This is a genomic window from Gilliamella sp. B14384G12 (assembly GCF_016101825.1).
Taxonomy (GTDB): domain Bacteria; phylum Pseudomonadota; class Gammaproteobacteria; order Enterobacterales; family Orbaceae; genus Gilliamella; species Gilliamella apicola_N.
Genome location: NZ_JACFPU010000009.1, coordinates 57,672 through 115,342, shown reverse-complemented (window position 1 = coordinate 115,342; position 57,671 = coordinate 57,672). Strand labels below are relative to the sequence as shown.

The window sequence follows — 57,671 nt, the reverse complement described above, 5'->3', positions numbered from 1 at the left end:
TTTGACTAAAAAGTATCACGATGTGTAACATAAATTAATTTTTACAAAGAATAGAAGAAAAATAATAAGTTGCTGTAATTTGGACTATTTTAATTGAATTAAATCTGTTAATAAGTAAAGGAAAGACAATTATACATGGCAAAAAAAATATCGGCATATGCTAAAAATAAACAAGGCGAATATATTTTGAATCAGCATAAACCATCTCAACTTAAAAAATTTTATATTTGGAATGTGTTAAAAATGAAACAAGAATCGCCAGAGGAGTATGAAAAGTTAACTTTTTATAGCACTCAAGCAGATAAGCAGTATAGAGCTAGGATGACACCAGTAAAAAATGGTTTTTTTAGGTATATTGAAAATATGAAAGGAGGTAATAATGAAGATGGAGATAATGAGTCAATTTCTCATTCAACTGCAATATCAGTTTTATCGGAACTCAGTGAGATTACATTTGTTATAGGTAAAAAGAGCTACCAATTAAAATTCACGGAATTTTTTATAGAACCTCGCTTACAATTTGAAAATAGAAATGTCTATTATCCGGATCTAATTGGTTGTTTTTCTTCGGAATGTGATTTATCTGAAAAATGGAATGGAAAAGTTGCCATTGAAGTCGTTGTTAGTCATAAATGTGAACCAAAAAAAATAAAAGATTTTTTTGCACATAACATCCCTATCATAGAAGTCACTCTCACAAAAAAAATGATTTTTTTAAAAGAATTTCAAAATGAAAGTTATGATAGTAAAGATGTAGAAAAATATTATAACTTTTTAAAAACAATATTCAAAAATCAAGTATATGGTAAAATTTTGTCAGATCCTATTTCTGCCAATTATTATGTTGAAGAGTTAAAATTAAAACAAATGGAATTAAATAATATTATAAGTATTAACAAAGAATTGAACGAATTGAATGAATCATATAAATTGGAGCTTGATAATAAACAAACTTCATTAAATGAATTTACAACTAAAATGAATGATTTAATTAGAGAAAATTACAATTTACATAATTTATTAAAACAAAATGAAGAATCGAATAACAAACTAAAAAATAAAATAGAAATAATTGAATCGATGAGCTTTTGGGAAAAACTAAGATATTTATTTAAGTTAGATTGATTTTAATATAAAAAAACATAAACAAAACTCAGTGAAAACACCAATGAAAAACACCCAAAAATTATTACTACTTATCACTCTTAGCTTTCCTATGGTGAGTAGTGCTGACTGTGAAAAATGGATTGATTATTTACTTGAAAAATACCATTCTTCTCGCGAGAGTGATAAGGCAATTTGTAAGATCTGGCCTGCTGATGAAAGTAAAACAATTGTGGTTTTACCGTTTCCTCATGAGATCGAAGGGACAATTTTTTATGATCTTGATGTGTTGCTTGTGGATACGCAAAGTGGTGAATTAATTGCTCATAATTGGCAACAGAATGCGTTTGTTAGTGATGCTATTGAATTAAATAATTTTGAAATCGATACGGCTCGTTATCAACTTAATAATGAATCTCGAGCTTTTGGTGTTCGTGCCAATTCTGCAAATGGTTCTCGTTATGTTCCTATTTCTCAACAAGTAATTAATCTTTATGTGCAACAAAATGAAAAATTGAATCGCATTGTTAACAACTTAATGCTAAATAACTCTGGTGGTGAATGGTATGATTGTGATGGTGAATACAATAGCCGTAATGCTGTTTTACTATTAGGGAAAAATACGACCAATAATTATAAAGATCTGATTGTCTCATATAATGAACAAAAAGAAATTGGTAAAAAAAATAGCGAAGGGGAATGTATTGAAGAGATAACTAAATCAGCAAAAAGAAAATACACATTACATTATAATGGTGTTGAATATCCTTTACCCAAACCAGTATATTAATATCTAAGTAACCAAGATTCTCTACTCCAATCAAAACGTAAAATGGACAGATTCTAGTTTTAATATTCTGTCCTTTATTTTTAATTTCATAATTGATTCTTTTAGAATTTATTTACTTCATATCTTAATACATTAAAACAATTAGTTAACTTAACAGTTATTCTGTGATGGTGATTGAGATCTAGTTCACAATTCTTCTAAATCAAAATTGACTCAGTATGCCAAAATGATAAATTCAATAGTGAATTTGGTGAAATATTCCGTTGGTGCGCCAATAGATACCTCATCAATTCACTATACCCGTTTTATTACTCATATTAAATTTTTTGTAGAACGATTTTATGCCAATAATCAATTACAAGAAGATAATAACGATCTTTATGAACAAATATCCTCACTTTATCCTTATGCAATGCATATTGCAGAGAAAGTAAAACAATACATAGATCAAACTTATCATAGCTCAATATCCGATGATGAGGTGGTCTATTTGGGGATTCACATTAATAGACTAATACGCAATACTAAATAATATATATCACTTAGTTACGTAAAGTTGAGATCTAAATTTTTTACTAAAAAGTTGCTTTTGCTATTATTAGCTTTACCGATATGAATAGGTGATTTTAAAACAGGATATATTCATAAATTGCCATCTAAATAAGGTAGTTATCTTAATGAAATAACGTTATTAAAAAATGTAAACAGTTAAGATGCATTGACTCCTCTAAAGTCATTATTAGTCATGGATACAGTTAGATCAACCCTAGCTCAAGTTCCCCCCGTAAAATCATTTATATAAATCTAAATTAAACAAATCAATCTTTTAATATTATTATTCTACATAATACAATGTATAATCGTTTTAATTAAAATTGATATTATTAATACTCTGATATTTAACATTAATTTATCTAACGGTGTTACTAATTAATTTAAGGAAAGACTATTATTGATAGTTTGATAATATTAAGGAGTTGGAAAGTGTTACATGCAGTTATTAAGAAAAAATGCCATTATCTTTTAAAAGAGCAAAATAATATTAGAATACCTCGAGAAGACATCATTACCTCCACAATATTTGGTCCACTACGTTATTTTGAAGCTAAAGAAATTTATTTTTTCATTACATCTATCGCTGGCATTAAAACTAATTTAATTGATGATAGCAATTTACAGATAAAAGCTAATATTGATTTTTGGCCATCTAAAATAGATACTTTTAATAATGAGCGTAGAAGAACAGAACCTGATATTGTGTTCAATTTCGACGTGAATGACAAAAAGGAAACTTATATATTTGAGTTAAAATGGGGCACTTATTCTTTTTCAGAAGATCAAATTGAAAGAGAGTGGCAGTTTTTTAAATCGCCACAAGAGGGTGGAGCATCTTATTTAATCTATTTAGCTAATTATGTCGATACGTTTAATGCTATTAAAGCCAGTAAAAATAAGAATTGGAAAAGTTTAACGTGGTTAAATTTTTTACATAAAATAAAAGAAATTAAGGATCAAAGTAATATTCAAAAATTACAGTATTATTTAGATGATTTAATCAGCTTTTTGGATTGTTTAGATTTTAGAGCATTTAATTCTTTCACTCATCTAAACCTCAAAATAAATTCTGACTTAAAAATTAATTATCATTTTCGAAATATTGGGGATGATTTAATCAGCTTTTTGGATTGTTTAGATCTCACAACATTTAACGCTTTCACCAATCTAAACCTCAAAATAGATCCTGACTTAAAAATTAATTATCATTTTCGAAATATTGGAACTGATGTATCTTCATCTAACATTTAATTGGAGTGGTCAACAATGGAAAATAATATTACGCGCACACAAGGTATAGCAATTACGAATGCATTAAATGAGTACAAAAAATTCACTGAAGAAGTCGAGGTGTTAAAAAGTACTATTTCAGATAAAATCAAAGCCTATTTTGACAAAAATGCTAAGCAATACAAAATAGATTCGACAAAATACACAACAAAAAAGTCTAACAACGGTTGGTTTTGTGAGTGGACTAGCTTAAGTGTTCCGATTTCAAAGATAAATGCCAAAACAGGAACAGAACCTTATGGCTATTTGAACTTTCAATTATGTTTTAGTGGCGAAACGGTTTTTGATAAATCAATAAGTGAAATGCCATTTCCATTAATTCATATTATTTTTTGGGAAAGTATGGTACATCGAGATTCATATTTTAGATACCCAGTAAGTGAAAGTGAATATTTTGAAGAAGATCATGGTAAATTTATTTTTATTGATGATGAAAATAAATGTGTCTTATCTCTTCTTTACGATGAGCTTCCTAACAATTGTTGGACTTATAGTGTTGAGCTTATGAAAATCAATTCCAAGAATATTGAAGATATATTATTTAAACCAGCTATTGAATTATTGGAAAAAAACCAACTTATCCGAAGTAACAATAAGGCGTTAGATGGTGTTATTATAGAATATCCACCTTTAGAAGAATTTATTATTGAACAAATATAATGAACAAGTAAATTAATAGTAATGAGCTAATTTTTAATTAATAAAACATAGCCATTGCTATTAATAACTAGCCTAAAAGTTGTAATTAATAAAGTTTAATACCCTTTTGTATTTGGAATCGTAAAATATAAAATATTACTGTTTTACCGAAATATTTTTATAAGATTTATATTACGTCTTAATACCTCTCTTTTTTAGATAAGTTTTCTCCTTTATCTGATAACAAATTGTGATATTGATGGTTTTGTGTTAGTTTCTTTGTCATTACCTACTTATCTTTAGTCATTGACTTATCCAAGGTCTGTTTATGCCCAATTCATCTGCTAAAAAAGTCGCTTTTGCTGCTTTTATTGGTACCACAATTGAGTGGTATGATTTTTATATCTATGCGTTAGCATCAGTATTAATTTTTGGTCAGCTTTTTTTTCCGTCTGATAATCAATTTGTGCAAGTTTTGGGAACATTTGCCACCTTTGCGGTCGGTTTTTTATCGCGTCCTTTAGGTGCAATCCTTTTTGGTCATATTGGCGATCGTTTAGGGCGCAAAAAATCGTTAATTATTACTTTACTGTTAATGGGAATTGCGACAACGTGCGTTGGTTTATTACCGTCTTATCAAGAAGCGGGAATTATTGCGCCGATACTGTTAGTTGCATTACGAATTTTACAAGGTGTTGCTGTTGGTGGTGAATGGGGCGGAGCCGTATTAATGGCGAATGAACATGCGCCAAAAGGGCTGAAAAACTTTTTTTCATCGTTTGCCCAGTGGGGTAGCCCTGCGGGTAATATTTTAGCATTGTTGGTTTTTTCTTATATTATTGGTTTACCGATTGATCAGCTAATTAATAATGGCTATTGGCGCATTCCGTTTTTAGCCAGTTTTATTTTATTAATTGTTGGTCTTATTGCTAGGGTTACCTTAACCGAATCACCGGTATTTATCGAATCATGCAAAAAACAAGCAAGCCTGAAACAAAAAGAATCCGCACCAATTATTGATGTGTTTAAACAAGCAACTCCAATATTGGTATTAGCCATTTGTGCCAATGTGCTGTCATTTAGTGGCATATTTTCTAATACGCTAATGATTGGTTATACAACTATGGCTCTCGGCGTTGAAAAAAAGACTATCGTTGATGCGTTATTTTGGATAGCAGTCGTGCACTTTATTGCTCAGCCGTTTATCTCTTATTTTTCAGAAAAGTTTTCAGCAACGCGCTTTTTAATTGTGTCAGCCATTTTGGCTATGGCATCAGTCTTTTTGTTATTCCCGATTATTCAGTCAGGAACTAAAATCAGCTTTATTATTGGTATTTCGTTAAATGTGATTTGTTACAGTGGTTTTTATGGTGTGATAGCGGGTTATTTAAGCCGAATTTTTCCTGCCAGAATTCGCTATACTGGTCTATCGATGAGCTATCAAGGTTGCGCTGCCATATTTGGTAGTCTAATCCCAATGATAGGGGCATACATTATTTATACCTACAAGACTTATTGGTTACCACTCGCCTTATTTTATTGTGGTTTAGCATTGCTATCGATTATAAGTATCTATCTTTTAAGCAAATATCACTATTATGATGAGTAAAAGGCAACTATCTATGAAAACCGTTTTATCAATTCAATCTAATGTCGTGTATGGTTATGCGGGTAACAAAGTTGCTACATTAGCCATGCAATTACAAGGCGTTGAAGTCATGCCCATCCACACAGTGCAACTATCGAGTAATACGGTTTATCCCGATTATGATGGTATTGTACTGGGTGCTCAGCAAATTACTCGAATAGTAAACAGCTTAGAAAAAATCGGCGTTCTAAACTCAATTGATGCCATCATATCAGGATATATCGGCCTTGCCGAACAGGGTGAAGAGATCCTCGAAGCGGTAAAAAAAATAAAATACTATAACCCAAATGCCATCTATGTGTGCGATCCCGTAATGGGAGGAGACATTAATAAAGGCAGTTCGCTACCGCAAAATATAATTGATTTCTTTACTAAGCAGGCTATCAAACACGCAGACTATATCACACCCAATTTATTAGAATTGCAGTTATTGTCGAATATCGAAATTAAGACGTTTAGCGATGTACAAATGGCAATCAAAAAGCTACAAAACAAACCTATCCAAGCCGTATTAGTCAAAAACTTAGTTCATGCAGGCAAAACTACAGAATTGTTTGAAATGATTTTAGCTACACCATCACAAAGCTATCATCTTGCCCGACCATTATATGATTTTCCTTATCGTCCATTAGGTGTTGGGGATTTAATTTGCAGTTTGTTCACAGCCCATTTAGTTAATGGCAAATCACAACTAAACGCCTTTGAATTGGCCGCTAACGCTGCAAATCATGTATTAGCTGTGACAAAACAAAAAGATGCACGAGAACTGGCAATCATTGATGCTCAAGAGTGGATTAAACAGCCCGATTTACAGTACCGTGCAATAATGTTATAAAAAAACAACTTCCAATTAAAATTATATTTAAGTTATCAATATAATTAATTGAAAATTAAAAAAATATATTAATTATGATTTAAGAATGGTTGATAATATGAAAGGTAAAATAGTCAGTATAAGTTTAATTGCAATCGCTTGGTTAGGAGCGGTCAGTACCGCCAATGGCTACGAAATTGATTGCCCAGCTAAAATCAACATCAAATTTGATCATCCCGAGCTTGAAAATATTCCTGAGGGCTGGCAAGTTTCGGATAAAAAAGATCGTAGTCTTGCGCTCAGTAGTCTTGGTGTTCATTCTGATGAACCGGTTAAATTATTTCAGTTAAAGCCTGAAATTGGAATTATTAATGGCAAAAAACATGATATCACTTGGCAAGTCAACTCGGTCTATGATGAAGGTGGCAACTACGTTAGTTGTAGCTATAATGGCGATGAAGTCCAATTGGTCAAAAAAATCGATTCATCGATGAAAAGCTGCTGGGCGGATTATTCAAATGATAAAAACCAAGCCATAAAAGTCAAACTTATCTGTAGTACGAGTGAATTGCAAAAGGTAAAATAAATCTGGTTTCTTAATTTTAAATGCTTTGAATTTAAGTATCTTCAATAGTGTTTGTTATGCTTAGTCAGTTTGATATTCATCTTATCGTTTTATAAAATCGGAAAATTATTTAGCATATTTTAATAACATTTAGCTGTAGTTAATTAAGCCGATAATTTGGGTTGACCTGATCGATTAGATCTATGTGTTAAGGGAATAAATAACATAAACGCTAATCTATCATTGATCAATTCGCCCGCTTTGTTGTTCTTGTGTTGGATTATGTGACCTACATTTTCCGTATATTATTGATTCAAATATCTTTCCTCGATCATCAATTAGTCTACCTGTAATCACATAAGGATCACCAATAGGATATTTAATCTTTTTGTGATGCGTTGTATAAAGACCAAAATCAATTGTAATTATTGCACTTTGCAAACAATTTAAATTCATTTTTTTCTTATTTAATAAGCGGTCAAGTTTTGAGTGATATTCAGATATAATTTGATAAAAATTTGCTTCTTCAGGTTCAATAATCTGATTTAATAAATCAAATTTTAATGATTGAACATTGTTATATTTTGCAAATCGATATAATACACCTAATGCCCAATATCCCTGTAAATCATTATTTCGGCTGTTAAAGCTATTTACTATTCCTAGTATTACATCAATAAGTTCTTTATGATGCCCCATATTAATTTATCTTCTTTTGGTAAAACATTAATCCGCTGTAACACTAATTGTTTAAAGGTTTAATTGGAAAAGTCATCTAATTGATTAAGCTAATAACAATTTTAGTGATTCAATTCCTATCCTTTAAAATAGCATAAAGCAATAATGCAATAATATACTTTTTTATTAATATATAAGTCATATATCCTGTCATCATCTACAAAACAATGTCTAATACTTTTATTTTCTTTGATTAGAAATTTATCTATTAATAAAAATAATATGATTTTTGGGTACTATGTTTTTCTTATATTTAAAGTGGATGGATTTCTCTAATTTTTGTAAAAATTATTCAGGAGTCTATACCGTTTCATCTTAAATCGTTAACATAATTTAAAACAAAAAATTTTTATATTTGATTTTATTGTTTATTATTCAATTATTTGTCTTATCAAGCCTCGATCCAATTTTAATAAATTTTGCCCATTTAAATATTATTAACTAAATAGAATATTCAGCACTAATTCAGCTAGTTTATTCAAGACTTTCTTATTTTTCCGTTTTATACTGTGGACTTTGATTTGATTTTGTATCAATCAATACGTCAAAAGAAATTACTATTTTTAACATGTGTATTTATTTGGTATTGGAAATTTTTCTGTAAAATGATGTGATTGCTAACTTGGAATCTGTTGATGCGGGAAATAATTTTAGCTATACAAACAATTATTTAGCTAAAACAAGATTTGCAACGTAGAGAAGGTCTTTGGTCACACAAAATGATTTCACAAGAAGAAATTGACCATGCACGGTAAGACGTTGCCATTGCAACAACAAATGATTTAGATATTGTTAAGAATAAATTGGCATTAACAATGCATTGCTTATAGAAACTCCACTACTTGAACAACCCAGCGTTCAACAAGCTATCTATAAATTAAAAAACAGATTGAAAGCTTAGGATTGTATGTTGATATTAATAAAAACACCTATATACCATTTATCCGTTAATTAAATAAAATGCGAGATATCATGGATCATTTTCAACAATTTGAATTAAAACAAATAGAAAATGACCTTGTCCTTGAAATAGGTGATATAAGATACTTCACTACAATTTTTCTGAAAACTTAGCGTTTATATTGATAATAAAATAAATAACAGAAATCAATCAGCTTACGAAAATTTAATGGCAATAGAAGATGAAATTAATAATTAATTTCTATATGTTATTTACTACAATTTATGTTGTTGATTTTTTAACATTTTATAACTAAAATTTTTCGGCGTATATTTCATTATCAATATAAATTAAATTTTAGATTGATATTTATGACTAAACACTATTTGAGTAATAATGAACAAAAGTATCTTAATACTTTTATGAAAAAAATTCCTGGACGATGTACAGAAGCGGTAATTAACTTAAAAAAAACGAAGAAAGCTTCATTTGAAGAAGTGTATTTTTTAGTTCGTATAATGACGATTTTTGACTATATAAGCTTAGTTGAGGAAAAAGGAAAGACTAGGAATGATATTAGGTTTAAAACTTTTTATAAAGGTCATGCTGTTTATATAAGGCCTCACTATAAAGTTGAAAATATAAATCCTAAAAGTCAAGATTGGTCTATTGATTTTGTATTAACGATTCACCGAATTATTAATAATAAGGAAATATTTATAGACTCATTGGGCATTGAATATGATGGACATCCTTCTCATTTCACGCCAGATAGACTACTTTCTGATAGAAAAAGAGATATTCAAATATTAATTAAAGAGCATGTTAATTTATTACGGATAACAAAAGATATTGTGACAGAATCTTTTATTGAAATAGAAAAAGCAATTTTTAGTTTTTTTGATAGAAAAATTTCTATTATTGATGAAGTTCAATCTAAAACGTTATCGTATGTTAATTCTCTTGAAGATATCCCAACATTAACGACATGCCAACTTTGTAATGGTATTGGACGTTTAAACTTTCAAGATTGCCCTATATGCCATAATATGGGGAGCACTCCTGAGAATCAAAAAATAGAACTATCTGAATTTGAAATTTTTACTTGCGGAAAATGTGGCGGAATAACCTCTAATGATTGCGAGTTCTGTGCTGGTGAAGGTAAGGTGACAAGGGAAATTGCTTTAAGTATGACATGATTAAAGATTACTCTTAAATAGATATCGATATAACTCGTTTTTCCAGCATTTAGGTTATAGTCACGATATAACTTATTTAAAGCAATTTTTGTTTCATATTTTGTAATACTTTTTTCACATTTAAAAATCTAAATCCTCCTAAAATTGAGATATATCCCGTAATTATCTCTGCACTTCTATATTATTTATAATGTTTTTTCAATTTGCATTAGTTTAGCCTTTATACTGCATATTGATACGCTAGTTATTCAACCTCAGTTATTACAACGAGCATTTGGTTATACGGTATCATCTTTGTATGTTTAATCAGGCTTGTGTTGTTTGTGAGTTCATCAATTAAAAATAATTAAATTAACTTAAACGATTTTTTCTGGTATTGTGTTGGTAATTTATACAAAATATTGATAAATATACGTCAAATTTACAATGAGTGAATTTTTTATAAACAGTATTTAAGCCAAGTTATTTAAGGGGGTATGTAATTTGTTACCTGATAATTCATTGATTAAATTATATGAACAAAGTACAGCAAATTTGTATTTCTTTTATAACATCGTAACTGATAAACATAGCCATCCTTCTTTACAATTGACCATATCATTACATGATATTCTAATCACCCTTGAAACCGATGATGAAAATCATCATGGATTTGGTTTTATTATTCGATCTAATATTCCTCATAAATTGAATACCAACAAAACTTGCGTTCTCAATTTTTTAGTTGAGCCTGAAGCACCATTTTTTAATTTATTATCTGACTTTACTAAAGTTAACCCTGTTTATCTGATATCTAAAAAACAATCTTTAATTCTTGCGCAATATTTTATTCATTCTGTCAAAAATAAGTGCTTATTCGATATTCAGCATATTGCTAATTTGTTGCACGGCTCTAAAACAGATTGTCGTTATCAACAAGATAATCGAATTGTTAAGGCAACATCGATAATTTCCACCTTACCGATTAAACTTATTTCTTCAAAAGAACTGGCTGCAAAAGTTCATCTTTCCGAAAGTCATTTTTTACACATATTTCGCGCTAAATTAGGTATTAATTTTCGGGGTTATCTTTTATGGAAAAGGCTACGAGATGCCACTAATAATCTTGAGTCAAAATCAAACCTAACAACATTGGCTAATGATAAGGGATTTGCCGACGTTGCACATTTCAGCCGAACTTGCTTATCAAGTTTTGGATTAAGACCATCAGAACTTAAACGGGCGTTAATGCCTGAAGACAAAAGTAATGAGATAACCTCAATAGATTGCTTTAACAGTGATCACCTTCAAGAAGAGTTTAAAATTATACCAATATTAGGATAACTCTTTATTTAAGATGAAAAGAATAAGATTCTAATTACATACATTAAACATCTATCTTTATCTTTAAATCAAAATTTTTGTAAAAATTATTCAGGAGTCTATACCGTTTCATTTTAAATTGTTAAAAGAATTTAAAACGAAAGTTTTTTTATAATACGTTTGAACAAACATCCGCTTTTTTGATTAGCTATTATTAATAATCTTATGACTAACTAATCTAAATCCATAAATAAACAAGTTTCCCACCTTGTGGTATTAGTGGTGGGCTATTGCAAAGTGTATTTATCCAAATAATAGTAAATAAAAAAAATTTTAAATTAGTTAGTTTTTTATGTATAAATTTAGATTACTAATAATTTAATTTTCAATTAACTTCTGTCCATAACCCATAATTTTATCTTCTTTTATTTCATATTTTAATTTCCATTTTAGATTCAGTTCTTCCATTATTTTTTGATTTAAGGTGGTATTATCAAAATATTGGTTTTTTCCTATAAATAAATTTGAAAAAAGATTTTCGTTTGTTGGATCTTGTTCTATAACTTTAAATAGATGATATAAATAATCTATTGCTAGATCAGTTATTTGATTACATAACAAACTATATTTATCGTCTAGTGAAAACTCTTTAGTTTTTAATAATTTGATTAATAAACTATAGCAAATTTGTCTAAATCCTATTGTTTTTGTCTTATGTTCAACGCACAACTGTTTGATTATTTCTTTTTGTTCATCGGTATTATGTTCATAATATTCTGTTTTTGTTAAATAAAGTAGTTCATTACGACTGAATTCATTTTTTAAAATATTCTTTTCTAATTCTGTTAGGTAATTTTTATTATTAATCGAACTTGGTTTACTTATTAACTCTAATAATGGAAACTTTTCATTCATATATTTTTTCGAAAATAGACTGATGAACCCGTCACGATTATGAATAATAAATTCTTGAACATGATCTGGATAATTTTTTCTTATAAAATTTAAATCTTGTTCTTCTTCCAAAACGATAGCTTTAAGCTGAATCAGAATTGATATATTTTCTTTACTAAGCTCTTTACAATCGAAGTTAGGATAATATCTACCATTAAACCATGCAATTAACATACTGTATTTATCAGGATTTAATTTAGTATTAAGGATTATTTGTCTAAAGAATAAATTTAGATCATCTTCATCTGATATTAATTTTTCTAAATCAGCCTGTTGTGGTGATATAATTTTATTACTATTGTTAATAAAATCGGCTAGTTGATCATTGATTCTTCTATCCTTTTCATCTTCATCTTCATCTTCATCTTCCAATTCATAATTAAAGAAATAGTGGACAATATTCTCGGCTGAATATTCTATTTTTTGCTTTTCAAGTAGTATATCCCAAACACCTTTATCGGTTACTTGTTCCAATAATTTAATGGTTAATGAAATTTTATTTATATAAGATGTTTTAATAGATGAATGAATACTCTTATGATTTAAAATAAATAATATAATATCTTCGTTATGATCAATTATTGGGATATCTGATTCAACAATAAATAAAACTATTAATGCAGGATTACTTTGAAAATATACTTTAATTGGCGCATCATCACTTAATGACAATATAGTTTCTATAATGTGAGAATCGAAATTGGTTAGATTATATTTGTTTTCTAATATATATTTTACATTAACATAATTTAATTCATAGTGATTGTTTGCTTCGACTAATGCTAAGAGTTCTGGGGTTGAATGCTCAATTTGTTTGAATTGAATATCCATTCTTTTAAAAGCATTCGTTATTTTTTGTTTATTATCCAATAACTGAAAAATCGTATTCCATTCATCATCAATACACAAAAAATCAGTTAAGCATTCAATAAACGCTTTTAGTGCAGCATGTCCATTCATTTTTTCTAATTCTATTGGTTGATTATGAATAAATGAAAGATATAGATAAAGCCGTTGGTCAAGCATATAGATAGATGCCCATATATTCCATAATTGAATATTTATTTGTTTTACAAATAAACATAAATATTCAGGTTGATATTTTGTATTGTTATTTATTAATAAAGTATAAGATCTTGCCAAATATTCATTAATAAAATCAACTGGATAAGTTGATTTAAATAAAATGATAAATTGAGATAAATCCCTTATTTTGTTTGTCGCTAAAATATGATCAAGTAAGGAGAAATTTAACACAGCCGGCTCGTTAAACTTACTTGAATTATCGGCATTTAATCTTTTTAGTACTATCTCCGGTTTTTTTAATTCAAGCTGCCAGTCATTTAGTATTCGCTCGTTAATATTACGCAAAAATAGCATATCATTTTGTGGTAACCCTTGTTCATCATAGAAGCTCGTATAATCATTATAATTCTCATCAATATAGCCTTGAATAATGAGTGTGCGTAAAAGCGGGAAATAACATGAAGATGCTAATTTTTCATATTCAGATTTATATTGTTTATGCTCTATTTTCTCTTCTTTATCGGTTATCTGGTCGTAAATATGATCTTTAAACAAAGTATCTATAGTAGTATTATTATCTTGCTTAATCTTAATAATTTCAGAAATTTTATTAGGTGATTTTAATTGTAATTTTTCTTTTTCTAATTCTCTAATTTCTGCTAAAAGTGTTGATTTATTATTTTTTTGAATAATTTTGAGTTCTTTTTTTCTTCTCTTATATTCGCTGTTGTGCTCAAGATTTTTGAGATGTTCTTCATAATTAATCTCAATCTTATTTCTAAAAAAATCTTGCTTTGTGATTTTATAGTTATTTTTTTTTGCATTAAAAATCAATTCTTTTATATTTAAATCATAAACTGTTGTTCCGTCATCAAATTGATAGTCACTGTAACCAAATTGGAATGGAAGTTTGATATATAAAGCTTTTAACTCATCAATACTTTCCAAATGGTTCATATCTATCTTTTTAATTATGTCTTTTTTGGATTGAATTGCCTTATCTAATTGTTCAATTTGAGTTTGATAAATAGAATTTCTTTGTTTTATTAAAGATTCAATAATTCGATGAACAACGCCTTGTCCTAAACCCAAGCGCGTTAAAGAATAATCTTCTGGAAAAATATTTTTATAAACAATAATGGCTAATAATTTTTCTTTTTTAAACCAACTGGCTTGGTGGGGTAATTTTTTCTTATAAATGATATATTCGTTACAAATATTTTTAATGAGCCTAATATCATCTAAATATAATGATAAAGTGTCCAAAAAAGATATTGAAAAATCACTATAAATATTTTTACTTTTAAATAGCTCATTCATTTTTCCTAATGAATTGGAGTTATCTATAACGGGGACGATAGGTAAAATATAATCAAAAAACTTAGTACGTTCCTTTGATTCAAAAATTTCATCTTTAATTAGATAGATAAATTTGATTGGTTTTCCCTTTTGTTCTTTCTTGTGATTTTTCTGTCTTTTATTATAAATATAATTTAATTCTCTTAATTTACTGAGTATCAAATTATCATCATAACGGTCGATATCTTCAAAAACGATAAAATCTAATTTTGATTTATCTAAGATATAAATAATCTCATCCAAATATTTATCAAAGTAAGAAACATCACATTCTGATGATGATATATCAAGCTCACTCTCAAAAATTTTTAGCTTTCTAATAAGATTTTTACTATTTTGGAGATCAATTATTTTATAAAAAATAAAAGTTATCAGAGCAAATGACAAACCAATAAATACCAAAGTATACTCTTCAAAAATTTTGTTAAATAATGTTGCATTCATGTATATAAAACAACAAAAAAACACAGAAATAATGCAAGCCCAAAATATTTTAATTAACTTGTTTGACTCAGTTTTTACTTTAAAATCTGTGTATGGAATTTGCTTTGGATCGATTTGATGAATAAGTTGGTTGATAATTTTTCTTTCTAACATTAATTCATCATTAAAAGTGAATTCATTATCTGGGTTTTGGTTTTCTATTTTTGACTTTAGATTAGGTGAAAAATAAGAAAGAGAAATGTGAATACCTTTAATTTTTTTCTTTTCAAGGCGTTTTTCTTCATAAGTCTTAAATACACTGCTTTTCCCTGAAGCATAAGGTCCACTAATAGCAATGTTCATCAAATCATCTTCTTTGAATATAAAATCGAGCGCTTCGTTATAACCTATCATTTCATCAGGCGAAAGAGTCGTTGGCGTGAGTTTTTCAAAGGTGATATTTTCTTGTGCTTGAGCTAATTGCTTTGCTCCATTTTGATTATCTACCATTCTCCATTCCTTGCAATAATTTTTTCATTCAATCATTTCATTTATAAAACGTATTATTATTTTAAGTTAACAATATTCAATTATTTTAGTTTTAACATCTTATAAAATCACTCAAAAAACAATATAGCATATTTTTATTTATACTGAGCAGTGATTAACCAAAACCGATAATGTTACTGATATTTTTTATTTGCGCATCTTTTAGTTATTATAAATTCTAGCAATAATCATTTAACCTTTTGTTTGGTTTAGTATGATTCTTATCTTTAAACTCAACTCTTCTCTCTTTTACCATTTAAACTCCACAATTTGTAAAAATTATTCAGGAGTCTATACCGTTTCATTGCAATTTTTTTTAATAGTTTCCGTGTTATTAGGCTGTTTTTAGTTAAGTTAATTAGTATTTATAACCCTTGAAGATAAATCTCACGTCTTTGGTGCTGAATTGATATGTCATGGTAATTTTTTTAATAATTTTGGGTTTATCATTTTTGGCATAAAAAATGCATTCCTTAGTTATCATTAATAGATGAGGAATGGTTAAAATGGAAAAGAAATATAAAGTTAAGCTGTTATTAAGTATGTTGCTCGTGAGTGGCTTGTGTCAGGCGGAACCGTTGCCTTTTTCTGAAACAGGTAAATATTGTGAGACGCCTTCTCGATGTCTTAATCCAATCACTACCCATGTTATGGTGACTTCGCCAAATTATTTAGCAACTCAAGCAGGTCTGGATATGTTGCATCAAGGTGGTAATGCGGTTGATGCTGCTATTGCGGTTGCTTCGACATTAGCGGTTGTTTATCCACAAATGAATACTATTGGCGGTGATAATTTTTGGATAATTTATAACTCAAAAACCAAAGAAATTAAGGGATTAAATGCCAGCGGGCGATCGGGTAGTCTGGCGACGATTGCATTTTATAAGCAACAAGGGTTAGATAAAATTCCGTCGCGTGGTTATTTGGCTGCTAATACCGTCCCTGGCGTGGTTTCTGGTTGGGATGAAGCTTATCAGTATGCATCAAAAAGTATGAATAACTCTTTACCGTGGAATAAGTTGTTTGATTCGGCAATCAATTATGCTGAACATGGATTTGCCGTTTCACCGAGTTTAAATTATTGGTCTACAGTCAATATTGATACTAAGGATAAAGAGTTTCGCGATCTTAAGCGTTTTGATGAGTTTAAAAAAGTATTTTTAAAAAACGATGGTGAAGTCTATCAAATCGGCGAAATTCTCAAACAACCTGATTTAGCAACTTCATTAAAGTCTATTGCCAATGACGGTGCAACGGTATTTTATCGTGGCAATATTGCTCACAAAATTGTTGATGATTTAAAGCGTCATGGCGGAGTGTTGACCTTAGAGGATTTTGCTAACCATAAAGCAACATGGGTTTCTCCTATTCATGTTAATTATCGACAGTATACGGCTTATAATTTGCCTCCTAATACACAAGGAATGGCTTCTTTAGAGATTCTTAATATATTAAATAATTTTGATGTTAAATCATTAGGCGAAGGCAGTGCTGATTATTATCATTTAATCATTGAGGCGACCAAGCAAGCGTTTGCCGATCGTGATAAATATTTGACGGATCCTGATTTTAACCCTATCCCGCTTGAGTTTTTATTATCCTCTCAGCATGGTCAACAGCAAGCTAAACAGATTGATATGCAAACTGCACGTATCGATATTAAACCCTTAGATCCAAAAGGGGATACAGTTTGGTTTGGCGTTGTTGATGCACAAGGGAATGCGGTTTCTATCATTCAGAGTATTTATCATGATTTTGGTTCAGGAATTGTCGCCAAAGATACCGGAATTTTACTGCAAAACAGAGGGAGCTTTTTTTCACTCGATCCTAATCATATTAATCGTTTAGAGCCGAATAAACGAACCTTTCATACCTTAAATCCAGCCATGTTATTTAAAGAGGGTGCACCGTATCTGGTTTATGGCACTATGGGAGGAGAAGGGCAACCACAAACTCAAGCGGCCATTGTCACGCGAATTGTCGATTTTAATTTGTCTCCTCAAGATGCCATTAATGCACCAAGATGGTTACATGGGCGAACTTGGGGAGCATCATCCAATGATCTTAAAATAGAAGGGCGAGTCGCTAAAAATATTATTGATACTCTTAAATCGCGTGGACATAATGTGAAAGTCGTTGATGATTATACCGATACCATGGGGCATGCAGGTGCAATTTTAATTGATGCCGATAATCATCGATTAATGGGTGCAACCGATCCTCGTGGTGATGGCTTGGCTGCGGGTTATTAATGATTGATTAAAATATTAGATCAAATCAGAAATGCTAGAACTAAAATAATAAAGATAATGACATCAGCCATTATCTTTATTTACGCTCTATAGAGATCCCAATTTTTGAAGAAATTGAAATCTTTTTTATATCATACTTTAAACGTTATCCAAGGTTTAAGTTTAACGGCGGTTTGAATCAAACCAGCGTTTTCTTGCGCTTGAATGACGGGGGTAATAGGTTTATATGCAGCAGGCGCTTCTTCAAATAGTCGCTCTTGTTTTAAAGTTACGCATTGCCATGGCAATAAAGAGTTATCTGAAGCCAATTTCTTACTGCGCATCGTCTGCCTTTTTTCTGCTCGTCCAGCACCATGTGAGCAAGACCATAACCAATCAGGATGACCTTTTCCTATTGCAACATAAGAGTAATCACCCATAGATCCAGGTATTAAAGCGATTTCACCTAAATGTGCGGGTGTTGCGCCTTTACGATGAATATTCATACCATTTTCAGGAAAAATAACATTGTGTGATATATCGACCAATAATTGACTCACATCCTGCTTAAAGAGTGAGTTAAAGGTTTTACGCACCAGCTCTGTGATCACAATGCGATTTATCCAAGCATAACGAGCAGCAACCCCCATCGCTTGCAAATACTCTTGAGCATGATTGTCAGTCAAAGCAAATAAACCTGATTTAGGATATTTTTGATCAGCAGGCCATAATGCTTTGGCTTTATCTTGCCAACGCTTGCCAATATAAAAACCGACATCACGTGATCCAGTATGGATCATAACCACAATAGCATCTTTCTTTAAACCTAATTGATAAGCAACATGGCGATTAATAATTTCATCAACAATTTGTAATTCAACAAAATGGTTACCTGAACCAACTGTGCCTAAACTTGACGGACGAATAATCGCTCGTTTTTCAAAAAAGGCTTCGGGAGCATACTGGCTATCGGCTGAAAGAAGATCATTGCCAGAAATTTTACTAATCTCATGCGTTAGCCGATCAAAATTGACACTATTCCATAAACCTTGTTGCGGTAAAGCTCCTAACCAAGCGGTAAGGCCTTCATCAAAGAGCGCTTGAAAAGATGTGGGTGTAACCGGTACATCGCGCTCATCATGCAATAACACCTGTTTTAATTGCTCAATGAGTTTTGATTTTTGTTCAGTCACCTCATTAAGGCTTAAACCTGTAGTAAACAGGCGCATACCACAATTAATATCCGTGCCTATCGCTGCGGGAATAATTAAATTAGAGGTAGTGGCAACAATACTTCCAACGGGTGCAATCGCACCGGGATGAAAGTCTGGCGTAGCCCTTGCTGCGCAAACTTTGCCGTCACTATTGGGCATTGTTACCGATGCAAAATCAAGTAACTGCTCAACCGCTTTTTCTTCTAAAGGTAACGGATTGGGTAACAGTGCTTGTGCTGTAATATCTTGTTTATTAAATGTATAGATATCATTATTAAAATGAGTTTCAATCCCACATCGGGATAAACGTTTTTGTAAACGGGTAAATGTAGACATAATAGCCACCTAGAAAACAATAAAATACTGTCCTCTCAATTTGAGAGGATAATTACTGTTTCCTGCAGCAGCACTATTCAGGAAAGTGGGCGTATTCTAGACCAAAGTTTATTAAAATGTAAACTGTTAAATTATTTTTTATTAGATTATCCGTTCTTACTGTGTATTCTTTCCCAACTCAGACCAAATTTAGCTAAGTATTTTTTTAAGCGATCAGCATCGTTACTGCGTTGTTTTTTGGTTCGGGATATGGCAAATAATTGTCGGCCTGCTTCTGATAAACTACTACTTTTTTGGCAGATTTCGATCACTTTTTCCAGTTGATAACGGTCAAATTCATCAATTTCATTAGGTATCAGGTCATCATAACTATTTTGTGCAGAAGTCCAATTTTGACTTAGGCGTTTAATTTCTTGTTCGACCTGTTCAGTGGTAATGTTCGCTTGCGGTGCTAAGGTTGCCATGCGAATAATTGAGCTGTTTAATTCACGAAAGTTACCTTGCCATAAGGCTTGTGGTGAGGTAGCGAATTTAAGATAAGCTTGGCGTGACTGTTGATTAAAGCGTGGCATAATGCCATATTCTTTGGCATAGCGTGCCAATTCAAAATCAATATTGGGTTCAATATCTTCTTTTCTATCTACTAAGCCCGGCAGTTGATAACTCCACAAATTGATTCGAGCAAACAGATCTTCACGAAATTCACCATTGGCAATGGCTGATTTAAGATCTTTATTGGTACCGGCGATTAATTGAAAATCACTGTGTATCGGTTTGTCGCTACCAAACGGGTAAAATTGTTTTTCTTCAATGGCTTTTAATAACATCGCTTGCTCATCAAGTCCCAGCTCGCCAATTTCATCTAAAAACAGTAAGCCACCATCGGCATTTTTAAGTAATCCAGTGCGCGCAAGATTTGCTCCCGTAAAGGCGCCTTTAACATGACCAAACAAGGTTGACATTGCACTATCACCGCGTAGCGTGGCGCAATTGATTTCAACAAATTGTCCTTTGATTTGATGATTGGTTTGTTTGAGCAAATAAATCTGTTTTGCCAAAAATGATTTACCCGCGCCCGTTGGTCCACATAATAAAATAGGCGCATGAGAACGGCTCGCCACTTGTTCGATTTCGGCAATAAGCTGATTAAATTGTGGGTTACGAGTTGCGATGCCCGATTTTAACAGCTCGGTCGCTTGCTGAGCATATTGCTGAAAACGGGTTAGGATTTTATCGTAACGATTTAAATTTAAATCAATAATACTCATTATCCCGCAAGGGGTAAGCGCAATCAGATCGTCTTGCTCAATTTCATTATTTTCGGTCAGTGGCTCTTTTTTCGGAGGAGACATTTGTAATAATTTAGCCGGAAAATAGCGGGATTCTGCCAGTAAAAACCAACAAATCTGCGCAACATGGGTACCTGTTGTAATATGCAAATAATACGCTTCTTGTTCTGAATTAAATGTGTAGTTTTTCGAAATATCAAAAAGGAATGTATAAACTTGTTCAAAATCCCATGGATCATTAATGTTTACCTCAATGGGGTTTACTTCAATATGAGGCGATAAAATCTTAATATCTTTAACGATTGTACAAAGTAGATCATAATCGTTTGGATAATAGAGCAGTTCTAATCGAGTAACTGGCATATCCGGTTGATGACATAAATCAATAGTCGGTCGCCAATTCTTCCAACGCCGTTTTCCTTTACCACGTTGATCTAATACATTCCCTAAAAATCCAAATACGACATTCTTTTTCATGGTTTTATATATTTTTATAAATTGATATATAAAATTATAAAAAATGTGTATTAAAAATACTATGATAATTTTTATTTTAATTTAAAAAATTATTTATTTTGTTTAAAAACAAATAATTAAAAATAATTGTTATGGTTTTTCATTTATTGGCACGCTTTTCGCAATATTAATCATACCTAAGCAAGCATATTCAGATATGTTGAGATGGTTTAAATTTAATAATTAAGTCACTTTGTGGTGATAAAAGATAGCAGCACTAAAGCGCTCATAGCGCAATGTAGCAATAGAATTTTGGTCATAAACGAACGGATAAACGGTTACATGGTTTAGTGCGATCTAACCAATATAAAGATATTACCACTGGCGGAGTGCATTTTACCCAGATTTAAAAGGAAGATAAAAATGATTCAATATGAAGTAATAAAAAATGAAAATTCAAGACCAGTAAAAATGTGGACTAAAGGCGTGCCAGTCGAGCAAGAAGCCAAAGAACAATTACTAAAAACAGCACAATTGCCATTTATTTTTAAACACATTGCCGTAATGCCTGATGTCCATGTGGGTAAAGGATCAACAATCGGGAGTGTTATTCCTACTCTGGGTGCCATTATTCCAGCAGCCGTTGGGGTGGATATTGGTTGTGGAATGATGGCCGTACAAACATCACTAACTGCGTCTGATTTACCTGATGATCTTGCCCCATTACGTTTAGCGATTGAAAAAAACGTGCCACATGGTTTAACGCCTAAAAAGGAAGGTCAAGATCAGGGAAGTTGGCAACATGTGCCAGCAATTGTTGATCAATATTGGCAACAACTTTTACCGGGATTTGAGAAATTAACCGAAAAATATCCATGTTTTTTAAAAACAAATAATTACAACCATTTAGGGACACTTGGAACCGGTAATCACTTTATCGAAGTGTGTTTAGATGAAAATCAACAAGTATGGATTATGTTACATAGTGGTTCGCGTGGGGTCGGTAATGCTATTGGTGAATTTTTTATTAAATTAGCAAAAAAGGATATGGAAACTTACTTTATCGATAAATATTTACCAAATAATGATTTAGCTTACTTTGTTGAAGGGACTGAACATTTTGATGATTACCTTATGGCGGTAAATTGGACGCAAGAGTTTGCTCGTTTAAATCGTGAAATTATGATGCATAACACTGTTATGGCTATTAGAAATACATTAAATATTGAATTTACCAGTCATATACAAGCGGTAAATTGTCATCATAACTATGTGCAAAAAGAGCATCATTTTGGACAAAATGTGTTTGTGACGCGTAAAGGGGCGGTTTCGGCACGTAAAGGAGAACTTGGTATTATTCCTGGTTCAATGGGAGCAAAAAGCTACATTGTTCGCGGACTAGGGAATGAAGAGAGCTTTTGTTCTTGTTCTCATGGGGCAGGACGAGTGATGAGCCGATCTGCAGCCAAAAGAATGTTCACTATTGAAGATCAAATGAAAGCCACTGCGCACGTTGAATGTAGAAAAGATGCTGATGTGATTGATGAAATCCCAATGGCCTATAAAGATATTGATGCGGTGATGACCGCTCAAAATGAACTGGTTGAAATTATGCATCAACTACGACAAGTGGTGTGTGTGAAAGGGTAAATTATATCGAGGAGTCTATCCTCGATAATCATGATAAAAATAATAGGGTAATTATTGATCATATCATTAGTTACCTTGTTTCCATTTAAATTTAGCTCAATGTTATTTATAGCAAATCTAAACGTTTCTATTTTTAGCCATTTTTTCAATACACCGAAACGAGTAATGGCAACATAATAAAGTTACTGGATAGATAATAAAATTGAGGGTCATAAGTGAAGTTATAAACAAATATGGTAAAAAAACCTTAATATTTAGAGCCAATTCTTGATAAATACCTAAAATAAAATGTGCAACTATCCATGAGATAAAAGTAACTACAATCCCAATAATTACGCCGATACTTATCAATCCAAAAGGTTTTTTTATTTTATTTAATATCCAGATTGAAATAAGAATAAGGCAGAAATAACACACACCATAAAATACTAAATAATATAATTCTGGCGTGCTGTATTTTCTAATAAATAGTCGATAACACCACGAATAACTCAGTAACCCTCCAATAAAATTAAACAAGACTATAATAGATAGATTAATGGTTTTCATTGATTAATTTTTCCCTTAAGTCTTTTTAACTGTTTTTTCAATCCATAAAAACGAGTAATGACAACATAATAAAATTACTGGATAGATAATAAAATTGAGGGTCATAAGTGATGGCATAAATAAATCATAGAGATCGAATTCTAAATATTGATCCGCATTAACAAATAAAATGAACGGATTAACAATCCATGAAATAAAACTAATTAAGATAGCGATGAGAACACCTGAAATCAATAATATGACAGGACGATTAACTTTATTTAATATAAAAAATGCAATTAGTATAAAACTGAAATAACACATTCCATAAAATATTAAGTATAGCCATTCTGGTGTGCTGTATTTTCTGATAAATAATCGATAACACCAAGAGTAACTCAATAAACCTCCGATAAAATTAAACAACACTATAATAAATAGATTAATGGTTTTCATTGGATAATCCTTTTTTCTCTTCAATTTCTTTAACCGCATCTTCTAAAGAGCCAGGAAAAAGATAAAGCTCTTCTAATCCATATTCATCTAATACTGATGAAACCGCCCATGCACAATATGGGAGAGTTTGAGTCGCATAATCTCCATTAATTACTCGTTGTTCAATATTAATGGCTTGCTGGCGTGTTAAAGTGATTTTTGTCAGAGTAACATAATCATCATCTACTTCATGAAATTTTTTGTATTCTTCTATGGAAAAAGGAAAATCACCATCATCGTAAAAAGCTTCAGCTTGTCCTCGATATTGCCGCATATAACCACCATTAGGATCGAAAATTAATGGATATTTATCTTTTTCATTAAAATTAATATATAAGGCAGAATGGTCACCAAATCCAAATTTAGCATCCCTTACAGTAAATAAGTACGCTTCTATCTCTTGTTGTCCATCTTTTGTTACATCATTATTTAAATTTTCGTTTATATTCTTTTGAATAATAGAGGTATTGATGATAGGACTTAAACTATTATTTTCTTCCTCCACACCCACAAAAATGGCACTTTCCAATGCGATAATTTTATTACAGCCTATTGGGGAACATTTGCATGCAACGATACAACCGTCATAAGCTGCTGGCTTTCCTGCAACGATAAAATTGTAAGTCCCTTCTATAATTTTTCCTGTACTTTGGCATTTAGGACATGAAGAATAATCGCCAATGCAAGCTATACTTTGATTTGCATTAAAACTGTCCCCCAGAGCCTGAAATAATTCTGCCTCCAGTGGTGGTCATATCACCAATAATCGCTATTTGCTTACTCATCACTACGCCATTGTTGCTTTTTTGAACTACTTTATTATAATTATATGAAACAGATATAGAAAAACAAACTTAAATTTGTGAAAATTTATTAATAAAATAAGAAAGTTATATTTGATAGTGATTTGATATTTATTTCATATAGCTAGGCTTTTTTCATAATAATTGTTACTTGAGAGAAATGGTTAAATGGTTATAATTTAATTCTATTACTTTAAGGATGGTAAATTAACTCATAAATTTTAGTATTAAAAATTTTAACTATTAATTTTTTAGATTATATTATTTATTAAAACTATACAGGACTTTGTACGGTTATAAGGAGAGTAACGATGTATCGAGAAATTTTACCTGTTAAGCAGCATTCTGCTGCTAATCGATTCTTGAGACAGTTACCAGAATTAGTTGCAAGTAGTCCGTTATGCCAACGTCTTAAGCCTTTTTCGTTGTTTATTGACATTGCACCATGGTCGTTAATTGCTCAACCCCATAGTTTGATTGCTAATGAGCTCGGTCTTTCGCCCCGAGCCGTACTTAGGCGAGATAATGTGATTAGACAATTGCTCGCATTACATGAACCATCCCTTTATCAAACAATACTTAATCTTGAAAATACGGTACCTAAAGAAGTGAGCCGACAAGCTGAGGCCTTTAAGTCATGGCTCTCGGATCTACTTAATACCTCTGTTATGCCTTGCGCCCATTGTACATCGATGAGCACGGTTCGTATTGGTCATCGCCTTAATTTTCGTTGTCGATCATGTCGACGTACGTTTAATCCATTAAAAGCACATCATCTTAATAAGTTATCACATTGTCATTTGTGGTTACCTTGCATTGATCTATTGCTGGAAGGTGAATCTTGCAAAACGATTCATCAGAAGTTGGGTATTAGTGTTGATACCGCAGCTAAGTGGCAACTCTATTTTATTTGGTTAATGGCACATCAAGGGTTTGCAGCATTGGCAAACTACTGCCAAGCCAAACGTCGCCAACGTTACCGTCAAACATGGTTAGAGGTTAAAACCGACGGATAGCATTTTAGCTTAAATAGAGTTAATGATTCATACTGCTTGTAAAAAATATTCAGGAGTCTATACCGTTTCATTGTGAATTCTATTCTAAATTTTACTTTTTAGAGTGTTTACAGTGTGGGTAAAGATGTGAACTGATTTTTATCAGTTGGATGTTGGCAAAATAATGATATTAAAAAGCGTGATCTTTTGTCGATCACGCTTTTATAACTCTCTATTGTTAAAAATTGGATGATTGGTTAATCATTCCTTTTTTAATAGATACATCGCTTCATAAGGTCTTAATGTTATTTCAGATGCAAGTGTGGTTTTATTTGCATAATTACTTAACAGTGGTTGCCATTTAAGTGTCAGTAACTCTTTTGGCAATGGCCATTTAACCTGTTTATCGGTCAAATTCACTATCACCAATAATTTCTGATTATTCCAGCTACGCACATAGCACCAATAATCGGTAATATTTGCGGTCAAATCTTGGTAATCACCAAAAATGAATATAGGGTGTTCTTGGCGCAATTTAATTAATGCTTGGTAGCAATAAAAGATAGAATCGGGATCTTCAAGTGCGGCTTTAACATTGATTTGTTGATAATTACTTGCCACTTCAATCCATGGTTGCCCTTTAGTGAAACCGGCATTTAAGCTATTATCCCACTGCATTGGTGTTCGACTGTTGTCGCGTGATTTGCTCGCTAATATTGCTAAAATTTCTGCTTCATCCATACCTTCGGCTATTTTTTCGTGGTAGATATTTAGACTTTCAACATCACGATATTGATCAATATTATTAAAATGCGGATTGGTCATGCCGATCTCTTCACCTTGATAAAGATACGGCGTACCTTGTAATCCATATAGCAACATGGCAAGCATTTTGGCAGATTCTCTGTGATATTGGCTTTCATTGCCTAAACGCGACACAATTCGCGGTTGGTCGTGATTACACCAGAAAATGGCATTCCAAGCTTTATCATGCATCCCTTTTTGCCACTCGCCCATAATATTTTTTAACTCGAGCAAATTAGGTTTGGCCAATCCCCATTTATAACCATTTGGATAATCGACTTTTAAATGGTGAAAATTAAATGTCATGGTTAGCTCTTTTCCGTCTAATGAGGCATATTTTAAGCAGTTTTCTAACGTGGTAGAAGACATTTCACCCACGGTTTTAAGGTCATTAGGTTGAAAAGCATCACGGCTCATTTCTTGTAAGAATTCGTGAATTTTAGGTCCATCCGTGTAGAAGCAGCGACCATCTCCGTTTTTATCATCGGCAAAATCTTGCTGTTTGGAGACTAAATTAATCACATCTAGCCTTAAGGCATCCACGCCTTTATCTGACCAAAACTGACACACTTTTTTAATTTCAAAGCGAACTTGAGGATTTTCCCAATTAAGGTCAGCCTGCTCTTTGGCAAATAAGTGTAAATAATACTGCCCTGATTGTTCATGCCATTGCCACGCTTTACCGCCAAATTTGGAGCGCCAGTTATTGGGTTCACTGCCGTCAGCTTTAGCATCTTTCCAGATATAAAATGAGCGATAAGGGCTGGATTTATCTAAGGCTGATTTAAACCATGGATGCTCGGTCGAGGTATGGTTAAACACCATATCCATCATAATGCGGATCCCGCGCTCATGTGCCTGTTTGACTAATAATTCAAAATCCGCCATTGAGCCATAAGCTGGATCAATATCGTAATAATCGGCAACATCATAACCATTATCAATTTGTGGTGATGGGTAAATTGGCGTTAACCAAATTGCGCTAATGCCGAGTTTTTTTAGATAATCTAATCGGCTGATGATACCTAACAGATCGCCTGTAGAACTGTCTTGGCTGGCTTGAAAGCTTTTTGGATAGATTTGGTAAATGGTGCCGTTTTGCCACCAAGGGATATCAATTTTATTCATTGTCTGCTCTTCATGGTTAATTTAAGATTTTTTTTAACCGTTCTGTTGTAAGAACGGTTAACGTTTAATGGATAATTACCGAATATCTAATGTGCCTTTTTTGAGTTTTATTTTATAAACGGTTGCCGTTAACAAGATTGGCACGACAATCGCTACAAGCATTGCTAAGGCATAAATTGACCAATATATCGGTTTTATTGATAAAATACCCGGTAAGCCACCGACACCGATACCATTAGATAACACCCCGAATAAACCACAAATCAATCCAGACAAAGCCGCGCCAATCATGGCACATAACATCGGGAATTTATAGCGTAAGTTAATACCATACATTGCCGGTTCAGTTACCCCTAAATAAGCGGAAATCGCCGCTGGAACTGAAACTTCCCGTTCGTTATGTTTTTTACTCACTAAAATAATACCCACGACAGCAGATGCTTGAGCAATATTGGATAAGGCGATAATCGGCCAAATCGGTGTTCCACCTATACTTTCAGTCATCTGCATATCGATAGCTAAAGTGGTATGATGAATGCCTGTAATCACGAGTGGTGAATAGAAGAATCCAAAAATAGCCGAGCCAATGAAAGCATAATCACCCGTCATTAAATATTTAACGATGTAGGCGATACCATTACCTAACATACGACCGAAAGGACCTAACAAGAAGTGAGCTAAAAAGACAGAAAGCAATAATGCAACAATTGGCACAATCACTAACGTCAAATAATCAGGTACGATTTTGCGTAAACGGGTTTCAATCCAGCCTAATGCTAAACCAGCAAAAATAGAGGGGATCACTTGCGCTTGATAACCAACCTTTTCAATGCTAAACCAACCAAAATCCCAGACTTCAGGTATTTTGCTACCAAGATCATAAGCATTCATCAGTTGTGGTGAAACTAATGTGATGCCTAATACAATTCCTAAAATAGGTGATCCACCCATTTTTTTCACCGTAGACCAGCAAATTGCTACCGGTAAGAAGTGGAAAATAGCTTCACAAGGTAGCCAAAGAATATTATAGATAGGCACTAACCAAGCATAAGTTTGAATAAGAGGCTTATCATCAATGGTTGGCATTTCACCAATAATGTTACGCAATCCAAGCAATAAACCGCCAGCAATTAGCGCTGGTAATAGTGGTACAAATATCTCAGCAAGATTAGAAATAAATCTTTCAAAGAAAGACATATTCTTTTTAGCTGCAACTTTTGTTTGTTCTTTGCTTGCCTCATCTAAATTTAATTGCTGAATTAACGATTTGTAATAGCTATCAACGTTGGTACCAATAATGACTTGAAATTGCCCAGCATTGTTAAAACAACCTTTCACAAAAGGGAGTTCTTCAATGGCATCCACATTCGCTGCTTTGGGATCGACCAAAGCAAACCGTAATCGTGTTAAACAGTGGGTAACACTGGCAACATTCTCTTTTCCTCCTATTAAATCGATAAGTTTTGTTATCGCTTCGGTTAGGTTTTTTGAATCTTTAGCCATAAAAGTCTCCTTGTTATTAGAACATTAGCTTTTGCTCTATCAATAGTTTGGCTATTTTTTAATATTTATTAAGCATAAATTGAATTTGATTAATAATAAATGGGAACGTTCCCTATTTGTGATTGAACTCACAAATTTTTATTTAACTTAAAGAATTTTAACGGATTATTTTATTCTTGAAAAATTAATCTGGATGGCACGGTTATGGTTTTAGCTAATGCGCTATTTTGTAACATACAGAGTAATTCTTTAGCTGCATAGGTTCCAGCTTTATCAAAACCAAGCTCAACCGTCAGCGTATTAGGAAAAAGAAAATTAAGTAGCTCACTATTGCCAATGCTCGCCACAGTAATATGTTCTAATTGATTCTGGTGTAAATATTTGTTCAAGCCCAATGCGATGGCATCAGTGGCACAAATTATGGCTGTGGGGGCGTGTGATAAAATTGATTGTGCGAGTTCATAGCCAGAACGATAACTTAAATTGCCTAAATAGGCATTTGGGCTGATTTGATTTTGCTGGCAATAATCCATATAAGCTTGATAACGTAGTGCACCGGTTGTTTGGTCATGTTGCTCAATACCAATAAAACCGATTTTTTGATGGTGCTTTGATTGGTGTAAATATTCAAGTAACGTTGTGACTGCTCCAATATCATCATAGCAAACACAGGTAAAATCAGGATACGATCTTGCCATTATGACACTTTTACTTTTCCAGAATGATAATAATGAAGGTTCAAGCCCGGTAAAAGCAAAAATAATTACGCCATCTGCTTGCTTCTCTTTTAACATGGTTAAATGTTCTTCAACTTTATCAACGCTGAATTGACTTTCAATGATAATAGGATCGTAGCCAGACTGGTATAAGATAGGTAACATTGTGCGGACAGCTTGATTTTCTGACATTGAATCAAGGCGAGTAACAACAATGCCTATCACTTTGTTTCCATAACCTCGCATTGCTCTTGCCGACTTAGATGGCGTAAATTGATACTGCTCAACGATGGCCATTACTTTATTACGGGTGGTCTCTTTAACCATAGGATCATGATTAATAACCCGTGAAACAGTTGACTTGCTCACGCCACTCAATTTGGCAATATCTTTAATGGTTAAATGGTTAGAAAACTCATTCATAATCACATCATTATACGAAAATCAATTAAATCATAGTAATATAGATTGAAGAAAATAGCGATATTGATGTCTATTAAGTGTTTGCAAAAACGACTTCATCCCTCATACAGAAAACAAAAATAATATATTGTTGTATATCATTTTTAATTAAAACACTCAATGTTATTTCTAATAATATATTTAATTATTACATTAGTATTTTTCATACTGAAATTAATTATTCTCTTGATAGCTATCATTTAAAAAATTAGATTTGCTCAATGAATCATTATTGATCAACGTTATTTACGTTATTAAAAGTAAAAAATGCAATGGCCATTTTTATTTGTAGCTAGCATGCTGTTTACCTTAAATTTATCAACATCAGTGTCAGCTATGAAAAAAGATCACACCATAGAATCTCAATTTGAAAATACTTGATTATCTTTAGCCGATGCTATTAATGGTAGAGAGCCAGAGATACAGATAGTACAAAAGTTTAAACAGCATAATATTGCTGTCAAAAATTTAGATGAAGATGGGCTTATTTATTTAGAGTGTTACTTTACACAACCAGCCAAAGCCAAGAACCTAACTGTTTAAAAAATTAAATATTGGGGAAATAGTGGCTCACTCTTTTTAGCTATAGCTAAAGGTAATATGGATGAACTTGCTAAGTCTATCGATACCAAAATTATTCCAAATAACTTAAAAGATACTCTAATTGGTGAGTATTATAAAGAAACCGCATTGCCAACGATAGAAGACCCTTTTGCAAATACGATAATTATTGGTCGTGATAAAAATCTAATGCCAGAGCTAAATCCAAATCAGTTTTATTTTGGCTGCCAAATATTGGATAGATAATCATATTTATTTAAAAAAGGGTAAATATACCCTTTTCTAATTTAGATTAAGCTATGCTAGTTCTCGCACTATATTTTAATTTATAGACACTTCCCCAATCTAACATCGCATCATGTACTTGCTTAAGGCTCTGTCCAACCTCAGTTAAGGTATATTCCACTTTAGGTGGCACTTGAGGATACACTTTGCGGGTGATTAAGCCATTTTTTTCCATAATGCGTAAATGTGAAGTGAGGACTTTTTGTGATATACCGTTTAGTGATTTTTTTAATTCACCAAAGCGTTTTGTGCCAGTGAGTAAATCTCGAACAATTAGGACTTTCCATTTGTCACCCATTAACATTAATGTCGTTTCAACAGGGCAAGGTGGTAATTTTTCATTTAATGACATTACTAATAATTCCTTTAAATTCAATAATAGTTTCTTGATAGATACTATGTTACATAGCGGTACCTACTTTACAATAGATACTTTGAATATTAATCTAAAAACATTCACTAAGCAAAAGACTTTTTTGTTTATAAGACAATATTAGAATCAAATTGAATACTAGCTTAAATAATATGACAGGAGTAAATAATGAAAATAGCTGTAATTGGTGCAAATGGTAAATCAGGTTCATTAATCGTTAAAGAAGCGCTTAGCCGTGGTCATGCAGTCACTGCAATTGTCCGTAAAGCCGATGCTAAAGTTGATCCTAAAGCTGATGTGTTGGTTAAAGATCTGTTTGATTTAACCTATGATGATTTAAAACCTTTTGATGTTATTGTTGATGCTTTTGCTACTTGGACACCTGAATCACTACCTTTACATCAGACGAGCTTAAAACATCTTACTGATATTTTAAGTGGTAAACCTAACCGATTATTAGTTGTCGGTGGTGCAGGTAGTTTATATGTCAATCCAGAACTTTCTATTCGTTTAGTTGATACTCCAGAATTCCCTGAAGAGTTTAAACCGTTAGCAACGAATATGGCGAAAGCGTTAGATGAACTTAAAAAATGTGACAATGTTAACTGGACATACTTAAGCCCAGCGATTGAATTTGTTGCTGATGGTGCAAGAACAGGTCATTATACCGCTGGTGGTGAGCAGTTTATGGTTAACAGTCAAGGTAAGAGCCAAATTAGCTATGCTGATTATGCCATCGCTATGGTTGATGAAGCTGAAAATGCTAAACATACTAAACAACGTTTTACGGTTGTTGCTGAATAATTTATTTATTAAGCCTTACATTGAGATAGTCTATAATCAAATCGCTATGTTATATGTAAGGCGATTAATTTAATCCGCACATATCAAAAGTTTTTGATGACTTTTATCTATTCTAATTTCCAAAAATGTAGCAAAGAATAATATTGCTCCCCGTCGTTGGATCATTTTAGTGCATCACTCATTGGAATTATCAAGCCGTAATCGTGATGCTTAATGTTTGATCCATTGGCATGTTAATTGCATTCATATTCTTATTAATCTTTCATAATTGTATTAATTGTACTGTTTCTGATTTATTGTTATTTAATTAGGGAAAACTGTTATGCAATACGATTTAATCATAAAAAATGGAATAGTCATTCTCGAATCTGGTGAAACACATACCGACATTGCCATAAAAAACGGCAAAATTGCAGCTATTGGCCCTGATTTAGGGCAAGCCGATCAAATTATTGATGCTCATGGTTTAATTGTTAGTCCTGGTATGGTCGATGTTCATGTGCATATTAGTGAACCTGGTGGCGTTCGTCATGAATGGGAAGGCTATGTCACAGGAACCAAAGCATGTGCAAAAGGGGGGGTTACCACCTTTGTTGAAATGCCACTTAATCAACTTCCTGCTACAACGAGCGGTGAAACACTTCGTCAAAAATATGCTGCTGGAGACGGAAAACTTTATGTCGATGTTGCTTCTTATGGTGGCTTAGTTCCTTACAATTTAACCAATAATGGTATTGCCGAGCAAGTTGCAGAAGGGGTCGCTGCCTTTAAATGCTTTATGGCGACCTGTGGCGATCCAAATCTTGACGGTGATTTTGCTAATGTAAATGATTATGCATTGTGGGAAGGGATGCGCCAAATTGCTAAGACAGGTAAAGTGCTTGCTATCCATGCAGAAAATGCTGCCATTACAGATATATTAGGGCAACAAGCCAAAGCACGAGGGGAAAGCAAATTATCACAATATGTAGCAACTCGTCCGGTATTTACTGAAGTCGAAGCCATTCGTCGAGCCATCTTTTTTGCTAAGCAAACGGGTTGCCCGATTCACATTTGCCATGTGGCTTGCCCCGAAGGGGTTGAGGAGGTGATCAAAGCTCGTCAAGAAGGCGTGAATGTGACGTGTGAAACGTGTATCCATTACCTCTATTTCAGTACCGATCAATTAGATGCGATTGGACCTATTGCGAAATGTTCACCGCCAATCCGCGATCAGCAAGCTCAAGACGGATTATGGAAATACCTTTTTGCTGGACACATTATTACCGCCGTATCTGACCATTCACCTTGTACTTATGACTTAAAAAATAAAACCAATGCGTTTGATGCTTGGGGCGGAATTTCTGGTGTTCAAAATAATGTGGATATCTTTTTTGATGAAGCGGTACAAAAACGTGGGATGTCATTAAAGCAGTTTGCCGATATCATCGCTAAAAATCCAGCTGAACGATACAACTTACCTACTAAGGGATCTATTCAAGTTGGTAAAGATGCCGATCTCATCTTTATAAAACCTCGTTCACACTATGTATTAAAAGAACAAGATCTTGAATATCGCAATAAATTTAGTCCTTATGTGGGTAGGCAAATTGGTGCACAAGTCATTCAAACATTGTTACGAGGAAAGACCATTTATCAGATTGATTCTGGTATTGATTTAACGCCAAGAGGGACATTTATTCGCCGTTAATCATAAAGACATAATAAAAAAATTCAGGTAATTAAGGGATAGGATTATGAAAAATCACACAAAGCAGTCATCATCTGATTCACTAACCATTGACAGATCATTACTACCTAAAGACAACAAAGATCGAACCATGAATTGTTTTACCTATGCGTTTATGTGGATCGGTGATGGTATGAATTTGGGTAATATGACTTTAGGTGCAAGCTTGGTCGTTGCGGGCGTTGCTACGATGAATATTTTTCAAACTTTCGTTGCAACATTCATAGCAATATTAATTATTACCACAATTTTTGTCTTTAATGATCGGTTAGGGTATCGCACTGGAATTCCTTATGTCGTGCAACTGCGAATGTCATTTGGAATAAAAGGAGCCATTATCTCATCGTTGCTGCGTGGTATTCCTGCTATTGTCTGGTATGGCTTTCAAAGCTGGATTGGCGCAACAGCGCTTAATGAGATTATCAAAATATTGTCTAATGGCGAATTTAATCAGGTATTTATCTGTTTTCTTATTTTGCAGTTTTTCCAAATCGCCCTCTCGCTCTATGGATTCCATGCCATAAAGTGGGTTGAAACCTTAATTTCCGTGGTTATTATTTGTGCATTAATTTATGTCTTTATTCTATTACTCAATAATCATCAAGCTATTATTATAGATAAATGGGTAAAACCTGAAGGAACTTGGGGACTGCCTTTTTATGGTTTTATTATGATGTTTTTAGGCAACTATGCCGCAATTTTTCTTAGTGCGGCCGATTATTCTCGAGAACTTAAATCAGGCTTTAGCAATCGTAAACGAGGATTACTCTATTTTCTACCGATTTTTATTGCTTATGGATTTATTATTACGATTGGGGTGATGTTGGCATCTGTCACAGGTAACTCCAATCCAGTGAAAGCCTTTGCAATTGTGGTCGATAATGCCTATATCACTCTGGTCGTATCAACTTTTATTGTGTTAGGCACCATTGCGGTAAATATTGTCGCTAACATTATTCCTCCAGCCTATGTGATTACTCTGTTAACTAAAGCCAATTATAAATTGGCGGTAACCATTACCGGGTTATTAGCGATCGCTTCTTTCCCTTGGATTTTAGTGCAAGATACATCAGCACAAGGATTAGGGTTATTTATTCTCATTTACTCCGCATTTTTGGGCCCCATTGTTGCGATATTATTGGTGGAATATTATCTATTACGTCGTCAACAAATTAATATAAATGCCTTATACGATAATAAAGGTCAGTTTGCAGGTTATAACCCTGTTGCTATTTTAGCGATGCTGATTGGTTCTGCAGCGGCATTTTATGAGGTGAGTTTATCGTGGGTTGTCGGTTTTTTTGTTGGTGGAATAAGTTATATCTTATTAACCAAATACGCGTTTAAGCAATCTCTTTTCAAAAAAGGGACCATCTTTGAAAAGAGATAGAGAGTTTAAAATGGCAAGCAAGACTGCTCTTTAAATGTCCTATTTTATATTACGTTTCGCTGCCAATTTGACAGGTTACTTTGATCTCTCGATTATTCGGAATTTCTAAATTTGACAATACCGCTAATTGAGGAAAATTAGGTCTTAAAAATTGTGCAAGCATTGCTCGTAATGAGTGATTAACCAATAAAACAGGCGGAGCACCAATTGCTTCTTGTTGATGAAGAGCTTGTTGTAGTTGTTGAATGAGATGTTCTGCTAACCCGGGCTCGAAATTACTGGTATTTTGTAGCGTTTGCAATAACAATCGTTCTAAATTGATATTTAAACAGATCACATTGATTTGCTCACTATCAGAAAACCATTGTTGTGTAATGACGCGTCCTAAAGCAATTCTGATCATGCTAAGTAATTGGTAAGCATCATTCTGATTGGGTGCATGTTCACAAATGGTTTCTATAATGGTGCGCATATCACGAATAGAGACTTTTTCAGCAATCAAATTTTGCAATATTTTATGAAACGTTGTTAAGGTTATAACGCCCGGAATAAAATCTTCAACAAGTTTCGGTACTTCTTGCTTAATTCGATCGAGTAGTTCTTGCGTTTCTAATCGACCAAGTAAATCGCTCGCAAATTGTTGTAACAAGTGATTAAAGTGCGTTGCAATCATGGTACTGGTATCAACAACGGTATAACCTAATATCTGCGCATTTTCTTTATCATTTTTATCGATCCAAATAGCAGGTAATCCAAAAGCAGGTTCGGTAGTTGGTGTGCCTTTAATGGTTTCAGTTACATTACCGGGATTAATGGCTAACCATTTGTTATTAACAATTTCACCTTTGCCAATCTCACCGCCTTTGATAAAGATTTTATATTGATAAGGCGCTAATGAAAGATTATCGCGAATATGCACTTGAGGCGGTAAAAAGCCGAGTGTTTGAGCAAATTTTTTGCGTAAACTACGAATTTTACCTAATAATTCGCCGTTCTGTGTTTGATCGACCATTGGGATAAGTCCGTATCCGACTTCCATAGCTAAAATATCTTCAATATTTACATCTGACCACGTTGCCTCTAAATTTGCTGGTGCAGTAGCGGGCATCTCTGTGGCTTTTGTGGTGTTTTGCGGTTCAGCACTTTTATGTTTGTTTAGCCACCATGCCAGTACGGTTAAAAAACCTGTGAACATTAAAAATACAATATTGGGCATGCCCGGAATCAATCCAAGTAAACCAATTACAACCGCTGTTAAAATTAATACTTTAGGGCTATTAAATAGCTGGTTAAGCATTTGCTCACTGATGCTATCTTGTGAGCTGACTCGAGTTACAATAACACCTGCTGCGGTTGAAATAATTAATGATGGGATTTGTGCAACTAAGCCATCACCAATTGTTAATAACACATAAGTGTGGCTTGCATCAGCAAAGGTCATGCCATGTTGCATAACACCGACTAATAAGCCACCAATAATGGTAATTGCCATAATGAGCAAACCCGCAATAGCATCACCACGAACAAATTTACTGGCACCATCCATTGAGCCGTAAAAGTCTGCTTCTTGGGTCACTTCTGCTCTTCGTGCTTTAGCTTCATCTTCACCGATTAACCCAGCATTAAGATCCGCATCAATGGCCATTTGTTTACCCGGCATACCATCTAATGCAAAGCGAGCGCCCACTTCAGCAATTCGCCCCGCACCTTTGGTAATAACCATGAAGTTAATGATGACCAGAATAATAAAGACCACGATACCAATTGCAAAATTTCCGCCAACTAAAAAATGGCCGAACGCTTCAATCACTCGCCCTGCGGCATCACTCCCCGTATGACCTTTTAATAATACTACTCGCGTCGAGGCAACATTAAGCGATAAGCGCAATAAAGTAGCAAATAATAAAACCGTTGGAAATGCCGCAAAATCAAGTACTCTTTTAGTGAATAAAGCTACAATTAAAATAATAATGGATAAGGCAATATTAAATGTAAAAAAGAGATCTAAAATAAATGCTGGCAAAGGTAATACCATCATCGACAGAATCAATAATATGAGTATTGGCCCTGCTAAAATTTGATATTGACCGTTTTTTAAATTATTAAATGATAATAATGTCTGTAGCTTTGATTTAATCATAAAATTAGTAATTACTGTTATTTATTTTTGGATAGCGATTCAGGTACAGGTAAATTATTCGGCGCTAATGGTTTGTCACCACCATATTTATGCCAACGTTTTAACTGATAAACCCAAGCTAAAATTTGTGCGACAGCAGTATAGAGCTCGGTTGGAATCGTTTCGCCAATTTCACCATGATGATATAAAGCACGAGCTAATGGCGGTGCTTCTAATAAAGGAATATTATGTTCGCTTGCTATTTCTTTAATACGTTGCGCAATTTTATCTGTACCTTTCGCCAATAATTTTGGTGCTGCCATGATTTTTTCATCATATTGCAGGGCAACAGCGTAGTGGGTTGGGTTAGTTACGATAACATTGGCTTTAGTGACATCTTTCATCATTCGACGTCTGGCTATCGCTTGTTGCATTTGTCGAATGCGTCCTTTTATTTGCGGATCACCTTCTTGTTCTTTAAACTCATCTTTTATCTCTTGTTTGGACATTTTTAATTTTTTTAAATTACTCCAAATTTGATAAAAAATATCAAATCCCACCATTGGTATTAAAGATAATACACTTAATATTCCACAAATAATGATTAACTGTATTGCATTGGTTAATGCATTATTTAAATACATATTGGGCAAGGAAAGTATATTTGGAAAATAATGCAACAAAAATAGGGCAACCGTTGTTGCAATCAATATAACTTTAAGTACGCTTTTAAGTAGTTCCGAAAAAATTCTAATGCTAAATAGCCGACCAAACCCAGCAATAGGGTTAAGTTTTGAAAAATTTGGTTTAATTGATTGCAGGCTAAAAAGTAATCCCCCGATAGCAAGGGGAGCAAATATGGCTGTAATGGCCAACCCTATGAGAATGGGCACAATAGACCAAATACCCGCTGTAACCAAATTAACTAAATATAAAATGGTTAATGAGTCATCTTTTGGTGAGTGTGATACTTTGATCGCCATTTTTATAATGGTGATCAATTGATTAATGGTATAAGGTCCGATTACTAAAAGTAGTGAAATACCGATTAACAGAATAAACAGCGAAGTTAATTCTCGAGATCGTGGTATTTGCCCCTTTTCCTTAGCCTTTTTTATTTTGCTATCCGTGGGTTGTTCGCTTTTATCTAGATCACTATCATTAGCCATGGCGAAAATAAAATTATACTGTTAAACGCGTTTTTGCATGTTAACAGTATGAACTTATTACTTAAGAATTATTGCTTTGAAAAGGCGATGATTTATGGGGTATTTATCTCGTTTAATGGTTTTCAATATCAATAGTTTGTTTCTTCTAATTTTAAACTTTCGCTCTTTTAGATGAAATAACTTCGGTTTGCTGATAGCCATTATTTGTATAAACTGCTGGATTATTTAAATTTTTAAGATAATTAATTGATTGTTCTGTCATGTTCATACGATTTTCAATAATCAAACCATTATCACGATTAATGTTTGCCAATAACTTGGTGGTATCGGTAATTGATTGCCATTGAGCAGCAACCGTTGGATTTTCACTATAAGGTGGTTGCATATTCAGTTTTTGGCTTAATTTAACTCGTTTTTCATCCAATAATTTTAACTCAATAAGTAACTGACTTTTTCTATCGATAATATCAGGTAATTGATTGATTAACTTATTATCAATTAGTATTTGTTGTTCTGTTTGCAGAATTTCAGAGAGAGTTTGTAACATTTTTGTTACGTTATTTAAAATATCCTCTAATTCTAACATGTTTGCATTCCTTAAATTTTCATTATTTTTCAATGTTTTGTAGTATTTGCTCAATGAGTTCTTTAGCAATTTTTTGTGAATCAATCACTAATGAACCATCGGCAATGGCTTGTTTTATTTTTTCTATTTTTTTTACGTCAATATCATTGCTGGTCGTGCGTAATAGTGTCCTTGCATTTTGTGATAGGTTCACATTAGCACTTACTTTGGTATCATTTTGGGCAGGTATTACCGCTGTCTGATTTTTTTGTTGCTCAGTAATTGCATCACGACTAATAAGTCCTGATATGGCGGTAATAGATTTTGTTGCATCAATGCTCATAAAGTACCTTTAATCATATTTACGTTTTTATATAATTTGTTTAGTCCTATTATCGGCAATAATAGAAAAATCATTAGTATTTTTTGTTGAAAATTATTACACCTTGGTTTGTTAATATCCCCTCAACAATATTACCGGAACTAAGTTTAACACTGATTTTATCGTCTAATATGGCATTATTGAGCGCTTTACCATTTGTCGTTACTTGGTAATCTTCGCCATCAATAATAACCTTAACCATTTGACCGACTTTAACCAGCCAAATTTTTTGGAGTATTGCCGTTTTTATGGTTTCATTCTGATTGATATTGCGTGAAGCAATATGATTAATGGCATCAGATTTATTTAAAATCACTGAAGAGGGGAGTTTATCTAACCAACCAAATTTTAAATCTAGCAAATCTTCAGTGATAACAGAGCCTGCCGTTATAGGTTGTTTAGCAATAAGATAATGTCCGCTAACGGCAACATAAATTTGCATAAACCTTTTTTTATTTTCACATTGCACACTGATGGTCATATTGCCCCATGGCTTATTTTTATTAAGTAAAGATAAGGTGGGGGTGTCACAATTTAATTTAGGAATATCTTTGGCATAGCCAATGGTTATCGCTTCTGGTTTATGGTTAAATTGCTGCGCGATGAGATCTTTAACCTGTTTGCTAAGCGGGTTAGCTAACACGATAGGGCAGCTAAATAGCATAAACATACCGATTATTAATTTCACAATTGTAATCATTCTTATTTTTTCTAAATTATTTATGAAGTAAATTCTACTTTATGCATGAAAAGTCTGAATGTTGAAATAAGGACAATTTTAACCGTTATTTGTAGGATGATTTTTTTTAGCTTCACTTAAAATCTTTTTTATCAAAAAAAATTAGGGTGATTTTATGTTTGATAAATTGGATAACTGGGTTCATTTTCACAGTCAGGCACTCAATGTGCGTGAAACACGGCAAAATATATTAGCGGCCAATATAGCTAATAGTGATACACCTAATTATCAAGCTCGAGATATTGATTTTAAGACAGAATTAAATAACGCCTTAAAAAATCAAAGTAATGCTAATAATATCGCACTTCGTACTACCTCTAATCATCATATTCAAGTGTCAAATTCAATGACTATCAATCAAAATCTACTGTATCGAATACCTTATCAAGCTTCAGCGGATGGTAACACGGTAGAGATGGATCAAGAGCGTACAGCGTTTATAGATAATAGTATTCACTATCAAAGTAACCTTACTTTTTTAAGTGAACAATTTAAAAATGTGATGTCAGTATTACAGCAAGGATAATTGTGATGAGTTTTTCTATTTTTACCATTTCCGGTTCAGCACTAATGGCGCAGACCCAACGTATGAATGTCAGTGCCAGCAATTTAGCCAATGCCGATAGTATTACCAGTACTTCAGGTCAAGCTTATCGAGCTAAACAAGTGATTTTTCAAGTTGATGATAAGGGTTACCAAAATAGCGTAGCAGGCGTAAAGGTATCACAGGTGATTGAAGATCCTGCACCAATGAATTTAGTTTATGAACCGAATCATCCTTTAGCAGACGAGAAAGGTTACATTAAAAAACCAAATGTTGATGTTGTGGCAGAAATGGTCAATACCATATCCGCATCTCGTAGCTATCAAGCAAATGTAGAAGTGATTAATACAGCAAAAAGTTTAATGCTAAAAACCCTTACTTTAGGGCAATAGAGGAACGTAATTCATGGGTATTTCTAATGTAGCAGTGTCAGAATCATCAAATATGACCAGTCCAGTGAGAAAAGGGACATCTGATGGGAACTCTAGTCAGGAATTACAAGATAATTTTTTAACATTACTTATTGCCCAAATGAAGAATCAAGATCCCACCAATCCAATGGACAACAGCCAGCTAACCTCACAACTTGCTCAAATCAATACATTAGCGGGTATTGAACGACTGAATACGACTTTGGGTATGGTTTCTGGTCAAATTGACGACAGTCTATCGGTCAATGCAAGTAATATGATTGGTAAAGGTGTCATGGTTCCCGGTAATAAAATTTTGGTTGCCACATCGGCAGTCGAAGGGTCAGAAACAGAAAAAGAGACCGTTACCACACCATTTGGCTTTGAACTTATGCGTGATGCTGATTCAGTGGTTGTTACTATAAAAGATGAAAACGGCAATGTTGTGCGTGAGGTCGATTTAGGTTCAATTCCTGCTGGGGTCAGCTCTTTTACTTGGGATGGTGAGCTTAACGATGGAACTAAGGCGCCAGACGGTAGCTACACGTTTTCGATTAATGCCAGCTACGATGGGCAAAAAGTATCATCAACACCATTATCTTACTCAGTTGTATACGGAGTAATTAACAGCAAAGTTAACAATAAAGTATTACTAGATTTAGGGATACTGGGTTCAATTAGTATTGACGAAGTGCGTCAAATTCTTTAAAGGGGAATAAGTTCATATGGGGTTTTCTCAAGCAATTAGTGGTATGAATGCCGCTTCAAAACAATTAGATGTTATTGGTAATAATATTGCCAATTCTGCAACAGTTGGCTTTAAAAGTGCCAGTATCTCATTTGCTGATATCTATGCTGGCTCAAAAGTTGGAATGGGCGTTAAAGTTGCATCGGTTCTGCAAAATTTTAATGATGGCACGACAACCTCAACCAATAATAGTTTAGATGTTGCCATTTCCGGTAATGGATTTTTTCGATTAGTCGATAGCAGCGGTCAAATCTATTATACCCGTAATGGTCAGTTCCAATTAGATGCTGAGCGTAATATTGTATCTGCCGATGGATTGAAATTAACGGGCTATTTAGCAACAGGTACGCCACCACAAATCCAACAAGGTGCGGCACCGGGACCATTAAAAATTTCGCAAGAGATGTTAAATGCATCAGCAACCAGTAAGGCTTCTTTGCAAACGAATTTAAATTCAAATAGTAAAGTCCCAGAAAAACAACCGATTAATGCAACCGATGCGGATACATTTAATTATTCAACCACCATTACAACTTATGATTCCTTAGGTAATCAACGTAATGTTCAGCTTTTCTATGTTAAAACCGCAGATAACCAATGGGATGTTCATTATCTTGATAGCAGCGATCCTAATGCAACTCTTCAGACATTAGGAAAAATGGAATTTGACTCATCTGGCAAATTAATCAGTGATCCAGAAATGACGATCAATCTTAATGGTCTAAATGGTTCAGCGGATAATACTTTTACATTGTCATTAGCAAGCAGTACTCAACAAAATATGGGTAAAGAACTCGGTAGTGTTAAAACGCCTATCGTTGATGGTTATGCGGCAGGTGATTTAGTTGGCTATAGTATTAATGATGATGGCACAATTTATGGTATTTATTCTAACCAACAAACCATGTTATTAGGTCAAATTGCCATGGCTGATTTTGCTAATGTCAATGGATTAGAATCAGCGGGCAATAATAACTGGCGATCAACGCTTAATTCTGGAGCAGAAGTATTAGGTTCCGCCAATAGTGGGACGTTTGGTTCACTAGCCAGTGGTGCGGTTGAATCGTCTAATGTTGATATGAGTCAAGAACTGGTCAATATGATTGTGGCTCAACGTAATTATCAATCGAATTCACAAACCATTAAAACTCAAGACCAAATACTTAATACATTGGTTAATTTGCGTTAGTTTAAGGATTATTTATGGATCGGGTTATTTATACTGCAATGTCGGGCGCAAGCCAAACTCTTAATCAGCAGGCGGTTACCTCACATAATCTGGCAAATGTATCAACGGTGGGATTTCGTGCTCAATTAACTGCAATGAAAGCCGTGCCAATAGTTGGCAATGATATGCCGACACGAACGATGGTTGCTGCAACCACACCAACCTACGATTCAACAATGGGGGCATTTAATTATACAGGGCGAAACTTAGATGTCGCCCTATCTCAAGACGATTGGCTTGCTGTTCAGTTAGCCGATGGTCGTGAGGGTTATACCCGTAATGGTGCAATTGAGATTGATGAAAACGGGGGGCTTTATATTCAAGGCCATCCATTAATAGGTGATAATGGTGTTTTAACCGTACCACAACAATCTCAAGTGAGTATTAGTAGTGATGGTACAGTTTCTGCTTTAGGTGCAGGTAATAAACCGACCACGATAGCTCAAGTCGGTAAAATAAAAAAAGTCCATCTTTTGCCACAAGAAATTGAGCGTGGCGATGATGGTTTTTTTCATTTAACGCAAGCAACACAAAATGAGCGTGGCGCAGTAATGCCAGATAATCCAAAAGCCCAATTAATGTCAGGGGTATTAGAAGGCAGTAATGTGAATCCTGTTACCGCTATGGTGGATTTAATCTCTCATGCTCGCCAATTTGAAATGCAAATGAAAGAAATCACGACTGCTGATGAAAATGCTCAAAAAGCCAATCAAATTTTATCACTTACATAGGAAGGAATAGCAATGATTAAATCATTATGGATTGCTAAAACGGGATTAACCGCCCAACAGATGAATATGGATATTATCTCTAACAATTTAGCCAACGTGAGTACCAGTGGTTTTAAACGTCAGAGAGCGGTATTTGAAGATCTACTTTATCAAACTGTTCGCCAACCAGGAGCGCAATCATCTGAGCAAACAACATTACCCTCTGGTTTGCAAATTGGTACGGGCGTTCGTCCTGTTGCAACCGAACGTATTCATAGCCAAGGTAATTTAGAAGCAACGGATAATAGCAGTGATGTGGCCATTAATGGACAAGGTTTTTTCCAAGTTTTATTACCTGATGGTACTCAAGCTTATACGCGTAATGGTGCGTTTCAAGTCAATCAAAATGGTCAATTGGTTACCGCAGCAGGTTATGAAATTCAGCCTACTATCAACATTCCATCCAATGCTATCAAAATGACAGTTGCACGCGATGGTGTGGTCAATGTGACATTAGCCAACCAATCAACACAAGTACAAGTTGGGCAGTTAACCTTACATACGTTTATTAACGATACTGGTCTAGAAAGTATGGGTGAAAATCTGTATTTAGAAACCGAAAGTTCAGGTGCACCAACGGAAAACACTCCAGGACTAAATGGAGCTGGTTTGCTGTATCAAGGTTATACCGAAACGTCTAACGTTAATGTTGCAGAAGAGTTAGTTAATATGATTCAAGTACAACGTGCTTACGAAATTAACAGTAAAGCCATTTCTGCATCGGACCAAATGCTACAACGTTTAAACCAACTTTAAAGATAATAACATGATAAATATAGTGAAATATCTTTATATTCTCATGGCGTTTTTTCTTTTAAGTTGTGCACAGTTGCCTAAAAAAGCATTGGTTGAGGGTGAAACCAGCATCGTGCCAAAAATGCCTGATATCGTCAATACCAGCGGTTCGATCTATCAGGCAGCCCAACCGACTAGTTTTGGTTATCAACCGATGTTTGAAGATCGTCGTCCACGCAACATTGGTGATGTATTAACAATTGTCTTACAAGAAAATGTTAGCGCCAGCAAAAGCTCATCAGTTAATGCCGGTCGTAATGGTGCGTTAAATGTCGGGGTAAAGACCGTTCCTCACTTTTTAGATGGACTTGTTGGTCGAGGTAAAGCCGATACAGATATCTCGGGCAGTAATGACTTTAAAGGATCAGGCGGTGCGAATGCTAAAAATACCTTTAGCGGCACAATCACTGTTACTGTGCAAAACGTCATGATTAATGGCAACTTGAAAGTTATTGGAGAGAAACAGATTGCGATTAATCAAGGCACCGAATTCATAAGGTTTTCTGGTGTAGTGAATCCAAGAACCATCAGTGGTAATAATACTGTTATTTCAACACAAGTTGCGGATGCCCGTATTGAATATGTCGGTAATGGCTACATAGATGAAGCGCAAACTATGGGCTGGTTACAGCGCCTATTTTTAAATTTTTCACCATTTTAATGAGTATCATTATGCTAAATAAGTTACGCATTTTTATCAATTTTATCGGTATGACTTTATTGATCACTCCAGTTTGTTACGCTGAACCTATTCGTGATCTTGTTACTATTCAAGGGGTAAGAGAAAACGCCTTAGTAGGCTATGGTATTGTGGTTGGACTTGATGGCACAGGCGATCAAACTTCACAAACGCCTTTCACTATTCAAAGTATCACGAATATGTTATCGCAATTGGGGATAACGGTGCCATCAGGCAGTAACATGCAATTAAAAAATGTGGCAGCAGTAATGGTGACCGCCAAATTACCTTCTTATGCACGAGTTGGGCAACAAATTGATGTTGTGGTGTCTTCTTTAGGGAATGCTAAAAGTTTGCGTGGCGGTACATTAATTATGACACCACTAAAAGGCACCGATAATCAAGTTTATGCTATTGCTCAAGGTAATTTATTTGTGGGTGGAATGGGAGCAAGTAGCAAGGGTTCAAGTGTCAGTGTTAATCAAACAGCAGGGGCGACCATTCCTAATGGTGCGACAATCGAACGTGAGCTTGCTATTCGTTTAGATGAACAAGATGTAATTCATTTACACCTTAATCAATTTGATTTTACCCGAGCCTTAAAAATATCTGAGGCAATTAATAAGTTACAAAAAAACACAGCAGTTGCGATGGACGGTACTACCGTCACGGTAACAATGCCTAAGGATAATCAGGCGCGCGTACAGTTATTGTCACGCATACAAAATCTTGAAATTGGTAATACACCCATTTCAGCTAAAGTGGTGTTAAATACACGTACTGGCGTTGTGGTGATGAATCAAAAAGTTAAATTAGACAATTGTGCTGTTGCTCATGGTAATTTATCGGTTGTAGTCAATAACAAATTAAAAGTGAGTCAACCTAATACGCCATTGACATCCGGAACAACTGTCGTTGTTCCGGATGAGGAAGTGAGCATTGAACAAGAGGGTGGTGCACTGCATAATTTGGCTTCAGGTACCGACTTAAACCGAGTTATTCATTCACTTAATTTATTGGGTGCAAATCCTACGGAGTTAATGTCCATACTTGAAGCATTAAAAACGGCAGGTTGTTTACACGCCGCACTGGAGACGATTTAAAACAGAATTATTAATATGAAAAATTTAGTTAATCAGTCCATTAACCGTTTTGCTTATGATTTTTCAAGCATTAACCAATTAAGACGTGATGCCGTTAGTGGTTCAAATGAAAGCATTAAACAAGTTGCGGATCAGTTTGAAACATTATTCGTTAATATGATGATGCAATCTATGCGCAAGGCCGTTCCGAATGGTGGTTTATTTAATCAATCTGCCATGCAACTTTTTACCTCTATGTTTGATCAGCAAATTGCTCAGCAAACATCAGGAAAAGGCCTTGGGCTTGCCAATATTATTGCCAAACAATTAACGAATCAGCCTCATTCTGCGGTTAATATTAATGCGCAATCTCAAGCAAATAATAATCAAACTAATCTGCAATTAGCACAATCTCTATTTAGTGGTAATTCATCAAATCTATCGCCAGCGGCATTAGGTCAATTGCTCTATCAGCAACATAAAGCCAATAATTTAACGAATGCTGACGTCAACCAATTATCATTACCCACTAATCATTCTGATCAAGATCATATTACGCAATTTGTGGTTGAATGGTTTGAACCAGCTAAAAAAGCTGCTAAAGCTTCAGGTATTCCTTATGAAGTTATTATTGCTCAAGCTGCATTAGAAACAGGATGGGGTAAAAAACAGATAAAAACAGCCGATAATCAGCCAAGTCATAACTATTTTGGTATCAAAGCGTCACCATCATGGAAAGACAGTTCTACTCGTTTAACAACACAAGAATTTTTAAATAACAATAGCGTTAAAATTCAAGATGATTTTAGAGTCTATAATAGTAAACAACATGCAATAACGGATTACCTTAATTTACTCACTAAAAATCCACGTTATCGTGCAGTGGTTAATGCGCCCGACGCAAGAACAGCCGCTAAAGCATTACAAGATGCTAATTATGCAACCGATCCGAACTATAGTGAAAAACTGATTCAAATTATCAATCGTATTGAGACAATTGCTAAAAGTATACCGCCTAAATCGCTATCGGGTTTTAGACAAATTGCTTTTAAATAGTATCGGAAAAAATTGATTTTAACTTAAAGAAATTAATGAGCAGGAGGCTTTTGCCTCCTGTTTTTTTATGTATATTGTTAACTATAATGTATTAACGTTTTTGTATAAATGAAGTTTTGTGACAATCCGCTATTTCATTTGAAATAACGACATGTTTTGCATATTCATAAAGGTATATTGTGCCGCTTGTAAATTTGCTTGTAACATCACATAGTCTGAAATAGCTTCATACCAATCTACATCTTCGATTTGACTAATTTGCATTTCAAAATCGATGTCCAAGGTCTTACCAAGGGCTGTTAATCTTTCGACCTCTGCCAGTACATTACCGCCCGATGATCTCACGGTTGATATGTTTTCAAACGAGTTATCGATTCCTTGGCTGGCTTTGGATAGCCCCTCTCTAAATTGCGCAATCGAATCAGGATCGTTGTCATCTAAATCAATTTGTAATGCTTCAAGCGCATAATCAATGCTGGCAAAAATATTACTTTCAACAGCATTATTGGCACCGGTCATAAAAATTTGCTCACCAGTAAAACTCATTGCTACTTCACGTGTTTCATCAATAAATATGTTAATGGTTGTTGAGCCACCGACATAATTAACTTTGCCATTTTCATCGACAACAAAAGGAGGCGTGTCATTTTTGTTACCCGCAAACAGATAATTCCCATTCGTGTCTTTGGCATTGGCTAAGGATATTAACTGATCTTTTAATCCTTGTAGTTTATTGGCTAAATCAACTCTGTTTTCATCGTTTAGCGTTTCATTACCTGCATAAACTAATGTTTCTTGAATCGATTGGATAACGGTATTTGCTTCTTTTAGTATGGTATCTTGGCGACTTAACGAGTTATTAGCACTTTCACGTGCAGCTTGAAACTGATTATTTCTTGATTGGGAATGTTTTAATATTAACGCTTGTGATGAACCCATTGGATCATCCGACGGCGATAAGATTTTTTTTCCGGTTGCTAAATGTAATCCTGATTTTTGCCATTTATTATTGGTATCTAAAATACTATTTAAATTTTTTTGATACATTGAATTAGTACTAACACGCATATTTTCATCCTTTTATCATTTAGCCAAACCTAAAATGGTGTCGAATATTGTCGTTGCAGCATCAATAATCTTTGCATTAGCTTGGTAATACTGCATGTAAACTTGCATTGAAATATATTCTTCTTCAATATTCACACCCGAGATCGATTGATTTTGCTCATAAATTTCTTGGGTAATATTTTGACTCGATTGCGCTGAAATTTTAGCGGTTTGTGTTTCACTTCCCACATAACTGACCAACGCGTTATAAGCACTATTTAAGGTTTTTGTACCGTTAATTAATTTTTCGTTTTGAATATCAAGTAATTTAGCAACATTACGGTTGTCACCATTACCATTTTCATCGTCATTAATGCCTGTTGCGAATTTATTCACATCTTTCACTAATAGCTGTAATGATGATGCTACATCGGCAACAGGTTTAAGTAAAAAGCTATCGCCTGCAACTGGATTGCCATCTATTTCAATAGATAATCCATCAAATAATAACTTACCATCTTCAACTTGTGGTGTAATTTGTTTACTATCTGATAATCTGGTTACGACCCAGTCACTACCATTGAACTCAATTTTATAATCAGACGCTTTTACATCTGTTACTTTGTTGTAATTGATTTTAGCCGTAGCATTACCTTGATTTTTGGTGTTAGCAATACTGCTAGGAGACTGATAATCAAATAATTTTTCACCAGCATCGCCATTAATATCAACACCTGACATATGTACTTCATTAAAACGCTCAGCTAAATTTAAGGCAATTAAACCGAGCTGATTGAGTGCTTCAAGGAGTGGTCCATCACGAAAATTTAATAATCCATTTAACCGGCCTGACGCAATATTTTGGCTTGTTAGTTCTTGAGTTGCGCCAGAATTATGCGTGTAAATAATCGTATTTAAAGCAGGATCATCTTTAGACGGTTGTACCGATAATTGAGTTGCCGAAGATCCTTGTACTAGACTTAAACCATTAGGAAGCGAAATATTATATTCTCCATTTTGTTCGGTAACCGTTATTCCGATCATTTCGCTTAATTCATTAACCAATTGATCTCGTTCATCAAGTAGTGCATTTGGTTCAAGTCCACCACTTACTGCCTGTAATCTTGCAATTTTTTGATTAAGGTCAGCAATTTGTTTTGTGTATGAGTTAATCGTATCAACGTTATTAACAATTTCAGTATTGATATTGGCAATCTGATTTTTTAAATTTAACTCTGTTTTATTGAATTTACTTACTAAAGAGCTGAGATCATTAATGACAGTCTGTTTCGAAGCAGCGTTACCTGCATTAGAGGAGAGTTTATTTAAACTAGTAAACAGATTATTTAATTGTGAAGAAATACTGTTTTCATTTTCAGCTAATAAATTATCGACTTTTGATAATTCGTTGTAATAAGCTTTTATCGAACCATTTTGTGACTGTGATTGGCGTAATTGCCCTACCACAAAACTATTATACGCTCGATTAACGGATGATACTGATACACCATTACCAACAAATCCATAATTATATTTAGTGCCATTTGCTTGCCGCAAAATTTGCTGCTGACGATTATAACCAACGGTATGTGCATTACTAATGTTATTACTTATCACATTAAGCATATTTTGTGCTGCATTTAATCCACTAATACCTGTATTCATCAATGAATTTGACATAATAGCTCCTAAATATAATTTCAGTTAATAACCAAATTATTAACTTAAAAGGTTATCTTTTATATCGGTCTAAAATCGTAAAACTTTAGTTATTTTTAGATAAAATTGGATTTTTTTAGATTTTAATTTTTTTAGCGTATACAATTAAATTGTTTTTATTGGTATTACTCTGATTTAATTGGTTTTGCTTGTTTTAAAAAATCTATTCCCGTCATCGTATTTTCATCTTCAATATATTGTTGTGCCGACTTATTCAAAATTAAAATACTAATACGACGATTAGCATCTTTGCTGTAATTTTTATTATTTAAACTAACTGTATCGGCAAGAGCAATAATGCGAATAATCTTGCCAGAATCTAATCCGCCAGCAATAAGTTCCCTTCTTGATGAATTAGCTCTATCAGCCGATAGCTCCCAGTTACTATACCCTCGATCACCCGTTACATATTGACGCTCATCGGTGTGACCAGATAATGTCATTTTGTTTGGCAAAGAATTTAAAATGGGTGCAAGTGCATGTAAAATGTGTTGCATGTCAGAATGAATAACGGCACTTCCTACTTCAAACATGGGGTTGTCATCCGTTGCTAGAATTTGAATCCGTAATCCCAATTCAGTTAATTCAATAATCAGGTTGGCCGCTAAATTTTTTAACCTCGGATCGATTTCAAACACTTCATAGATTTTTTGAGCTGTTTTTATAAGCTCTAATCTTTCAAGTTGTTTAGATTCAGATTCTGTTAGGCTTTGGTTTGGAAGCGTATTTGTTTCTTCACCTAAGTTTTTAATAACATCGTCACCACCACCTGGAATAGGACTTTCACTATCACTTAGGTTTTTACCGCCATTTTGCCCTAAAATAAGAGGTGTTCTAAAATATTCTGCAATACCTTGTAATTCTTGCGGACTCGCTTTGGAAATTAACCACATGACCAAAAAAAGTGCCATCATCGCTGTCATAAAGTCAGCATAAGCGATTTTCCACGAACCACCATGGTGACTACCACCATGTCCGGATTTTTTCTTAGTGATTATTCTTACAGAGTTCTCTTTCATTATTTATTATTTTCATTTGAGTTGGCATTTTTATCTTTTACGTCTTGGATATATTTTTCTAATTCAAAGAAAGATGGTCTTTCATGAGAAAATAACGTTTTTCGTCCAAATTCAATGCAAATTTGCGGAGCATAGTCGTGCATACTTGCAATCAGTATGACTTTGGTACACTCCAGCGTTTTGATCACACCGGCGTTTCTTTGCTTTAATAACGCCGCTAGTGGTGAGACAAATCCATAAGCAAGCAAAATACCTAGAAAAGTTCCTACCATGGCATGTGCAATAAGTTCTCCCAATTCGCTCGCAGGTCTGTCGGCTTGTGCTAACGTATTGATAACCCCCATAACCGCAGCCACAATACCAAAAGCAGGTAATCCATCTCCAACAGCTGAAATTGCATCCGCAGGTTTTTCTAATTCGTGAATATAAGTCTCAATCTCCTCATTCATCAGTGCTTCAATTTCAAATACATTCATGTTGCCACTAATCATTAATCGCAAATAATCAGTGATAAAGTCGCAGATTTGAGGATTGGCTAAAATAAGCGGATATTTTTTAAATAATTCACTTTCTTTTGGATTATCAATATCAGATTCAATAGATAATGTACCATTTTGTCGAATTTGGGTAAGAATGGTGTACATTAAATTAATCAGTGTTAGATAAAGTGTTTTATTATATTTGGATGATTTAAACAATTGACCTAATGCTTTAAGTGTCGATTTAATTACTTTCTTTTCATTGCTGACAATAAAAGCCCCGATTGCTGTTCCTCCAATAATTAGAAACTCTAATGGTTGAAAAAGAACTGCTAAATAACCACCACTTAAAACATAACCAAGTAGTGCAGAAGCGATAACAACAATATAACCTATAATTATTAGCATTGGATTTCCTTTTTCTCCATAATTTATGTTTCTACTATTAATTTCAAACTGTCATTTTTCTAGCAATTGCTGAATTAAAACCACTAGGTATTGATAGTACCTGCAAACACTTTTCATGGTTTTCTTTAGGGGTTTTATTATTCTTTTCCGCTCTTGATGGTGGCTGACATAAACTGCAAATAAAACTGTTGTATGGCTGGTAAGCATGGGTGATAAATCGTCCATGACACTCTTTACAACAGGATTGTTGCATGACATTACTTTCAACAAATTTGACTAAAATCCAAGCACGAGTTATTCCTAAGACGGGTTTGTTTTCATGTGAGAATGAACATTGTTCTAAATAAAGTTGGTAGGCTTTTAAAATTGTTTGAATACCGGGCTTTGTGCCATGTTTCACCAAAAAACGGTAAGCATTGTAAAATATACTAGAGTGAATATTGGGTTCCCAAGTCATAAACCATGTAGTGGAGAACGGTAATAAACCTTTAGGAGGAGGACAGCCTTGAATTTCTTTATACAGTTTTATTAGTTTACCTCGACTTAAATTTGTTTCACTTTCTAGCATTTGAATTCTTGCACCAAGTGAAATTAATCGGGTAGCTAATTGAACTTCCTTATATTTTTGAATGATACTTGTATCTTTCATCCTGATTCCTTTCCACTACTTATTTAATGAATCTAAAAGTAAACTTGATAAAAGTATGCCCGTATGCATTTGTTTTATATCACTTATGCGCGAGTCTTCTGTGAGTTTCTTCATCATTTCTGCGTTTTCAAATCGCAATTGAAATGTTAATTGATTGGTTTCGGATAAAACTAACATTTGCGACGTATTTAAACTGCTGAGTATATCGGCTGTTTCTTCATCAATACCTAATCGATACATTGCCATCGCTTTATCTTTTTCAAGCATCTTTTGACTTAACAAGAGTGTTGAAAGATTCAAGTGGTGTATAGATTTCAAAATATCATCATCTAATATATTTCCCAATTTAATCACCCATCCATATTTATATCCGTATAAAAAAACGAATAATTGATAAAATAAAACAACAATAATTTTTTTATACTTAAAATTACATTTTTAAATGAAAAACGTCAATAAAAAAATCATATCAATTTATTTTCGAATTATTTTTCTGCGCTTTTCTCTTTTAATTCTGTTTTTATAAGGTAATCTTACTTTGTATTCGTTTAATTGCTTGACTATGTAACTGACTTACACGAGACTCACTAATATTCATCACGTTACCAATCTCTTTTAAATTCAGCTCTTCTTGATAATAAAGTGCTAAAACCATTTTTTCTTTTTCAGGTAATTTATCAATCTGTTGAATCATAATATTGCGAATTTCATCATTAATGATTGAAGAAAAAGGGTTATTATCAGAGCCTGATTCAATTAATGTGTCGATGTTATCGCCTAATTTTTTTTGTATTTCATCATAGGAAAATATCTGACTGTAATTTGAATCTAATAATACTTTGTGATATTCAGTAATCGATAATTGCAAATATTCCGCTATCTGATGGTCATTAGGAGGTACACCTAGTTTTTTTTCTAACTCATTAATTGCATTTGTCACATCTTTAATTTTTTTCCGCGTTTGTCTTGGTAACCAATCTCGACTACGCAGTTCATCTAGCATAGCGCCTTTTATTCTAGGAATGGCAAATGTGGTAAAAGAATAACCTTGGGAAGCATCATACCGCTTTATGGTCTCTAGCAAACCGATATAACCGACTTGTAATAAGTCATCAAGTTCAATTGTGGTTGGCAAACGAACCGCTAATTTAAGTGCTTCATTACGAACTAAATAGATATACTGTTGCCAATCAATTTGATTCACTATACCTTGAGAGTTATACAGGCTATCACTCATTTTCTGAACCAATATAAAAAAATGCTAACGAATATTATCACGCTAATTGATTGAATTAATGGCTAGAATAAGATGAAAAAAATAGGTAATTAACTTTTTTAACAATAATGGTATTAAAAAATACCATTATTGCTACAGTACAAATTAGAGTGACCATAAATTCTAATTGTATACTCTATTGTAGTAGAGAAAGTACAGATTGAGGTACTTGATTTGCTTGTGCTAATACTGAAGTACCTGCTTGTTGTAAGATTTGACCGCGAGTCATATTAGATACTTCTTCCGCGTAATCTGCATCTTCAATACGGCTGCGTGCTGAACTTAGGTTATTTACAGTATTGTTGATGTTATTTACAGTTGACTCAAAACGATTTTGTACCGCACCAAGCTCACCACGTAATTCATCAATTGTTGATAATGCCGCATCAATTGTTTTTAATGGATCAGCAGTTGGCGCATCTGATACATTGAAACCATTTAAACCTAATTTTTCACTGTCAATTTGTTTCAAGTTGATAGCAATGATTTCACCATCATTTGCACCTACTTGAATGTTAAGCGTTTTATCTTCAGATAATACTTTAGTACCATTAAAGTCAGTTTGTGCAGATACACGGTCGATCTCTTGTAAACGTTGATCGATTTCATTTTGAATTGATGCAAGATCGCTTTCAGAGTTAGTACCGTTTGCTGCTTGAACAGTTAGCTCACGAATACGTTGTACGTTATTGTTGATTTCGTTTAATGCACCTTCAGTTGTTTGTGCAATTGAGATACCGTCATTTGCATTACGTGCTGCTTGAGTTAAACCACGAATACTTGAAGAAAAACGGTTAGCAATTGCTTGACCTGCAGCATCATCTTTAGCACTGTTGATACGCATACCAGATGATAAACGCTCAATTGCAGTTCCAAGAACGCTTTGAGAATGATTTAGATTATTTCTTGCCATTAAAGACATACTATTGGTATTAATTACCTGTGCCATTTTTATCTCCTTTAATATAATAAGTTTGATCAACACGATATTGAAGAGAGTTATTCAATATGTTTGCTGATACTTTAGTTATCGGTTTTAAAAAAAGAAACTTTAGTATTTTTTTCCACGAATATTGGTTTTAAAAAAATTTTTTTAAAAATAAATGATATTATTTTTATTTTTCAATTAGTTATGTAAATATTGTTTTTATAAAATATATCCTACTGCATTAAACAATCTCAGATTGTTACTTTTAACCTGTGAATTTATTCTCAATACTAAACTTTTTATTACATTGGTCGATAAAACAAGTGATGAAAGAATTTATATTAGGATAATTAATCATGGCAATGAGTATTTTAGGAATTGGTTCTGGTATTGATTTAAATGAAGTATTAGATCAATTAGAAGCCGTTGAAAAAAATCGTCTTACCCCAATAAAAGCGCAGCAAAAAGCAATAAATAATAAGATTAGTGGTTTTGGCAAGTTAAAAAGTGCGTTATCCACATTTAATAATGCGACAGCCAAATTGCAAAAAAAAGAAATTTTTCATGGTCGTACCGTATCAGGTAATGACAATTATTTTACGACTAATGTCAGAAGTAATGCTCAATTAGGTAATTACTCCGTTAGTGTTGAACAACTTGCTCGTGCACATAGCGTTGCAACTAATGCGGTAAACGATAAAAATGCAGCGCTCGGCAATGATAATGAAACTCGAACACTTACCATTGAACAAGCCAATGGCCAAAAGTTAAATGTTACTTTATCCAAAGATGAGACGTCGTTAGAGTCGATTGCCAATGCGATCAATCAAGCAAAAGTGGTTAATGAAGATGGTTCAACCAGTGAATCAACCGTAAATGCAACCATTGTGCGTTCAGGAAAGGATAGTTATCAGTTAGTTATTACATCAAAAGAAACCGGTGAGCAACAAACCATTACTTCTGTTTCATCCGATGATGATAAGCTTAATTCACTCATTGGCTTTGATATTAATCAAGCTGATTCATCGGCAATGAGTGAAGTCGCTAAAGCGCAAGATGCCAAATTTAGTTTCAATGGTATTACAGTTAATAGTGCATCAAATACTGTTAAAGATGTTATTCCGGGTGTTGATATCACGTTAAAAGCGGTCACAACCACCTCACAAAATTTAACTATCGCGGCGGATAATGAAAAAACGCAAGAGGCACTTAAAGAGTGGGTGGATGCATTCAATCAATTGCAATCAACCATATCAACTTTAACGCAATTTACTGCCAGCGATGCCAATTCAGATGAATTAAATAGTAATAATGGACCACTGATTGGAGATTCCACACTACGTAATATTGATCAAAGTATTCGCTCTATATTTTCGAAAGGTCAAGCAGGTGAATTATCGGTACTATCACAAATTGGTATCAATATGGATAGCAACGGCAAGTTGGTGATTAAAGAAAACGAATTGGAAAAAGCCCTTAAAGAAAACAGTGAAGCAGTAGCCATTTTATTTACAGGCGATGGTGAAACAACAGGCATTGCTAACGAAGTGTTTGCCAAAGTTAGTAGCTTTATTGATAGTGATGGCATGATTGATACTGCAACGAATGGTTTAAATTCAACGTTAAAATCATTAGATAAACGTTATGATCAAGTTAATAACTCCATTGACCAAACGATCGAGCGTTATCGGGTGCAATTTACCAAACTAGATATATTAATCAATCAATTAAATGGTATGAGTAATTACCTTACTACCCAATTTGAAATGATGGCGAATTTAAAAAAATAAGGCATAACAATGTATAAAATGGGATCTCAAGCTTATAAACAAGTTAATTTAGAAACCAGTGTCAGTCAGGCATCACCACATCAGCTTATTGTTTTGTTATTTGACGGTGCGCTTAATGCTATTCGACTCGCTGATTTATATATACAGAAAGGTGATATTGCAGGTAAAGGAAAAGCCATTTCCAAAGCAATTAATATCATTGATAATGGGCTTAAAAGTTGTCTTAATTTAGAGCAGGGTGGTGAAATTGCCGAAAACTTAGATCAGCTTTATCACTACATTAGCCAGCAATTGGTTTTAGCTAACTTACATAATGATAGGGAAAAACTGCAAACCTGTTTTGATTTGCTTGATAATATTGCTCAAGCTTGGCGAGAGATAGCATAGTGGGAGTATTGGCTTTGAATACTAATTTATTATTAGAACAATATGAGCAACTTAATTATATTGTTGGACAAATGC

Annotated in this window: 52 protein-coding genes and 1 pseudogene (2 of these 53 cut by a window edge); 30 read left to right on the top strand and 23 right to left on the bottom strand. The window is 33.6% G+C overall.

Annotated features, from left to right (window positions below; genetic code table 11):
* From H3S73_RS10100 to H3S73_RS10060, 9 genes are all read left to right on the top strand, one after another.
* On the top strand, positions 1-28 hold the 3' portion of the coding sequence (locus H3S73_RS10100) for a (deoxy)nucleoside triphosphate pyrophosphohydrolase (RefSeq protein WP_198236477.1). It extends 374 nt beyond the left edge of the window; 28 of the gene's 402 nt are visible here — the last part of the coding sequence; the start codon falls outside the window, past its left edge; it ends in the stop codon at positions 26-28.
* A 107-nt stretch (positions 29-135) separates the two neighbouring features.
* Positions 136-1,125, top strand: coding sequence for a hypothetical protein (locus H3S73_RS10095; protein ID WP_198236478.1), 990 nt, complete (start codon positions 136-138; stop codon positions 1,123-1,125).
* A 43-nt stretch (positions 1,126-1,168) separates the two neighbouring features.
* On the top strand, positions 1,169-1,894 hold the full coding sequence (locus tag H3S73_RS10090; protein WP_198236479.1) for a hypothetical protein: 726 nt from the start codon (positions 1,169-1,171) through the stop codon (positions 1,892-1,894).
* A gap of 226 nt (positions 1,895-2,120) precedes the next feature.
* Entirely contained in the window at positions 2,121-2,426 is a 306-nt protein-coding gene (locus H3S73_RS10085) for a PRD domain-containing protein (RefSeq protein ID WP_198236480.1), read from the top strand.
* A gap of 452 nt (positions 2,427-2,878) precedes the next feature.
* Positions 2,879-3,700 (top strand): hypothetical protein, encoded by an 822-nt coding sequence (locus H3S73_RS10080; RefSeq protein ID WP_198236481.1) that lies wholly within the window; start codon positions 2,879-2,881, stop codon positions 3,698-3,700.
* 15 nt (positions 3,701-3,715) lie between these two features.
* On the top strand, positions 3,716-4,399 hold the full coding sequence (locus H3S73_RS10075; protein ID WP_198236482.1) for a hypothetical protein: 684 nt from the start codon (positions 3,716-3,718) through the stop codon (positions 4,397-4,399).
* Between the two features lie 307 nt (positions 4,400-4,706).
* Positions 4,707-5,987 (top strand): MFS transporter, encoded by a 1,281-nt coding sequence (locus H3S73_RS10070; protein ID WP_198236483.1) that lies wholly within the window; start codon positions 4,707-4,709, stop codon positions 5,985-5,987.
* A gap of 13 nt (positions 5,988-6,000) precedes the next feature.
* Positions 6,001-6,861 (top strand): pyridoxal kinase PdxY, encoded by an 861-nt coding sequence (gene pdxY, locus H3S73_RS10065; protein WP_198236484.1) that lies wholly within the window; start codon positions 6,001-6,003, stop codon positions 6,859-6,861.
* 97 nt (positions 6,862-6,958) lie between these two features.
* Complete coding sequence (locus H3S73_RS10060; RefSeq protein WP_198236485.1) at positions 6,959-7,426, top strand: STY0301 family protein; 468 nt, start codon at positions 6,959-6,961, stop codon at positions 7,424-7,426.
* A gap of 219 nt (positions 7,427-7,645) precedes the next feature.
* On the opposite strand, the gene H3S73_RS10055 is transcribed toward H3S73_RS10060, so the two are convergent.
* Positions 7,646-8,104, bottom strand: coding sequence for a hypothetical protein (locus tag H3S73_RS10055; protein ID WP_198236486.1), 459 nt, complete (start codon positions 8,102-8,104; stop codon positions 7,646-7,648).
* A gap of 1,311 nt (positions 8,105-9,415) precedes the next feature.
* Here H3S73_RS10055 and H3S73_RS10050 point away from each other — a divergent pair.
* Together H3S73_RS10050 and H3S73_RS10045 are read left to right on the top strand one after the other, a co-directional pair.
* Positions 9,416-10,243: a hypothetical protein gene (locus H3S73_RS10050; protein WP_198236487.1), complete on the top strand. Its 828-nt coding sequence runs from the start codon at positions 9,416-9,418 to the stop codon at positions 10,241-10,243.
* 483 nt (positions 10,244-10,726) lie between these two features.
* Positions 10,727-11,566, top strand: coding sequence for a helix-turn-helix domain-containing protein (locus H3S73_RS10045; protein ID WP_198236488.1), 840 nt, complete (start codon positions 10,727-10,729; stop codon positions 11,564-11,566).
* 357 nt (positions 11,567-11,923) lie between these two features.
* Here H3S73_RS10045 and H3S73_RS10040 read toward each other — a convergent pair whose 3' ends face one another.
* The gene (locus tag H3S73_RS10040; protein ID WP_198236489.1) at positions 11,924-15,817 is read right to left on the bottom strand and encodes a hypothetical protein; all 3,894 of its coding nucleotides are present in this window, start codon (positions 15,815-15,817) and stop codon (positions 11,924-11,926) included.
* A gap of 545 nt (positions 15,818-16,362) precedes the next feature.
* Between H3S73_RS10040 and ggt the strand changes: the two genes are divergently transcribed.
* Entirely contained in the window at positions 16,363-18,108 is a 1,746-nt protein-coding gene (ggt, locus tag H3S73_RS10035) for a gamma-glutamyltransferase (protein ID WP_198236490.1), read from the top strand.
* A gap of 131 nt (positions 18,109-18,239) precedes the next feature.
* Here the strand turns inward: ggt and H3S73_RS10030 are convergent, their stop codons facing one another.
* Entirely contained in the window at positions 18,240-19,637 is a 1,398-nt protein-coding gene (locus H3S73_RS10030; RefSeq protein ID WP_198236491.1) for an RtcB family protein, read from the bottom strand.
* 146 nt (positions 19,638-19,783) lie between these two features.
* Positions 19,784-21,403: an RNA repair transcriptional activator RtcR gene (rtcR, locus tag H3S73_RS10025; protein WP_198236492.1), complete on the bottom strand. Its 1,620-nt coding sequence runs from the start codon at positions 21,401-21,403 to the stop codon at positions 19,784-19,786.
* 396 nt (positions 21,404-21,799) lie between these two features.
* Between rtcR and H3S73_RS10020 the strand changes: the two genes are divergently transcribed.
* Positions 21,800-23,032, top strand: a complete 1,233-nt coding sequence (locus tag H3S73_RS10020; RefSeq protein WP_370528799.1) for an RtcB family protein — start codon at positions 21,800-21,802, stop codon at positions 23,030-23,032.
* 970 nt (positions 23,033-24,002) lie between these two features.
* Here H3S73_RS10020 and H3S73_RS10015 read toward each other — a convergent pair.
* Both H3S73_RS10015 and H3S73_RS14045 read right to left on the bottom strand, forming a co-directional pair.
* Positions 24,003-24,566 carry a hypothetical protein gene (locus tag H3S73_RS10015; RefSeq protein ID WP_232352972.1) on the bottom strand — a complete coding sequence of 188 codons (564 nt, stop codon included), beginning with the start codon at positions 24,564-24,566 and terminating at the stop codon, positions 24,003-24,005.
* Positions 24,567-24,620: 54 nt separating this feature from the next.
* Positions 24,621-24,746: pseudogene (locus H3S73_RS14045) on the bottom strand (PAAR domain-containing protein); the annotation flags it as partial.
* A gap of 423 nt (positions 24,747-25,169) precedes the next feature.
* On the opposite strand from H3S73_RS14045, the gene H3S73_RS10010 reads away from it, so the two are divergent.
* Entirely contained in the window at positions 25,170-25,874 is a 705-nt protein-coding gene (locus H3S73_RS10010) for a hypothetical protein (RefSeq protein WP_086308888.1), read from the top strand.
* Positions 25,875-26,114: 240 nt separating this feature from the next.
* Here H3S73_RS10010 and treC read toward each other — a convergent pair whose 3' ends face one another.
* The 3 genes from treC to treR all read right to left on the bottom strand — a co-directional run bounded on the left by treC (position 26,115) and on the right by treR (position 30,427).
* A complete protein-coding gene (treC, locus tag H3S73_RS10005) occupies positions 26,115-27,785 on the bottom strand; it encodes an alpha,alpha-phosphotrehalase (RefSeq protein WP_039126530.1) in 1,671 nt (556 codons plus the stop codon).
* Between the two features lie 75 nt (positions 27,786-27,860).
* Positions 27,861-29,288, bottom strand: a complete 1,428-nt coding sequence (gene treB / locus H3S73_RS10000; protein WP_144092494.1) for a PTS trehalose transporter subunit IIBC — start codon at positions 29,286-29,288, stop codon at positions 27,861-27,863.
* Positions 29,289-29,458: 170 nt separating this feature from the next.
* The gene (gene treR / locus H3S73_RS09995; protein ID WP_198236493.1) at positions 29,459-30,427 is read right to left on the bottom strand and encodes a trehalose operon repressor TreR; all 969 of its coding nucleotides are present in this window, start codon (positions 30,425-30,427) and stop codon (positions 29,459-29,461) included.
* Positions 30,428-31,066: 639 nt separating this feature from the next.
* Between treR and H3S73_RS09990 the strand changes: the two genes are divergently transcribed.
* Positions 31,067-31,273 carry a hypothetical protein gene (locus H3S73_RS09990; RefSeq protein ID WP_198236494.1) on the top strand — a complete coding sequence of 69 codons (207 nt, stop codon included), beginning with the start codon at positions 31,067-31,069 and terminating at the stop codon, positions 31,271-31,273.
* Positions 31,274-31,319: 46 nt separating this feature from the next.
* On the opposite strand, the gene H3S73_RS09985 is transcribed toward H3S73_RS09990, so the two are convergent.
* A complete protein-coding gene (locus tag H3S73_RS09985) occupies positions 31,320-31,664 on the bottom strand; it encodes a helix-turn-helix domain-containing protein (RefSeq protein WP_086325988.1) in 345 nt (114 codons plus the stop codon).
* A 189-nt stretch (positions 31,665-31,853) separates the two neighbouring features.
* Here H3S73_RS09985 and H3S73_RS09980 point away from each other — a divergent pair, with 189 nt between their 5' ends.
* The 3 genes from H3S73_RS09980 (at position 31,854) to H3S73_RS09970 (ending at position 35,608) form a co-directional block, all read left to right on the top strand.
* Positions 31,854-32,489 (top strand): NAD(P)-dependent oxidoreductase, encoded by a 636-nt coding sequence (locus H3S73_RS09980; RefSeq protein WP_198236495.1) that lies wholly within the window; start codon positions 31,854-31,856, stop codon positions 32,487-32,489.
* A gap of 322 nt (positions 32,490-32,811) precedes the next feature.
* Positions 32,812-34,179 carry an allantoinase AllB gene (gene allB / locus H3S73_RS09975; protein WP_198236496.1) on the top strand — a complete coding sequence of 456 codons (1,368 nt, stop codon included), beginning with the start codon at positions 32,812-32,814 and terminating at the stop codon, positions 34,177-34,179.
* Positions 34,180-34,225: 46 nt separating this feature from the next.
* Positions 34,226-35,608: an NCS1 family transporter gene (locus tag H3S73_RS09970; protein ID WP_198236497.1), complete on the top strand. Its 1,383-nt coding sequence runs from the start codon at positions 34,226-34,228 to the stop codon at positions 35,606-35,608.
* 49 nt (positions 35,609-35,657) lie between these two features.
* Here the strand turns inward: H3S73_RS09970 and flhA are convergent, their stop codons facing one another.
* The 5 genes from flhA to flgA form a co-directional block, all read right to left on the bottom strand.
* Entirely contained in the window at positions 35,658-37,748 is a 2,091-nt protein-coding gene (flhA, locus tag H3S73_RS09965; protein WP_144092482.1) for a flagellar biosynthesis protein FlhA, read from the bottom strand.
* 17 nt (positions 37,749-37,765) lie between these two features.
* Positions 37,766-38,896: a flagellar biosynthesis protein FlhB gene (gene flhB / locus H3S73_RS09960; RefSeq protein WP_039126500.1), complete on the bottom strand. Its 1,131-nt coding sequence runs from the start codon at positions 38,894-38,896 to the stop codon at positions 37,766-37,768.
* Positions 38,897-39,047: 151 nt separating this feature from the next.
* A complete protein-coding gene (locus tag H3S73_RS09955) occupies positions 39,048-39,482 on the bottom strand; it encodes a flagella synthesis protein FlgN (RefSeq protein ID WP_039126497.1) in 435 nt (144 codons plus the stop codon).
* A gap of 22 nt (positions 39,483-39,504) precedes the next feature.
* A complete protein-coding gene (flgM, locus tag H3S73_RS09950; RefSeq protein WP_039126494.1) occupies positions 39,505-39,804 on the bottom strand; it encodes a flagellar biosynthesis anti-sigma factor FlgM in 300 nt (99 codons plus the stop codon).
* Positions 39,805-39,877: 73 nt separating this feature from the next.
* Positions 39,878-40,531: a flagellar basal body P-ring formation chaperone FlgA gene (flgA, locus tag H3S73_RS14040; protein ID WP_198236498.1), complete on the bottom strand. Its 654-nt coding sequence runs from the start codon at positions 40,529-40,531 to the stop codon at positions 39,878-39,880.
* A gap of 166 nt (positions 40,532-40,697) precedes the next feature.
* Here flgA and flgB point away from each other — a divergent pair, with 166 nt between their 5' ends.
* From flgB to flgJ, 9 genes are read left to right on the top strand one after another with little or no spacing between them, the layout of a single operon-like run.
* Entirely contained in the window at positions 40,698-41,108 is a 411-nt protein-coding gene (flgB, locus tag H3S73_RS09940) for a flagellar basal body rod protein FlgB (protein ID WP_039126489.1), read from the top strand.
* A gap of 2 nt (positions 41,109-41,110) precedes the next feature.
* Positions 41,111-41,518, top strand: coding sequence for a flagellar basal body rod protein FlgC (flgC, locus tag H3S73_RS09935; RefSeq protein ID WP_086325980.1), 408 nt, complete (start codon positions 41,111-41,113; stop codon positions 41,516-41,518).
* Positions 41,519-41,531: 13 nt separating this feature from the next.
* Positions 41,532-42,245, top strand: a complete 714-nt coding sequence (gene flgD, locus H3S73_RS09930; RefSeq protein ID WP_039126483.1) for a flagellar hook assembly protein FlgD — start codon at positions 41,532-41,534, stop codon at positions 42,243-42,245.
* A gap of 16 nt (positions 42,246-42,261) precedes the next feature.
* Positions 42,262-43,473 (top strand): flagellar hook protein FlgE, encoded by a 1,212-nt coding sequence (gene flgE, locus H3S73_RS09925; RefSeq protein WP_086325979.1) that lies wholly within the window; start codon positions 42,262-42,264, stop codon positions 43,471-43,473.
* Between the two features lie 14 nt (positions 43,474-43,487).
* The gene (locus tag H3S73_RS09920; RefSeq protein WP_039126478.1) at positions 43,488-44,243 is read left to right on the top strand and encodes a flagellar basal body rod protein FlgF; all 756 of its coding nucleotides are present in this window, start codon (positions 43,488-43,490) and stop codon (positions 44,241-44,243) included.
* A gap of 12 nt (positions 44,244-44,255) precedes the next feature.
* Positions 44,256-45,038, top strand: coding sequence for a flagellar basal-body rod protein FlgG (gene flgG, locus H3S73_RS09915; protein WP_039126475.1), 783 nt, complete (start codon positions 44,256-44,258; stop codon positions 45,036-45,038).
* 10 nt (positions 45,039-45,048) lie between these two features.
* Positions 45,049-45,738, top strand: a complete 690-nt coding sequence (locus tag H3S73_RS09910; RefSeq protein WP_039126472.1) for a flagellar basal body L-ring protein FlgH — start codon at positions 45,049-45,051, stop codon at positions 45,736-45,738.
* Positions 45,739-45,749: 11 nt separating this feature from the next.
* The gene (locus H3S73_RS09905) at positions 45,750-46,859 is read left to right on the top strand and encodes a flagellar basal body P-ring protein FlgI (RefSeq protein WP_198236499.1); all 1,110 of its coding nucleotides are present in this window, start codon (positions 45,750-45,752) and stop codon (positions 46,857-46,859) included.
* 15 nt (positions 46,860-46,874) lie between these two features.
* Entirely contained in the window at positions 46,875-47,894 is a 1,020-nt protein-coding gene (gene flgJ / locus H3S73_RS09900) for a flagellar assembly peptidoglycan hydrolase FlgJ (RefSeq protein ID WP_198236500.1), read from the top strand.
* A gap of 129 nt (positions 47,895-48,023) precedes the next feature.
* Here the strand turns inward: flgJ and flgL are convergent, their stop codons facing one another.
* From flgL to H3S73_RS09860, 8 genes are all read right to left on the bottom strand, one after another.
* Positions 48,024-48,962 (bottom strand): flagellar hook-associated protein FlgL, encoded by a 939-nt coding sequence (gene flgL / locus H3S73_RS09895; RefSeq protein WP_198236501.1) that lies wholly within the window; start codon positions 48,960-48,962, stop codon positions 48,024-48,026.
* 15 nt (positions 48,963-48,977) lie between these two features.
* The gene (gene flgK, locus H3S73_RS09890) at positions 48,978-50,621 is read right to left on the bottom strand and encodes a flagellar hook-associated protein FlgK (protein WP_198236502.1); all 1,644 of its coding nucleotides are present in this window, start codon (positions 50,619-50,621) and stop codon (positions 48,978-48,980) included.
* 164 nt (positions 50,622-50,785) lie between these two features.
* Positions 50,786-51,679 (bottom strand): flagellar motor protein MotB, encoded by an 894-nt coding sequence (motB, locus tag H3S73_RS09885; RefSeq protein WP_086325974.1) that lies wholly within the window; start codon positions 51,677-51,679, stop codon positions 50,786-50,788.
* The gene (gene motA / locus H3S73_RS09880) at positions 51,679-52,566 is read right to left on the bottom strand and encodes a flagellar motor stator protein MotA (RefSeq protein WP_198236503.1); all 888 of its coding nucleotides are present in this window, start codon (positions 52,564-52,566) and stop codon (positions 51,679-51,681) included. Before motA ends, motB begins: the two co-directional genes overlap by 1 nt.
* Positions 52,567-52,609: 43 nt before the next feature.
* Positions 52,610-53,215: a flagellar transcriptional regulator FlhC gene (gene flhC, locus H3S73_RS09875; protein ID WP_086325973.1), complete on the bottom strand. Its 606-nt coding sequence runs from the start codon at positions 53,213-53,215 to the stop codon at positions 52,610-52,612.
* Between the two features lie 15 nt (positions 53,216-53,230).
* The gene (gene flhD, locus H3S73_RS09870; RefSeq protein ID WP_039126561.1) at positions 53,231-53,551 is read right to left on the bottom strand and encodes a flagellar transcriptional regulator FlhD; all 321 of its coding nucleotides are present in this window, start codon (positions 53,549-53,551) and stop codon (positions 53,231-53,233) included.
* Positions 53,552-53,735: 184 nt separating this feature from the next.
* A complete protein-coding gene (locus H3S73_RS09865; protein ID WP_039126456.1) occupies positions 53,736-54,452 on the bottom strand; it encodes an RNA polymerase sigma factor FliA in 717 nt (238 codons plus the stop codon).
* Positions 54,453-54,627: 175 nt separating this feature from the next.
* Positions 54,628-55,440 (bottom strand): flagellin, encoded by an 813-nt coding sequence (locus H3S73_RS09860; RefSeq protein ID WP_039126453.1) that lies wholly within the window; start codon positions 55,438-55,440, stop codon positions 54,628-54,630.
* Positions 55,441-55,775: 335 nt separating this feature from the next.
* On the opposite strand from H3S73_RS09860, the gene fliD reads away from it, so the two are divergent.
* The 3 genes in view from fliD to fliT are tightly spaced (at most 14 nt apart) and all read left to right on the top strand, a layout consistent with a single transcriptional unit that may run on beyond the window.
* Positions 55,776-57,209 (top strand): flagellar filament capping protein FliD, encoded by a 1,434-nt coding sequence (gene fliD, locus H3S73_RS09855; RefSeq protein WP_086326419.1) that lies wholly within the window; start codon positions 55,776-55,778, stop codon positions 57,207-57,209.
* A 9-nt stretch (positions 57,210-57,218) separates the two neighbouring features.
* A complete protein-coding gene (gene fliS / locus H3S73_RS09850; RefSeq protein WP_039126450.1) occupies positions 57,219-57,596 on the top strand; it encodes a flagellar export chaperone FliS in 378 nt (125 codons plus the stop codon).
* 14 nt (positions 57,597-57,610) lie between these two features.
* Positions 57,611-57,671 carry the start of a flagellar protein FliT gene (gene fliT, locus H3S73_RS09845; RefSeq protein WP_198236505.1) on the top strand. Its footprint extends 287 nt past the window's final position, so the window shows 61 of its 348 coding nt (coding positions 1-61); its start codon is at positions 57,611-57,613; the stop codon falls past the right edge of the window.

Bases quoted from the DNA above. Each gene is read 5' to 3' on its own strand.
- flhC (WP_086325973.1), bottom strand. From the start codon at position 53,215: ATGAAAGATACAAGTATCATTCAAAAATATAAGGAAGTTCAATTAGCT.
- H3S73_RS09970 (WP_198236497.1), top strand. From the start codon at position 34,226: ATGAAAAATCACACAAAGCAGTCATCATCTGATTCACTAACCATTGAC.
- flgM (WP_039126494.1), bottom strand. From the start codon at position 39,804: ATGAGCATTGATGCAACAAAATCTATTACCGCCATATCAGGACTTATT.
- H3S73_RS09980 (WP_198236495.1), top strand. From the start codon at position 31,854: ATGAAAATAGCTGTAATTGGTGCAAATGGTAAATCAGGTTCATTAATC.
- H3S73_RS09985 (WP_086325988.1), bottom strand. From the start codon at position 31,664: ATGTCATTAAATGAAAAATTACCACCTTGCCCTGTTGAAACGACATTA.
- motA (WP_198236503.1), bottom strand. From the start codon at position 52,566: ATGCTAATAATTATAGGTTATATTGTTGTTATCGCTTCTGCACTACTT.
- fliD (WP_086326419.1), top strand. From the start codon at position 55,776: ATGGCAATGAGTATTTTAGGAATTGGTTCTGGTATTGATTTAAATGAA.
- flhA (WP_144092482.1), bottom strand. From the start codon at position 37,748: ATGATTAAATCAAAGCTACAGACATTATTATCATTTAATAATTTAAAA.
- H3S73_RS10090 (WP_198236479.1), top strand. From the start codon at position 1,169: ATGAAAAACACCCAAAAATTATTACTACTTATCACTCTTAGCTTTCCT.
- H3S73_RS10030 (WP_198236491.1), bottom strand. From the start codon at position 19,637: ATGTCTACATTTACCCGTTTACAAAAACGTTTATCCCGATGTGGGATT.
- H3S73_RS09920 (WP_039126478.1), top strand. From the start codon at position 43,488: ATGGATCGGGTTATTTATACTGCAATGTCGGGCGCAAGCCAAACTCTT.
- flgJ (WP_198236500.1), top strand. From the start codon at position 46,875: ATGAAAAATTTAGTTAATCAGTCCATTAACCGTTTTGCTTATGATTTT.
- flgD (WP_039126483.1), top strand. From the start codon at position 41,532: ATGGGTATTTCTAATGTAGCAGTGTCAGAATCATCAAATATGACCAGT.
- rtcR (WP_198236492.1), bottom strand. From the start codon at position 21,403: ATGAAAAAGAATGTCGTATTTGGATTTTTAGGGAATGTATTAGATCAA.
- H3S73_RS10095 (WP_198236478.1), top strand. From the start codon at position 136: ATGGCAAAAAAAATATCGGCATATGCTAAAAATAAACAAGGCGAATAT.
- flgG (WP_039126475.1), top strand. From the start codon at position 44,256: ATGATTAAATCATTATGGATTGCTAAAACGGGATTAACCGCCCAACAG.
- H3S73_RS10050 (WP_198236487.1), top strand. From the start codon at position 9,416: ATGACTAAACACTATTTGAGTAATAATGAACAAAAGTATCTTAATACT.
- H3S73_RS10040 (WP_198236489.1), bottom strand. From the start codon at position 15,817: ATGGTAGATAATCAAAATGGAGCAAAGCAATTAGCTCAAGCACAAGAA.
- motB (WP_086325974.1), bottom strand. From the start codon at position 51,679: ATGAAAGAGAACTCTGTAAGAATAATCACTAAGAAAAAATCCGGACAT.
- H3S73_RS10055 (WP_198236486.1), bottom strand. From the start codon at position 8,104: ATGGGGCATCATAAAGAACTTATTGATGTAATACTAGGAATAGTAAAT.
- flhB (WP_039126500.1), bottom strand. From the start codon at position 38,896: ATGGCTAATGATAGTGATCTAGATAAAAGCGAACAACCCACGGATAGC.
- flgL (WP_198236501.1), bottom strand. From the start codon at position 48,962: ATGCGTGTTAGTACTAATTCAATGTATCAAAAAAATTTAAATAGTATT.
- H3S73_RS09910 (WP_039126472.1), top strand. From the start codon at position 45,049: ATGATAAATATAGTGAAATATCTTTATATTCTCATGGCGTTTTTTCTT.
- flgK (WP_198236502.1), bottom strand. From the start codon at position 50,621: ATGTCAAATTCATTGATGAATACAGGTATTAGTGGATTAAATGCAGCA.
- H3S73_RS09955 (WP_039126497.1), bottom strand. From the start codon at position 39,482: ATGTTAGAATTAGAGGATATTTTAAATAACGTAACAAAAATGTTACAA.
- treB (WP_144092494.1), bottom strand. From the start codon at position 29,288: ATGGCTAAAGATTCAAAAAACCTAACCGAAGCGATAACAAAACTTATC.
- H3S73_RS10070 (WP_198236483.1), top strand. From the start codon at position 4,707: ATGCCCAATTCATCTGCTAAAAAAGTCGCTTTTGCTGCTTTTATTGGT.
- flgE (WP_086325979.1), top strand. From the start codon at position 42,262: ATGGGGTTTTCTCAAGCAATTAGTGGTATGAATGCCGCTTCAAAACAA.
- pdxY (WP_198236484.1), top strand. From the start codon at position 6,001: ATGAAAACCGTTTTATCAATTCAATCTAATGTCGTGTATGGTTATGCG.
- H3S73_RS10075 (WP_198236482.1), top strand. From the start codon at position 3,716: ATGGAAAATAATATTACGCGCACACAAGGTATAGCAATTACGAATGCA.
- treR (WP_198236493.1), bottom strand. From the start codon at position 30,427: ATGAATGAGTTTTCTAACCATTTAACCATTAAAGATATTGCCAAATTG.
- H3S73_RS09990 (WP_198236494.1), top strand. From the start codon at position 31,067: ATGGATGAACTTGCTAAGTCTATCGATACCAAAATTATTCCAAATAAC.
- H3S73_RS09905 (WP_198236499.1), top strand. From the start codon at position 45,750: ATGCTAAATAAGTTACGCATTTTTATCAATTTTATCGGTATGACTTTA.
- H3S73_RS10010 (WP_086308888.1), top strand. From the start codon at position 25,170: ATGTATCGAGAAATTTTACCTGTTAAGCAGCATTCTGCTGCTAATCGA.
- flgB (WP_039126489.1), top strand. From the start codon at position 40,698: ATGTTTGATAAATTGGATAACTGGGTTCATTTTCACAGTCAGGCACTC.
- H3S73_RS09865 (WP_039126456.1), bottom strand. From the start codon at position 54,452: ATGAGTGATAGCCTGTATAACTCTCAAGGTATAGTGAATCAAATTGAT.
- fliS (WP_039126450.1), top strand. From the start codon at position 57,219: ATGTATAAAATGGGATCTCAAGCTTATAAACAAGTTAATTTAGAAACC.
- treC (WP_039126530.1), bottom strand. From the start codon at position 27,785: ATGAATAAAATTGATATCCCTTGGTGGCAAAACGGCACCATTTACCAA.
- H3S73_RS10060 (WP_198236485.1), top strand. From the start codon at position 6,959: ATGAAAGGTAAAATAGTCAGTATAAGTTTAATTGCAATCGCTTGGTTA.
- H3S73_RS09860 (WP_039126453.1), bottom strand. From the start codon at position 55,440: ATGGCACAGGTAATTAATACCAATAGTATGTCTTTAATGGCAAGAAAT.
- allB (WP_198236496.1), top strand. From the start codon at position 32,812: ATGCAATACGATTTAATCATAAAAAATGGAATAGTCATTCTCGAATCT.
- H3S73_RS10085 (WP_198236480.1), top strand. From the start codon at position 2,121: ATGATAAATTCAATAGTGAATTTGGTGAAATATTCCGTTGGTGCGCCA.
- ggt (WP_198236490.1), top strand. From the start codon at position 16,363: ATGGAAAAGAAATATAAAGTTAAGCTGTTATTAAGTATGTTGCTCGTG.